42 protein-coding genes, 1 tRNA gene and 7 pseudogenes (2 of these 50 cut by a window edge) are annotated in these 57,671 nt (G+C 68.6%); 24 read left to right on the top strand and 26 right to left on the bottom strand.

Features of this window, described 5'->3' with window-relative positions; genetic code table 11:
* From OG992_RS31690 to OG992_RS31665, 6 genes are all read right to left on the bottom strand, one after another.
* Positions 1 to 655, bottom strand: partial view of a response regulator transcription factor gene (locus OG992_RS31690; RefSeq protein ID WP_266305066.1) — the 5' portion only. Its footprint begins 35 nt before the window's first position; only the first 655 of its 690 coding nucleotides appear in the window; its start codon is at positions 653 to 655; its stop codon lies beyond the left edge, outside the window.
* A 24-nt stretch (positions 656 to 679) separates the two neighbouring features.
* Positions 680 to 1,174, bottom strand: a complete 495-nt coding sequence (locus OG992_RS31685) for a cupin domain-containing protein (protein ID WP_266305065.1) — start codon at positions 1,172 to 1,174, stop codon at positions 680 to 682.
* 20 nt (positions 1,175 to 1,194) lie between these two features.
* Positions 1,195 to 2,658, bottom strand: a complete 1,464-nt coding sequence (locus tag OG992_RS31680; RefSeq protein ID WP_266305064.1) for an MFS transporter — start codon at positions 2,656 to 2,658, stop codon at positions 1,195 to 1,197.
* A 50-nt stretch (positions 2,659 to 2,708) separates the two neighbouring features.
* The gene (locus OG992_RS31675; RefSeq protein ID WP_266305063.1) at positions 2,709 to 3,194 is read right to left on the bottom strand and encodes an Rrf2 family transcriptional regulator; all 486 of its coding nucleotides are present in this window, start codon (positions 3,192 to 3,194) and stop codon (positions 2,709 to 2,711) included.
* 1,089 nt (positions 3,195 to 4,283) lie between these two features.
* Positions 4,284 to 5,024: an NmrA family transcriptional regulator gene (locus OG992_RS31670; RefSeq protein WP_266305062.1), complete on the bottom strand. Its 741-nt coding sequence runs from the start codon at positions 5,022 to 5,024 to the stop codon at positions 4,284 to 4,286.
* Between the two features lie 854 nt (positions 5,025 to 5,878).
* A complete protein-coding gene (locus tag OG992_RS31665) occupies positions 5,879 to 6,106 on the bottom strand; it encodes a hypothetical protein (RefSeq protein ID WP_266305061.1) in 228 nt (75 codons plus the stop codon).
* A gap of 1,003 nt (positions 6,107 to 7,109) precedes the next feature.
* On the opposite strand from OG992_RS31665, the gene OG992_RS31660 reads away from it, so the two are divergent.
* The 5 genes and pseudogenes from OG992_RS31660 to OG992_RS31640 all read left to right on the top strand — a co-directional run bounded on the left by OG992_RS31660 (position 7,110) and on the right by OG992_RS31640 (position 12,071).
* Complete coding sequence (locus tag OG992_RS31660) at positions 7,110 to 7,634, top strand: DinB family protein (protein WP_266305060.1); 525 nt, start codon at positions 7,110 to 7,112, stop codon at positions 7,632 to 7,634.
* A gap of 260 nt (positions 7,635 to 7,894) precedes the next feature.
* Positions 7,895 to 9,112, top strand: coding sequence for a glycosyltransferase (locus OG992_RS31655; protein WP_266305059.1), 1,218 nt, complete (start codon positions 7,895 to 7,897; stop codon positions 9,110 to 9,112).
* Positions 9,113 to 9,551: 439 nt separating this feature from the next.
* Positions 9,552 to 9,818 (top strand): hypothetical protein, encoded by a 267-nt coding sequence (locus OG992_RS31650; RefSeq protein WP_266305058.1) that lies wholly within the window; start codon positions 9,552 to 9,554, stop codon positions 9,816 to 9,818.
* Positions 9,812 to 10,390, top strand: coding sequence for a GNAT family N-acetyltransferase (locus OG992_RS31645; protein WP_266305057.1), 579 nt, complete (start codon positions 9,812 to 9,814; stop codon positions 10,388 to 10,390). The genes OG992_RS31650 and OG992_RS31645 overlap by 7 nt, the downstream gene beginning before the upstream one ends.
* An 830-nt stretch (positions 10,391 to 11,220) precedes the next feature.
* A pseudogene (locus OG992_RS31640) lies at positions 11,221 to 12,071 on the top strand (IS5 family transposase).
* Between the two features lie 68 nt (positions 12,072 to 12,139).
* Here OG992_RS31640 and OG992_RS31635 read toward each other — a convergent pair.
* The 5 genes and pseudogenes from OG992_RS31635 to OG992_RS31615 form a co-directional block, all read right to left on the bottom strand.
* A complete protein-coding gene (locus OG992_RS31635; RefSeq protein WP_266305056.1) occupies positions 12,140 to 12,358 on the bottom strand; it encodes a hypothetical protein in 219 nt (72 codons plus the stop codon).
* A 75-nt stretch (positions 12,359 to 12,433) separates the two neighbouring features.
* Complete coding sequence (locus tag OG992_RS31630; protein WP_266305055.1) at positions 12,434 to 12,748, bottom strand: hypothetical protein; 315 nt, start codon at positions 12,746 to 12,748, stop codon at positions 12,434 to 12,436.
* On the bottom strand, positions 12,749 to 13,489 hold the full coding sequence (locus tag OG992_RS31625) for a hypothetical protein (RefSeq protein ID WP_266305054.1): 741 nt from the start codon (positions 13,487 to 13,489) through the stop codon (positions 12,749 to 12,751).
* 140 nt (positions 13,490 to 13,629) lie between these two features.
* On the bottom strand, positions 13,630 to 15,114 hold the full coding sequence (locus tag OG992_RS31620; protein ID WP_266305053.1) for an N-acetylmuramoyl-L-alanine amidase: 1,485 nt from the start codon (positions 15,112 to 15,114) through the stop codon (positions 13,630 to 13,632).
* 846 nt (positions 15,115 to 15,960) lie between these two features.
* Positions 15,961 to 16,325: pseudogene (locus OG992_RS31615) on the bottom strand (IS701 family transposase); the annotation flags it as partial.
* A 171-nt stretch (positions 16,326 to 16,496) separates the two neighbouring features.
* Here OG992_RS31615 and OG992_RS31610 point away from each other — a divergent pair.
* Positions 16,497 to 16,952: an RICIN domain-containing protein gene (locus OG992_RS31610; RefSeq protein ID WP_266305052.1), complete on the top strand. Its 456-nt coding sequence runs from the start codon at positions 16,497 to 16,499 to the stop codon at positions 16,950 to 16,952.
* Between the two features lie 528 nt (positions 16,953 to 17,480).
* On the opposite strand, the gene OG992_RS31605 is transcribed toward OG992_RS31610, so the two are convergent.
* The 4 genes and pseudogenes from OG992_RS31605 to OG992_RS31590 form a co-directional block, all read right to left on the bottom strand.
* Positions 17,481 to 17,936: a hypothetical protein gene (locus OG992_RS31605; protein WP_266305051.1), complete on the bottom strand. Its 456-nt coding sequence runs from the start codon at positions 17,934 to 17,936 to the stop codon at positions 17,481 to 17,483.
* A 2,481-nt stretch (positions 17,937 to 20,417) separates the two neighbouring features.
* Positions 20,418 to 20,513: pseudogene (locus OG992_RS31600) on the bottom strand (leucine zipper domain-containing protein); the annotation flags it as partial.
* 365 nt (positions 20,514 to 20,878) lie between these two features.
* Positions 20,879 to 21,194: pseudogene (locus OG992_RS31595) on the bottom strand (IS5/IS1182 family transposase); the annotation flags it as partial.
* Between the two features lie 104 nt (positions 21,195 to 21,298).
* Positions 21,299 to 22,225, bottom strand: a complete 927-nt coding sequence (locus tag OG992_RS31590) for a LysR substrate-binding domain-containing protein (RefSeq protein WP_266305050.1) — start codon at positions 22,223 to 22,225, stop codon at positions 21,299 to 21,301.
* 73 nt (positions 22,226 to 22,298) lie between these two features.
* Between OG992_RS31590 and OG992_RS31585 the strand changes: the two genes are divergently transcribed.
* Complete coding sequence (locus OG992_RS31585) at positions 22,299 to 23,318, top strand: DMT family transporter (RefSeq protein ID WP_266305049.1); 1,020 nt, start codon at positions 22,299 to 22,301, stop codon at positions 23,316 to 23,318.
* Between the two features lie 118 nt (positions 23,319 to 23,436).
* On the opposite strand, the gene OG992_RS31580 is transcribed toward OG992_RS31585, so the two are convergent.
* Entirely contained in the window at positions 23,437 to 23,784 is a 348-nt protein-coding gene (locus tag OG992_RS31580; RefSeq protein ID WP_266305048.1) for an Lsr2 family protein, read from the bottom strand.
* A 736-nt stretch (positions 23,785 to 24,520) separates the two neighbouring features.
* Here OG992_RS31580 and OG992_RS31575 point away from each other — a divergent pair.
* Both OG992_RS31575 and OG992_RS31570 read left to right on the top strand, forming a co-directional pair.
* On the top strand, positions 24,521 to 26,740 hold the full coding sequence (locus OG992_RS31575) for an ATP-dependent RecD-like DNA helicase (RefSeq protein ID WP_266305047.1): 2,220 nt from the start codon (positions 24,521 to 24,523) through the stop codon (positions 26,738 to 26,740).
* A 494-nt stretch (positions 26,741 to 27,234) separates the two neighbouring features.
* The gene (locus OG992_RS31570) at positions 27,235 to 27,504 is read left to right on the top strand and encodes a hypothetical protein (protein ID WP_266305318.1); all 270 of its coding nucleotides are present in this window, start codon (positions 27,235 to 27,237) and stop codon (positions 27,502 to 27,504) included.
* A gap of 42 nt (positions 27,505 to 27,546) precedes the next feature.
* Here the strand turns inward: OG992_RS31570 and OG992_RS31565 are convergent.
* Positions 27,547 to 27,657 (bottom strand): annotated as a pseudogene (locus tag OG992_RS31565) (helix-turn-helix domain-containing protein); the annotation flags it as partial.
* 402 nt (positions 27,658 to 28,059) lie between these two features.
* Here OG992_RS31565 and OG992_RS31560 point away from each other — a divergent pair.
* Positions 28,060 to 28,488: a nuclear transport factor 2 family protein gene (locus tag OG992_RS31560; RefSeq protein WP_266305046.1), complete on the top strand. Its 429-nt coding sequence runs from the start codon at positions 28,060 to 28,062 to the stop codon at positions 28,486 to 28,488.
* 156 nt (positions 28,489 to 28,644) lie between these two features.
* A complete protein-coding gene (locus OG992_RS31555; protein WP_266305045.1) occupies positions 28,645 to 28,779 on the top strand; it encodes a hypothetical protein in 135 nt (44 codons plus the stop codon).
* Positions 28,780 to 29,070: 291 nt separating this feature from the next.
* Here OG992_RS31555 and OG992_RS31550 read toward each other — a convergent pair.
* A pseudogene (locus OG992_RS31550) lies at positions 29,071 to 29,193 on the bottom strand (FMN reductase); the annotation flags it as partial.
* A 78-nt stretch (positions 29,194 to 29,271) separates the two neighbouring features.
* Here OG992_RS31550 and OG992_RS31545 point away from each other — a divergent pair.
* From OG992_RS31545 to OG992_RS31535, 3 genes are all read left to right on the top strand, one after another.
* Entirely contained in the window at positions 29,272 to 29,670 is a 399-nt protein-coding gene (locus tag OG992_RS31545; RefSeq protein WP_266305044.1) for a DUF2255 family protein, read from the top strand.
* Positions 29,667 to 30,572: an aldo/keto reductase gene (locus OG992_RS31540; RefSeq protein WP_266305311.1), complete on the top strand. Its 906-nt coding sequence runs from the start codon at positions 29,667 to 29,669 to the stop codon at positions 30,570 to 30,572. The genes OG992_RS31545 and OG992_RS31540 overlap by 4 nt, the downstream gene beginning before the upstream one ends.
* 67 nt (positions 30,573 to 30,639) lie before the next feature.
* Complete coding sequence (locus OG992_RS31535) at positions 30,640 to 31,623, top strand: aldo/keto reductase (protein WP_266305043.1); 984 nt, start codon at positions 30,640 to 30,642, stop codon at positions 31,621 to 31,623.
* A gap of 594 nt (positions 31,624 to 32,217) precedes the next feature.
* Here the strand turns inward: OG992_RS31535 and OG992_RS31530 are convergent.
* Both OG992_RS31530 and OG992_RS31525 read right to left on the bottom strand, forming a co-directional pair.
* Positions 32,218 to 33,246 (bottom strand): site-specific integrase, encoded by a 1,029-nt coding sequence (locus OG992_RS31530; RefSeq protein WP_266305042.1) that lies wholly within the window; start codon positions 33,244 to 33,246, stop codon positions 32,218 to 32,220.
* A gap of 611 nt (positions 33,247 to 33,857) precedes the next feature.
* Positions 33,858 to 33,944 (bottom strand) — tRNA-Leu (locus tag OG992_RS31525).
* A gap of 232 nt (positions 33,945 to 34,176) precedes the next feature.
* Here OG992_RS31525 and OG992_RS33855 point away from each other — a divergent pair.
* The 6 genes and pseudogenes from OG992_RS33855 to OG992_RS31495 form a co-directional block, all read left to right on the top strand.
* Positions 34,177 to 34,593, top strand: a pseudogene (locus OG992_RS33855) (tetratricopeptide repeat protein); the annotation flags it as partial.
* A gap of 2,545 nt (positions 34,594 to 37,138) precedes the next feature.
* Positions 37,139 to 39,766 carry a fibronectin type III domain-containing protein gene (locus OG992_RS31515; RefSeq protein WP_266305040.1) on the top strand — a complete coding sequence of 876 codons (2,628 nt, stop codon included), beginning with the start codon at positions 37,139 to 37,141 and terminating at the stop codon, positions 39,764 to 39,766.
* A 28-nt stretch (positions 39,767 to 39,794) separates the two neighbouring features.
* Positions 39,795 to 40,790: a MoxR family ATPase gene (locus OG992_RS31510; protein ID WP_112583044.1), complete on the top strand. Its 996-nt coding sequence runs from the start codon at positions 39,795 to 39,797 to the stop codon at positions 40,788 to 40,790.
* A gap of 14 nt (positions 40,791 to 40,804) precedes the next feature.
* Positions 40,805 to 42,004 carry a DUF58 domain-containing protein gene (locus OG992_RS31505; RefSeq protein WP_266305039.1) on the top strand — a complete coding sequence of 400 codons (1,200 nt, stop codon included), beginning with the start codon at positions 40,805 to 40,807 and terminating at the stop codon, positions 42,002 to 42,004.
* Positions 41,998 to 44,355: a transglutaminase domain-containing protein gene (locus OG992_RS31500; protein WP_266305038.1), complete on the top strand. Its 2,358-nt coding sequence runs from the start codon at positions 41,998 to 42,000 to the stop codon at positions 44,353 to 44,355. The genes OG992_RS31505 and OG992_RS31500 overlap by 7 nt, the downstream gene beginning before the upstream one ends.
* A gap of 126 nt (positions 44,356 to 44,481) precedes the next feature.
* On the top strand, positions 44,482 to 45,285 hold the full coding sequence (locus OG992_RS31495) for a class I SAM-dependent methyltransferase (RefSeq protein ID WP_266305037.1): 804 nt from the start codon (positions 44,482 to 44,484) through the stop codon (positions 45,283 to 45,285).
* Between the two features lie 4 nt (positions 45,286 to 45,289).
* Here the strand turns inward: OG992_RS31495 and OG992_RS31490 are convergent, their stop codons facing one another.
* Together OG992_RS31490 and OG992_RS31485 are read right to left on the bottom strand one after the other, a co-directional pair.
* Positions 45,290 to 46,081 carry an SDR family oxidoreductase gene (locus OG992_RS31490; RefSeq protein ID WP_266305036.1) on the bottom strand — a complete coding sequence of 264 codons (792 nt, stop codon included), beginning with the start codon at positions 46,079 to 46,081 and terminating at the stop codon, positions 45,290 to 45,292.
* On the bottom strand, positions 46,078 to 47,061 hold the full coding sequence (locus tag OG992_RS31485; RefSeq protein ID WP_266305310.1) for an LLM class F420-dependent oxidoreductase: 984 nt from the start codon (positions 47,059 to 47,061) through the stop codon (positions 46,078 to 46,080). The genes OG992_RS31490 and OG992_RS31485 overlap by 4 nt, the downstream gene beginning before the upstream one ends.
* Before the next feature lie 154 nt (positions 47,062 to 47,215).
* On the opposite strand from OG992_RS31485, the gene OG992_RS31480 reads away from it, so the two are divergent.
* On the top strand, positions 47,216 to 48,436 hold the full coding sequence (locus OG992_RS31480; protein WP_266305035.1) for a low temperature requirement protein A: 1,221 nt from the start codon (positions 47,216 to 47,218) through the stop codon (positions 48,434 to 48,436).
* Between the two features lie 47 nt (positions 48,437 to 48,483).
* Positions 48,484 to 49,347: a DUF1028 domain-containing protein gene (locus OG992_RS31475; RefSeq protein WP_266305034.1), complete on the top strand. Its 864-nt coding sequence runs from the start codon at positions 48,484 to 48,486 to the stop codon at positions 49,345 to 49,347.
* A gap of 43 nt (positions 49,348 to 49,390) precedes the next feature.
* On the opposite strand, the gene OG992_RS31470 is transcribed toward OG992_RS31475, so the two are convergent.
* Positions 49,391 to 50,278 (bottom strand): phosphatase PAP2 family protein, encoded by an 888-nt coding sequence (locus OG992_RS31470; protein ID WP_238686707.1) that lies wholly within the window; start codon positions 50,276 to 50,278, stop codon positions 49,391 to 49,393.
* A gap of 170 nt (positions 50,279 to 50,448) precedes the next feature.
* Here OG992_RS31470 and OG992_RS31465 point away from each other — a divergent pair, with 170 nt between their 5' ends.
* Positions 50,449 to 51,117, top strand: a complete 669-nt coding sequence (locus OG992_RS31465) for a DUF3159 domain-containing protein (RefSeq protein ID WP_266305309.1) — start codon at positions 50,449 to 50,451, stop codon at positions 51,115 to 51,117.
* A 339-nt stretch (positions 51,118 to 51,456) separates the two neighbouring features.
* Here OG992_RS31465 and OG992_RS31460 read toward each other — a convergent pair whose 3' ends face one another.
* The gene (locus OG992_RS31460) at positions 51,457 to 54,363 is read right to left on the bottom strand and encodes a glycoside hydrolase family 48 protein (RefSeq protein WP_238686706.1); all 2,907 of its coding nucleotides are present in this window, start codon (positions 54,361 to 54,363) and stop codon (positions 51,457 to 51,459) included.
* Positions 54,364 to 55,208: 845 nt separating this feature from the next.
* Here OG992_RS31460 and OG992_RS31455 point away from each other — a divergent pair.
* Positions 55,209 to 56,552, top strand: a complete 1,344-nt coding sequence (locus tag OG992_RS31455) for a GH1 family beta-glucosidase (protein WP_266305033.1) — start codon at positions 55,209 to 55,211, stop codon at positions 56,550 to 56,552.
* Positions 56,553 to 56,631: 79 nt separating this feature from the next.
* On the opposite strand, the gene OG992_RS31450 is transcribed toward OG992_RS31455, so the two are convergent.
* Positions 56,632 to 57,045: a roadblock/LC7 domain-containing protein gene (locus tag OG992_RS31450; protein ID WP_196925059.1), complete on the bottom strand. Its 414-nt coding sequence runs from the start codon at positions 57,043 to 57,045 to the stop codon at positions 56,632 to 56,634.
* Between the two features lie 5 nt (positions 57,046 to 57,050).
* A protein-coding gene (locus tag OG992_RS31445) for a nitrate- and nitrite sensing domain-containing protein (protein WP_238686704.1) crosses the window boundary here: on the bottom strand, positions 57,051 to 57,671 show its end. The gene runs 1,917 nt beyond the window's last position; only the last 621 of its 2,538 coding nucleotides appear in the window; the start codon falls outside the window, past its right edge; the stop codon is at positions 57,051 to 57,053.

Here is a 57,671-nt window from a genome sequence, read left to right as displayed (position 1 = left end):
TCGCCGCCTGCACCCGGTTGCGTACGTCCAGCCGGGTGAAGATGCTTGTCAGGTAGCTCTTCACCGTGCCCTCCACGAGGTGCAGCCGGCGGGCGATCTCGGCGTTGGAGAGGCCCGCCCCGACCAGGGCCAGCACCTCCCGTTCCCGCTCGGTCAGCCCGGCGGCACGTTCCCGGGCGGCGGGTCGGCGGGCCAGCCGGTCGGCCCCAAGCTCGATCACCCGGCGGGCCACCCTCGGAGAGAGGTACGCCCCGCCGTCGGCCACGGCGTGCACACCGATCAACTCACGCGGGTCGCCGGCCTTGAGCAGGAACCCGCTGGCACCGTGCCCGAGCGCCCGGGCCACGTGGTCGTCCTCGCCGAACGTGGTCAGCATGATCGTCGCGCTGTCCGGCACGACCCGGCGGATCTCGGCGGCGGCGGCCAACCCGTCCAGCCGCGGCATCCGGATGTCCAGCAGCGCGACCCGGGGTCGGTGGGCCCGGACCAGCTCCACCGCCGCGTGCCCGTCGCCGGCCTCGACCACGACCTCGATGCCGGGATCACTGGCGAGGATGGCCCGGACACCGGCCCGGATCATCGCCTCGTCGTCGGCCAGCACCACCCGGATCGGCGGCACCCCCGCCGCGTCATCGGGCTTCAGGAGCGCCGCCATTCAAATCCTACCTTCCGCCGTAAGTCAACCGCCTAGGCGCGCCCGCCATACTGGACTATCGAAGTAGCGGTTATCGAATTGCTCCGAGGTGACCCCAATCTCCTGGGGCTGAGCTTCTCCCTTGTAAACACGCTCCAGGAGCCGGTAATAGTCGAACCGCATGATGCCAGGAGTGAATGCAACTAAAATGTCCGCTGCCTCACCTGGCGCTGGGGCGAACGCATGCGGTAAATGTGGAGGCACGACAAGCAGATCACCTCGGTGCAAGGTTGAGATGTCCTCACCGGCGAGGACCTGCAATGCACCCTCGATGATGAAGAGAGTCTCGGTAGCACGCGTGTGAAAGTGCGGAGGCGCTCCGGGTGAGCCCTCGCGGAGCAGGGAGCGATTGACGGTCAGCGACCCGTTGGTAACGTCCGCGTCAGCAAGTAGGGTGATCAGGCTCGTGGGTCCGTCGGCGAGGACCTCGGCGTCGGCAGCCGTAACGACGACGGCTGGTTGGGGCTGTATCGTGGACATGGCTCTCCTCATTAAGAAGCCTACTGGGTCATAACCTGCACAGGCTGCTTTTCGTTGTTGGCCGGTTGCGTTGGCGTCGAACTGCGTCGGTGAACGGCGGTGAAGCCGGTCGCGACGAGGGTGCTGACGGCGATGCCGATAGTGGCGATCAGGAAGGCAGCGCGCAGACCCGCCGTTGTCGCGTCACCCGCTGCCTCCGCTCCGTGATCATTGGTGGCAGCGTTCGCGACCGTGACGAGGAGAGCAAGCCCGACCGCGCCTCCAATTTGCTGAGTGGTTGAGGCCAAGCCAGAGGCAATTCCCTGCTCTTTGGCAGCGACGCCGGTGCTGGCCGCGCCGAACATGAGGGTGTAGGCAGCGCCCTGACCCAGGCCAAGAACGACGAGGCCGGGCACCAGGGCGAGGTACGAGGCATTACTCCCCATGGTCAGGGCGACGACGATGGCTCCGATGCCCCCGATCAGCAGACTGCCGACCATTGAGGTGCGCGTGCCGTACCGGGTGGCCAGCCGACCGCCAGTCTGGGCACCGACAGCAATGGCGATCATCGGGATCAAGAACGCGAACCCGGTACGCAAGGCACTGTAGCCATGCACGTTCTGAAAGTACACGGTGAGGAAGTAGAGCAGGGTGCCGAAGGTGCCCATGTACAAGAACGTAACGACAACTCCCGTACGGAGGTCCCGGTTGGCCATGAGGTGAAGTGGCAACAGTGGATCGCGGCTGCGTCGCTGGATGGTTAGGAATGCAGTCAGCGCGACGACGCCAGCGATAGCGGCACCGAGATTGGCTGGCCGCATCCAACCCGATTCGGGTCCCTGCACGATCGCAAAGACGACCAGGGTAATGCCCGCCGTTCCGCTCAGGGCACCGGCCAGATCGAACTTCCGGGACGCTTTCCATGGTAGATCTCGCGGGATTACCGCGAATGCCAACACGATCGCAGCCACAGCCAGCGGCACGTTGACGTAGAAGACCGCAGGCCAGCGGAACGCGTCGGTCAGTACGCCGCCAAGGAGGGAGCCGAGAATCATACCGCTACCGCCGGCGGTGCCCCATACTGCGAAAGCGCGATTGCGCTCCGCGCCGGCCGCAAAGCTGACGCCCACGAGCGTCAGTGTGGCAGGGAACAGGAATGCGCCACCGATGCCCTGCACCGCCCTGGAGGCCACGAGCATCCCAGGGCTTGCGGAGAGCCCTCCCGCCAGGGAAGACGCGGCGTAGAAGGCAAGGCCGAGAATGAAGATTCGACGTGGGCCGAAAAGATCACACGCTCGACCGCCGAGCAGTAGGAACCCGCCGAAAGCGACAGCGTAGGCGCTGATGACCCACTGCAGAGTATGCGCAGAAAAACCCAGCTCCCGACCGATCTCGGGTAACGCCACGTACACGATGTTGTAGTCGATCGAAATGATCAACTGCGCGAACGCCAGCAGCGCCAGCAGGATCTTGGGACGATCGATGTTATTCCGGACAAGCGACATCCAGATTACCTCTCGTAAAGAGGCTCCTCCACCGGAGGAGCCTGGTTCTGTTAGGCCCGCAGAGCGGCGAGCCGATTCCGTGTGCTCAGTGGAGCAGCGGGAAACTTCTGCTCCACTGAGGACTTGATGTCAGCCAGGGTCTGCGCGGCCAGCTCACGCCGCCACGCGATGTCCGCACGGCGCATACCCTGCGAAATGAGGCACGTCTGACGGTAGTCAGTTTCCGGGTCGCCGCCTGGGCCTTGCCGAAGAATCTCATCGCAGCGGAACGCCTCGTCCGGCCCCTCGATCGCGGTCACGATGTCGAGCAAAGTGATCGCCGCAGGACTGCGGGCCAGCTGAAACCCGCCGCGCGGCCCAGAGGAGGACGACAGGATGCCGGCCCGGGTCAACGCCTGCAACTGCTTGTTCAAGTATGCCGCCGGCAGCTCATAGAAGGCCGCGAGCTTGGCCGCCGTCACAGCTCGCCCCGAATCGACCCAACTCAGGTTCAAGCAGCTGTGAAGCGCCCACTCCACACCCTCACTCATTCGCATGTTCTGGACCTTACATGTCCAGAATGAGCGACACAAGTCCCGCAGCCCGGCACGTTCAATAGAAGGTCCACTCCAGCTCAGCGTGCTAGCCACGCCGGGCCGCCCGGTCCGCTGGGGATCGGCAGGAGGCGGGCCTCTGGCTGGCTCAGACAGTCATTTGGGTCGACCGGCAGGGCCACGCAGTGGCGACATCGCAGGCCGCGCAGATCTCGGCGGTTAGGCTCGCCTGCTGTGCTCTCGTCGTCGCAAGTCGGATGCCGGCGTCGACCACCGCACGAAACCGGAGCCACGGCCGTTGATCGGAGCCGCTGGTGACCCACGAACGTTGGCGCGGCCCTCTTCGTCCGCCTCGCCCCGCGGACTCGCCTCAGTCTGCCACCCGCCGGGCTGCCCATAGACGCAGGTGTGCAGACTGCCATTCCGACTTCCACATTGTCGTGATTAATCGAGTTCGTCGCCGTCGCCTGAAGACACGGCCGATTGCCAACAGCAGCTGAAGGTCTGATTTCCGCCAGACCTCAGCCTTGGAACGAGCCAGGATGGCCTGCATGCATTTTGACGTAGAAGACAAGGTAGCTGTAGTCACTGATGGAAGCAAGGGAATTGGTCTAGCTAATGCCAAGAAACTCGCCGCTGAAGGAGCACGCACGGATTTCCGTGGGTACCCGTCGATCGCCGGCGCGTAGCCAACTCAGCCGCCGTCGAGGCCAATAGCCCGCGATTCCAACAACGCCGACGCCTGCCGCAGGAGCCCCTATGATTCCTCGCACCTAGCCGACGAGGCTGTCGTGGGAAACTCGGTGCACGCACGGTCCTCGACGTTTCCACCCCACAAGACTGCGGGTGAGGAATGACTCTTGACCGACTCGCTTCCCCGCCCTCGTTCGGGCTCCTAGCAAGCTACGGCATTATGGACGCATGCATCCTGGCCGAGTTACTGGCCGGCGGTCCGCTCCGCCTGCGTGTTCATGATGTTGACGTCTGGGCGCGGCTGCCGACAGGGCAGCCACGCCCAGACAAACGTTCGTGCATCGCCGACAAGACCCTCGTCGCCGTCGTCAAGAAGCAGAGGCCCCGTAGTCGGACGGCTTAGTATTCTTCGACGTCGAAGCATCCGGATTGAGTTGCCCGGCTGATCGTGACGGCGGCCGGGGTCGCCGGACGTCCCAGGACATCTTGGACCGTTGAGGTGGTCGCTACATTACGGCCGTCGAGAACTTCCGTGAACAGCCCGGCCAAGCCGTGGGCGACCTCGACCGGCAACCCAGCCGCCATTGCTTGCTCGATGTACTCGGGCACTGAGATTTCCTTGAACGAGACCGTGAGCTCAGCGTTGTCGCGCAACAGGCGCATTATGGCTGGGAAGGTCAGGGCTTCTGGACCCGTCAGTTCAAGAACCTTGCCGCAATGCGTGTCATCGGCCAAGGCTACGACGACGACGTCGGCAAGATCATCGATATCGAGGAAAGGCTCGCCGATTGTCGCGCTCACCGGCATCGCGATCTCGCCATCGAGCACGCTGGGCAGGAACGGCCCCTCGGTGAAGTTCTGCGTGAAAAACGAGCAGCTCACGACCACGGCCGTCGGAACAGACTTCAACAAAGCTCGCTCGCTGGCCACAGCACCGTCCTCTCCTCGACCCGACAGCAGGACCACCCGAGAGATGCCGCGATCGGCGAGCATGCCGGCCAGCATCTCGATCTGCTTGTCGGCGCCAGGGAAGGCAAGATCAGGGCTGTAGGTGATGTAAGCGGCGCCCGCACCTGCGAGTGCCGCGTCCCAGGTCGCGGGGTCGTTCCAGTCAAAACGGATGGCCGTCGAGCGTGACACCGCTCGGACACTCACACCCCGCTGCGCAAGCTTCTCAGCTACCCGGCGGCCGGTCTTACCCGTCCCCCCGATAATGACGACAGGACCGGTGTCAACAGATGCAAACACAGTGACTTCCCTTTCTAGACTGTTATTAGTGATGCGCCGACTGGCACGGAAGTTAGTTTGGGGTTACTCGGAGTCGCTACGAAGCGACCGCAGTAAGGGCGCGAGCTCTGGAGGGGTCAGCATTAGATTTCCTACTGCCGAAATCGCTCGTCCTAGGAGGGCCGGACATCACGGCATAGTCGGAGGTAGCGAACAAGCGGGCTGACGGCGCCGTTTGTTCTAAGGTGCGCTGCTAGGTGCATCTTCGTCATGTGACGATTTCACACCCTGGCTACCACTGCATCCATGGTCCAGACGCGCGCGTCCATGCGCCTACGTCTCAGCGGCCGCGGTACCCGCAGCCGGTCGAGGACCTCACTGCCCCACGCAGCCGACACCTTTGGGCCTTGCAAAGCTGGCACGTGATGCCGGAGTAGTGCCAGAAGCCGGTGCTGTCACGGGCGTCATGGCCGTTAGCGGCAGCGATGTGGGTTGATGCCTGCAACGCGGAGAGCGTCGATGGAACCCGGTCCCTGCCCACCCGGCCCTCGACAGGCCGATGTACCCGCGCTGCGGCGGCGTCCCTGAGAGCGTGTTTAAGAGGGGCTTGATGAGGTTGAGATGAGGGTGCGCTTTGCCTGTCGTCGGGCTGGCCGGCCGCGGGTGATGCGGCGGGTCATGCCGGTGATGGTGGTCTGCCTGACGACGCCTTCGGAGATTTCAGGGTGGCGTTCGTAATCGCGGGCCGGCCGGCGGCATGCGGTCAGTCATGCCAGGGTCCGCTCCACGACCCATCCGCGCGAGCGTACGGCGAAGCCCCGCTGGTCAGCAGGCTTCCGCACGATCTCCAGCGTGATCTTCAAGGTGTCACGGGTCCAGTCCACGAGACGGCCCGCGAAGCCCTGGTCGACGAAGACGTGCCTGATCGGGGTGGCCAGATAAGCGCTGAGCAGGACGATCTTCGCGCCGCTACGTCCGACACTTCGACGCCGCACGACGAAACGCCTGGATCGCCAAGCAGGCTGCCGACGCTCCCAGCGGCTGACTCAATGCAGGAGTCGATCCGGAGCTTGTACGGGCGGTAGCCACTCGAAACTTCCTCCCCGACACCAGGTAGACGACCAGATCACTTGCCTCATGACGATCCTGCTTCCCACTCGAGTTTTCTTTACGAATCGGCCCGACGAAATCGCCACTATCATGGCCGCTGCGCCTCAGCGGCATGTCGTAAGCCTCCCGGCAGGAGGCCACAATGTCGTCATGACACATCCGAGGGAAGTACCTGCCGTCATCCGCAACATGGCTTCATAAAAGTGTGGGCAACCGGGCGCAGTTGACGAACAGCCCGGGCTGTTCGTCAACTGCGCCCGGTAGGCAATTAGGCGAGGTGCCGATAGAGAGTAAGCCGGGTGACGCCGACCTCAGCGGCGATGTGTGCGACGGTGTGCACTCGGCGCCCGGCAAGCCCGGTCTCCTCGTACATCTCCTGCGCGATCTTCGGCTAGCGTGGGGTGAGCTGGGCTTCTGCCCTCCGACCAGGTCGACGCCACACTCCCGCAGCTAGTGCCCCAACACCACGAACGTTCGTGGTGTTGGGCGACACGCCGTCTGACCTGATGGCAGGGCGGCGTGATGGCGTTCAGGATGTGGCGAAGGCAGCTCCCGTAGGGGGCCTCGTTCGCGAAATGGAACACCAGATGTCGCTGAGTTTCGGCACCGGCGAAATCTCAGCATTGTCGATGTTCGCTCGTTTGGGTGCCAACGTCGACACACCCGGATACAACAGTCGCAGGCCGCACATCTTTCGGTATTTGTCAAGGCAAATTGAGACGGCTTGTGCCGCAGTTGTTGGCTGGTTGATCCAGGACTGCTCCGGGAGTTGGGGTGCGCGGGGCCGGCGGATGAACCGGTCTGGGTGGCTTGACTGGTCGGCGCAACAATTCATTCCGCCACGAAAAACCGCTCGACCCAGTTACGCCCGTACGGTAAAATTTCCTGATGCCCGTCTCCCGCTGTGACCTGCTGCGTTGGCAGTTTGACCTGACATGGTCTCTTCTCGAATATCACCTGGAACGGCTGGAGCCGGCGGATTCGCTCTGGGGGCCTGCCAAGCATTTCTGGACAGTCCGGCCGAACGCCGACGGCCGGTGGATGCCGGACTGGGCAGATGTGGAGCCCGACCCGATCTGCGTTCCAACAATCGGGTGGATCAGCTGGCACATCGGCTGGTGGTGGACGGTCGCTATCGACCATGTCCACGGCCGCACGCCACGTCAGCGCGCCGAGATCAGTTGGCCCGGTGATGGCGAAAAGGCGGTGGCTTGGCTACGTGACCTCCGTGCTCAATGGCTGGCCGCGTGTGACCGACTCAGTGAAACGGACCTCGACGCTACCGCGCCGTTCCCGTGGCAGCACGATCCCGCGTATACCGTCGCCCACATGCTTGCCTGGGTGAACACCGAGTTACTGAAGAATGCCACGGAGATCGGCCAACTTCGGTTGCTTCGGCACGCGCGCGGGTAGCCCGCTCGGTCCTCGTCGACGTCCTCGGTGGAAGTAACGGCGCTGGGCGGTTGTCCTCGGAACGAGGTGCACTCGACCGATCCAGACCCCCGGCGGCCCCGTAAGACGTCGCCGACGCGTCATCGGCGACGCACGGTTGAAGCCACTTCTCTCCCTGCCGTGCCCATAATATAGCGCAATAGGGGTCTTGCGGCAAGGCCCCGGGGTTGCCGCAGAATCATCGACCGAAGTCCGGCAATCGAAGAATTGGGAGCTAAGAAATGCGTGTGGTGATGTCGACATGGGGATCGCGCGGAGATGTCGAACCGCTGGTGGGTCTCGCGGTGGCGTTGCGGGAACTCGGCGTGGAGGCGCAGGTATGCGCACCGCCTGACGAGGATTTTTCGGCGCTGCTGGCGCGGGTCGGCGTGCCGCTGGTACCGATGGGCCCGACGGTGCGCTCGGTGGTCGCCGGGTCGAGGCCGCCTACGGCGGAGGACGCGTTCCGGCTCGCGCGTGAGCTGGTCGCCGCGCGGTTCGAAACGTTGACGGCGGCCGCCGAGGGGTGCGACGCGCTCATCGCGACCGGCCTGATGCCGGCCGGTGCCCGGGACGTGGCCGACAAGCTGGGTATCCCTTACGTGTTCGCTTGCTTCCACACTTACGGGCTGCCCTCGCGGCACTTCCCGCCAGGAGCGCGGCCCGGCACGCCGTCGCCCCAGGACGAGACTGACATCCAGGTGTTGTGGGAGCAGGACGCCCAACGGGTCAACGCTCTTTACGGCGAGGCACTCAACAGCCATCGGGATGCCATCGGTCTGCCGCCGGTGGACAACGTTCGCGACTACGTCTTCACCGACCAGCCATGGCTGGCAGCGGACCCAGCACTGTGCCCTGCGCAGGGCATGACCGACCTCGAACTGGTGCAAACCGGCGCCTGGATCCTGCCCGACGACCGCCCTTTGCCCGCCGACTTGGAGCAATTCCTGGACGCGGGCGCACCACCGGTCTACGTCGGCTTCGGCAGCATGGCCGCCTACGCCCCGAAGGACATCGCTCGGGTGGCCATCGAAGCGAGCCGCGCCACCGGCCGCCGCATCCTGGTCTCTCGCGGCTGGGCCGGCCTGACCTCGATCGACGCCCAGGACGACTGCTTCACGGTGGGCGAGGTCAACCAGCAGGCACTGTTCCCGCGATTGGCTGCCGTCGTGCACCACGGTGGCGCCGGTACCACAACTACAGCGGCCCGGGCCGGAGTGCCCCAGGTCGTGGTTCCCCAGATCGCCGACCAGCCGTACCTGGCCGCCCGGGTGGCCGAACTGGGCATCGGCGTGGCACACGACGGTCGGACGCCGACTGTCGAATCACTGTCTGAAGCCCTCGAAACAGCGCTGAGTCCCCGAATCCAGGCGAACGCAAGGGCCTTGGCCGGTACGATCCGCCCCGATGGAGCCGCGATGGCGGCGAAGCTGCTGATCGAGGAAATTAACCGGGAATAGTCGACGCAATAATGGCGCAGCCTTGACGCTAAAATAAATGCACCTGTGCGGACAATGGACCAGAAATGGTCTACCAACTCCGAGACGGCCGTCACCTCCGACGGTCGTCTCGCTGCTTGCGGTCGACGTTCGAAAATTACCGGCCGCTCTAGAGGTTGAAGGGCCAGGGTTGGAGCTATCTCGGTGGTTCGGGTTCGAGGGTCATGCCGGTGCTGGCGAAGAAGCCGGCGAGGAGATCGGTCTGGTGCTGACAAGTGCGTAGTCGACGTTTGACCAGTTGCGCGAGGTGGTCGATACCGTGTGGGGTTGAGGTCCGGGGCTGAGGCGGGTAACCGGATCACGGTCAGCCATGGCCGGACAGCGATCAGGGCGTGCATGCGGTGCTGACGTGGGTGTTCAGGTTGTCCCAGATCGGCGTTATCGGTGCGTGGAGGCGTTGATGGGCCTGGTCAAGGAAGGCGATGTAGTCGCCCTCGCTCAAGCTGCCGCGTTCGCCTCTGCGACCACGATGCAGCCGGGTGCGCCACATCAGACGGCCTCACTGTCCGGGCTTGAGGCAGACCAGGCCAGCGATCCAGACCCGGCCGGCGCCCTCGCCGGACACCTCAACAAGCTCGATCGTAGCGGCCTTTCAGATCACCGCTCGCATGTCGCGGAAATCGGTTTGCCGCTCGCATGCCGGACCGTAGCCTGCTCGGCATGCTGAAAACCCTGCACGGCGCCCTGGTGACGTTGCGACTGGCCGTGGCGATGGACATCCCCGTCTTGGCCGGCATCCGCGCCAAGCCAGAGGTGTACGAGCGATGGCGCGGCGGTGCGGATCTGGCCGCGTCGGTGGCCGACGACCTCGACGACCCGGACGTCCACCCGTTGGTCATCGAGCACCGCGGTCAGGTAGTGGGCATGATCCAGTGGGGAGCAGAGACGGACCCGGACTACCGGCATGCGAACATCGACATTTACGTCGATCCGGATGTCCACGGCCAAGGATTGGGCACCGACGCTATCCGCACGCTGGCCCGACACCTGTTCGTCGATCACGGCCACCACCGCATTGTTATCGATCCGGCCGCCGACAACGCAGCGGCGATCCGGTGCTACAGCAAGGTCGGATTCCGGCCGGTCGGCCTCATGCGCAGTTACGAGCGAGACCCGGATGGCAGCTGGCACGACGGCCTTCTCATGGATTTGTTGGCCGATGAGCTGATCGACACCGCGCCCCCGACTCGACCCGAGCGAACCACTCACAGAGACGATCAAGCTCAGCTACAGACCTGAAAGGTCAGGTTTGTTGTCCACTGCGTGTCGGCGTGTTGGCGTGTTGGCGTGTTGGCGTAATCTTCGCGGATTGGGGCGTAGGCGGAGGGTTCAGGTATCCCGACGGTGGTGGGCTGTCCGAGGGCGGGTGAGCCGTGAGTCGGTGCGGCGACAAGCGGCCGGGTGGTTCGCGCAGGACGTGCCGGTTGCCGAGGCCGTCGCAGACAGCGGTGTATAGCTGGCGCAAACGGTGGCGTGCCGAGGGTCAGGCCGGGCTGGCGTCGAGAGGGCCGAATGGTTCCCGCTGCCGGCCGGCTGGCGGCGACTGGCCAATGCCCTATTCCGGTGTCGGCTACGTAAGGGCTCTGGCCGGGTCTCGATCGCGGGCTGGTCTGCGTGAAGCCGGGTCGACGCAGCCGGTTGATCTATCGAACGATTACCCATTGCGGCCGCAAGAAGGAACGACGCGGCTTCACCGAAAGCGACTAAATAGCACTGCTCCACACCGCGCACCAGCAGCTCGGCGGTCCGATCGTGCTGGTCTGGGACAACCTCAACACGTTATTGGTCTGGCACCACGCGCGGACGGTGGGGTGTTTGTGCGAGGAGAAGTTGCCCAGGGTCAGGTGCAGCCGCTGGTCTGGCCAGCGGCGGCGCAAACTCTTGAGGAAGTCAAGGAACTCGCTCGAGCGTTTCCGGTCTCGGATCCGATAGTGGATCTTCCCGATGGCCAAGTCGAGGGCTGGCGATCATGTGCCAGACACCGAGGTCACGGTGGTAGTAACGCGGAGCCACACCGGCCGGCCTTAGGCGCTGTCTTCAAAGGATTTTGGTGTCGGATGATGTAGGGCGTGGGTCGTCGCTATGAGTTGTCTGACGTCGAGTGGGATGCGTTGTCGAGGTATCTGCCGTCGGCGGTGACTGGTGGTCGGCCTCGGGTCGATGACCGGCGGGTCCTCAACGGGATCGTGTGGAAGATCCGGGCCGGGGCGGCGTGGCGGGATGCGCCCGCCCGCTACGGATCCTGGCAGTCGATCTACACCCGTTTCCGCAGATGGGCCCTGGACGGCACGTTCGAGCGGATGCTCGCCGGGGTCCAGGCCGACGCGGACGCTGCCGGGGACATCGACTGGCTGGTGTCGGTGGATTCCACGATCGTGCGTGCTCATCAGCATGCCGCTGGCGCTAAAGGGGGCACCGAGAAACGGACGAACCACAAGATCACGCCCTCGGTCGAAGTCGAGGTGGACTGACCACCAAGATTCACCTCGCCTGCGACGGCCTGGGTCGGACCCTGGCGTTCGTGCTCAGCGGCGGCAACGTCAACGACTGCAGCCGCTTCACGCACGTCATGGCAGCGATCCGGGTCGAGCGGTCCGGACCCGGCCGACCTCGGGTCCGGCCCGACCATGTCATCGCCGACAAGGGCTACAGCTCGAAGGCCATCCGTGAGCACCTGCGCCGGCGCGGCGTCGGACACACGATCCCTGAGCGCGCCGACCAGCAGGCCAACCGCCACCGACGAGGCAGCCGTGGCGGCCGACCACCGGTGTTCGACAAGCAGCTCTACAAACGGCGCAACGTCGTGGAGCGGTGCTTCAACCGGCTCAAGCAGTGCCGCAGCGTGGCGACCCGTTACGACAAGACCGCGACCTCGTTCCAGGCCACAGTCACTATCGCCGCGCTACTCCAATGGTTGTGAACCTTTGAAGACACGGCCTAGGGGCGTCTCGTAGCTGGGTGAAGGGTTGCCTTGGGTCGGACCGATGGTCAGCCGGTGAGGATGATGTTGTGGAGGTTGGCGATGCCGGAAACGGCGTCGGCCCATGTGTGGCCGGCACGGCTGTAGTCGCGCAGGATCTTGAAGCACTTCATCCTGGCCAGGGCCTGTTCGCCCCCTGCCCGGACCGGGCGGTGTTCGACGTTTGGGGTCTTGCTTCCAGGCGGGTAGTTCGCTGCCGTCGTGGGCTTGCGGTACGGGATGATCACCTCGGGTTGCCGCGGTAGCCGCCGACGGCCTCCGGATAACTGAGGGCTGTCCGAGCCGGGCGACCCGGTGGTCGTCTACGCGCCGAGGTTATGCTTCGCCCAGTCCGCCAGCCACCGCGACTCGGCCCTGACCACGGCCAGCAGCGCAAGGTCCATGCCGAGGGCGGTGACGGCCGCGAACTGGTTGACGACGAAGGTGAAGACCTGACCGGCCAGAAGATTCACCAACAGGGACGCGGACAGCTGCCGGAAGGCGGCCGCCCGGTCCCGGGGCAGTAACAGAAGCGCCCGCAGGCAGAGAAGGGCCGACACCAGAGCCGCGGCGGCCACTGCCAGGCTGGCACCGAGTTCGCCGTCGTGGATGAGGTCACCGCCCAGCGCCCCGTTCAATCATGCTGATCGCCGCCTCCTGCGAGCAACGCGACGACACTCACGACGCTCACCTTGACCAGCCGGGCCCATCGCTCCGGGGGTGACCAGTGCCCGGAGAACGTCCGCGGCTGAACGTGAACGCCGTTCCCCCCTGCTGTGCCTCGGCTGCACGGCAGTGAGCAACCGGGTGGCGGCAATGTCGGCCTCCCGGTCGGAATCCTCGGCCAGGCGCAACGCCGCCGCGTGCCGCCGTGGCGTCAGGGCCGAGGTCACCCCGGTGAGGGCGAGCTGGACCGCGCGCGCGGTTCGCCGATCCGCCGAGTCATGGCCGCGGTGGTCAAGCCGGGCCATCAGCACCGGGAGGGTGGCGAAGGCGCGGTAGATGATGCCGGCTGCGGGCCGATAAGGGTAGTCCGTCCGCTCGGTGACGAACTTGCCGACCTCGTCGATGAACAGCCCGAAGCCGGCGCCGCCCAGCACCGCGGCGCTCAGCTGCGCGGTCCGCCCGACGAGTGCCAGCGCGGCGCCGAGGCCCACGAGCATGGGCAGGCCGCCCCACAGCAGGTGCGCGATGTGCAGCCCGCCGCCGCTAAGCTTTAAATAGCCGGCCGCCTCGAAAAACCTCGGGTCACCAGCACCGTCACGATGCCCGACAGCATCACCACGCCCAGTTGCAGCATTGCGGTCTCGGATTGGACCAGCCCGGCCCGGAGGACTCACATGCCGGTGAGTTTCACCCCCCGGCATTGGCGCCTGCATCGGGTAGATCCCGGATCCGGCCCAAGAAAATCCCCGCAGAGGGCTCGCTTCTTCCCGGCAGTCCGCACTCTGAACTTGTGACGGCGATGGCGCGGAGCTGAGGTGAGTCCTCGGCCCCGCGCCTTTGCTGTTGGTGGGTGTCAGCCGGCGATGGCTACGTCGGTGCCCTTGGCCGGCGTGCCACTCATCCCGTTCAACGGCTGGAAACCCGTCCAACCCGTGGCGGCGTTACGAACCCGATGGAAGATCCCACCATCGCTACCGACGATCAACACCTGCGCCGAACCGTCCGGCATCCCCGCGATCGCCACCCGCGATCCCTTCGCCGGTTTTCCGTCCATCCCGTCCAGCGGCTGGAAACCCGTCCAACCACCGGCGGCGTTACGAACCTGATGGAAGATCCCACCATCGCTACCGACGATCAACACCTGCGCCGAACCGTCCGGCATCCCCGCGATCGCCACATCGGTGCCCTTGGCCGGCGCACCACTCATCCCCTTCAACGGCTGGAAACCCGTCCAACCCGTGGCGGCGTTACGAACCCGATGGAAGATCCCACCATCGCTACCGACGATCAACACCTGCGCCGAACCGTCCGGCATCCCCGCGATCGCCACCCGCGATCCCTTCGCCGATTTTCCGTCCATCCCGTCCAGCGGCTGGAAACCCGTCCAACCACCGGCGGCGTTACGAACCTGATGGAAGATCCCACCATCGCTACCGACGATCAACACCTGCGCCGAACCGTCCGGCATCCCCGCGATCGCCACATCGGTGCCCTTGGCCGGCGCACCACTCATCCCCTTCAACGGCTGGAAACCCGTCCAACCCGTGGCGGCGTTACGAACCCGATGGAAGATCCCACCATCGCTACCGACGATCAACACCTGCGCCGAACCGTCCGGCATCTCACCGACCGCCACTGCGCTACCGGCCGCCGGCGCACCACCCATCCCGTCCAACGGCTGGAAACCCGACCAGCCCGCACTCCCGGCATAACGAACCTGATGGTAAATCCCACCCCCACCACCAACAATCAACGCGTGAGCCTGACCCGCCTGGGTCATCACCCGTGCTACATCCGCCCGCATGGTGTCGAGATTGATGTAGGAGGGATCAATCTTGCCGCTGACTGAGGTTTCGCGGTGGCCTCGCGCGTAGCTCGCGTCGCGTCCGAGATACCGGAGTACAGCGGCAGTGGCGATGACCGAAGCTGAGTACTGTGCAGCGGACATTGCTTGGTCTGGAATGCTGCTCGCGGTCTGATCACCAGAGTAGTCGATCTCCCAACCGATCAGCATGGCGTTGCCGCTGCCGGCCGGGATAGGGCCGCTGGCTCTGGTCGGACCGGCGTGGTTAGCACTGTTCGCCGAGATCAGGTGAAAGACGCCGTTGTAGTCCACCAAGGCGTGACACAACGGGCCCGGTAGTTCCGGTCGGCCGGCGATAACGACGCCGAGTGAAGGCGCGGGGCGGCCCGGACTGCTGTTCGCCCCTGCTGTGTGATGCCAGAGAATGCCAATCGGAGCGAATGAGCCTCCCGCGCTGCGAGATCGCCAGTCGCCTTCCTCGACCACGGTGACTCCGGCCTGCCGCAAAACATCAGCCAACCACGTGATCGCCATCAGCGGACCACCTGCAGGTCAGCCAGACATTCCGGCGCCGAGGTGTTGGCGCTGGCCGACTGTGAGGGCAGTCCGAGGGTCGCCAGCGCAATGAGGGGCGGCACGCCTAACAGGGTTCGCCGTCCGACCTGAAGGCGGCGCACCCCTTTCGCTGGCCGATTGATGGAATTACTCACTGACCCTCCGAACCATGAATAGGACTATATACTAATGTGCAAGATTTGCGAGCCGTGAAGCAGTTCTTGTCCACCGATCCGCTCACCGTCTCATTCAAGCGTCAAGCATCAGGCCGTCGGGTGTCACTCCCCTGTCTTAACGTTGACGGGCCGGTGGCCGAAGCTCGCGTTGTACTCCAGCTCTCGCTTTGGAGGACATTTTTAACGGGCCACGACTTCAAGCCGCCTTCCGGAGAGCTTCTTTGGTCATCTCGAACCGCGCCGCCCGCATGGGCATCCTGGGCTGCGGCGCAGAATGTCGAATACCTTGGTCAAAGCTTCGAGGACATCGCGTTCCGCCGCTCCGCCCGTGCCTGTCGCCCGCGCCGACCTGCGAGACTGGCCCGTCGCCATGCCGGTCCGTCCCTCCACCGACGCCTGGTCAAGGGGCGGGGAACTCCACAGAAGCCAACATGAAGCCGTAACCCACTTCCCGGGTGTTCCAACCACACCCGCACGACTTCGACTGCCCGTAGGCCTCGTCCATCGTCACCCGCCCCACCGACACCCCGACATTCAACGCCCGGGCCAGCACCTCCCGGGCCATCCGCACCTCGCGACGAACTGCACCCCGTCCAGGATCCCCGCCACCCCGACACCGATCCCGATGCCCCAACCACGCAGCCCTCGTCCGCCCAGCGGTGCCCGAAGAACTCCCGCCGCACCCCGCCGACCAGCTGCCCTCCTAAAAACCCGATGTCATCCATGATCAACACACCAGCCGGATCACCGAGATGCACGAGGTGGTCCCGCACATCGCCACCGACCGCATCGGCATCCCAATCCGCGCACCGCAACAAACCCCTGCATCCCGTCCGGCGACACCTCACCGGCCCACCCAGCCACAATCCAGCCGCTCCTACACCCCAGACCCGACACCACCCCCCACACGTACCGACGCACCCACACCCGCAGCCGCAGCTCCACCCGCCGAAACCGAGAACCAACCCGCGCATCCAACCGGTCCAACTCCCCGCCACTGGGCAACACCAACACGAACCCAACCCGATTCACCCACTGCCGACGCAATACTGAGGTTGCAAATTTGAAGTCAACCTGAAGGTGGCTCCTTGTATCGTAGAGTTTCGTTTCTTGACTTGACAAAGGAGTCCTCTATTGAAAATTCAAAGGCAATTTCTAAGGCTCGCCGCGACAACTTTTCTTAGCGTGGTGGCATCCCTGGCCATTGTTTCTCCTGCGAACGCCTATCCAATTGAGAAGGATGTCAGCTGGGGTAACGTGAACAGCGGTCAATGCCTGCTGGCCCGCGGAAAGGTGAGTGGGGTCACGGCTGTCCAGACCCTTTGCGCCAACTACGCCGACCAGAAGTGGAGGATGGATGTCACCAAGACAAGCATGGTGCGCATCCGCAACATCAACAGCAATCTCTGCCTGGTTGTTCGCGGGTACGCCTCCGGCGCGCCCGTAGTCACAACTCCTTGCGCCAACTACAAGGATCAGAACTGGATTCCTTTGACAACGGCAAACGGGAGGCAAATCTTCATGAACGAGAACAGCCGGCAGTGCATGGTGGTGCGCGGATACGGTCTAGAAGCGCCGGTGGTTCAGGCTCCATGCTCTTATAACTACATCGACCAGCAGTGGAACGAGATTTACTGGTAGCTCATGGGTGAGGATGCCCGGCCGCCGGCATGAACCCATTGCCGGTCGGCCGGGCATCGGCCTTGCGTCCCGTTTGGCAAGCTCAGGCCGACCAGCACTAATCCGGACAAACCGCAGATCTCGCGTGGGCGCCCTGGCAGATCGCTTGCTCGTCGCGGATGGTTTGGATCAATTAGGGGCCGCTGCGCACCTCGAGCGGAGACGAATGCCGTTCGACAGTTGGCGCTTTCTTGATGATTTAGCTGGTCGATGTCGCCGGGAGTCGGGGTACCGGCACAAGCACAAAGTCAGGTACGGCTCGAAGTGCAGACCCTGGGCACGTCAACCCATCCGCAATGATCGACCACCTTGCCGACCATCGGATCTGGCGAGGGTGTCCCTGACGATAACCGCGCGTAACGGATCTCCCCAAGTACTGCGAGCCCTTCGCCTCCGGATCTGTCGAATTGAGTGGGTGTCACCAAACGATCACTCTGGGCCGGTCTCGTGGCCGAGGTTAAGCCAGAAGCGCAGGCCCGGCTCATGCCATCAATCGAGGCAGTGGACGTGGACGACGATGTGCTGTGGCTGATCGCCCGTGTCCCGGTGTAGGACCTCAAGCTCGATTCGGTGCCGGTCCTCTGAGACGGGGTCGTCCTTCTCGCCGGCCAGGCAGGTTGGATAGGTACCGTCGTTGTGCAGTGTCCCGCTCACGTCCTGCCAGCTTTCGGCGATTACTGAGTAGATCGTGTCGCCATCGAGAGGGCCCCGTAGGGCCCCGTCTTCCTCAAAGGCGATGGACCTGGTCTGGTCGTTCGACCAGGTGACCGTCCCAACGAGCAGCTCCGGCTTGGCGGTGTTCGGATCGTCGGCAAGCTTGGCCGCCCCAAAGCCGCCGACCAGCCCTACAGCGACCAGCGCTAGGGAGAACGCAATCGTTGCGAGGCGACGATTTGGCGGGGTAGCGACCGCAGCTTGCAGCACGTCGGCGGATGCCACTGGCATGCCTGCAAGGTACGCGATCGGCGCCCACAGGGCTGACCCAAAGCGCACTCTCATGCCGCGATCCGCGCTCACCCTCCGCAACCACTGGCATCGTCGTCTTCCTCAGCGCGGTGACGCTAACAGCGGGGGTCGCCGCCCGCCGCAGAGCACGACCAGCCAGGTCAGCCGCTGTCACCGCCCGGGCGGGCGGGAGCCTGTCCCACTTGCGGACGGTGACAGCGAGGGCAGGCGTGCCGGGCGCTTTCAATGATGCCGGTGAGAGGATTGAATAGGGACTGCGGCGCAGCCGAACCGCGGCCATTCCTCGCGCCCGAGCAGACGGGTCCCCGCTACGCCAAGGGCTATCTGGTCATGGTGGCTGTAGATGGGGAGCGGCTTACAGCCGGCTGCGGCAAATCAGCACTCACTGGCTCCGCCACACGACTCTGACCTGAATAGAGCGCACTTCGGCTATGGCATCGCTCGCGCTTACGCTGTGCACGACGACAGATCTGCCGCCGGGACGACAACGACCTACGTTAAGGCGGACATATATGAGGTAGCGAGAGCACTTAACGCCCTTGCGGTGAAAAGCACCCGCTAGCCGCTGAGCTTGCGTCCGGCACTGTGCGACCACGGCTCATACGAGAAGCCGGCGATGCCCCGGCCGCGCCATCATGGCTGGATGGGCCCAGTTCTAAGTGGTTCCGCGACTGGCGATCCAGATCGTCTTCGAGGGCATCCGGCGCTCTTCCACCGACGGTTGTCGTCAACCAGGAGCGTCGCCGCCGAATCCAGTTTCAACCAGCCGTCGGCCCGCAGGCCAGCGTGAACGGCTAGCCGGACTAAGGAACCCGATGCTGGACGATGCCAGCCCGGCGCCTCGTCCCCATTTGCCATCAGGTGACCCTTTCGCGGCGCCGCCCTGTCGACCATCTCGACCGTTGACGTCCAAGCCGGAAGGCGTCTGACGGTACGCCTTCCTACGCGGCTGCTGTCATCGTCCGCGAGAGCGTGAAAAAGGTCGACGCCTGGCGGCGTCGCTGCTCGCTCGAATGGCGTGCTCGCGAAGCGCGCAAAACGACGGGCCGCCTGTACGGCTTCTAGTCCGCGGCTCGAGATTGGCTGCCACCGCGCCGTCTCACCCTTCTCTCAAAGTTGCACGAAACAGCCGTCGAGGTCTAAGTCGACTCGTTGAAGCGCGGGAGCACCATCTCGCCTACAGGCCGTCTCCTCGTGAAGCCTGAGTAGAATCAATTCTGCAAATATTTGGTACCGCATTTCAGCGCGAGCGGTCGCTTCAGCCGTATCGACTCCGCCATGAGGGGCTTTCCCCACCCTATCGCGGTCAGGCACCGGCGTTCATGGGGCCTCACCCTCATCGATCTGCGGCCCCACCTACCACCCTGACCTGCTAAATCAGCGTGGAGAAAGCTCAACGAATGACTTCTGTAACTATGTTGAATGCGATCAACGTTAGTGTAGCTACCGGCATTCAAACAAGAATAATAGGACTAGTTTTGAAAGGGCGACAATTGAAGTACTCGCGGTTCATCGGAAATGCGGCAGCGATTTCGGCGCTATTGATGGGGGGTGCCGCTGTCGCCTCAACTCCAGTACAGGCAGCTCTTCCTTGTGGTTATTCCACCAGTGGCAGCGGCGCCTACTGGCATAACTGCAGTTCCCAAGGTAAGCGCGTCGCGGTGTATCAGATGTCAGCCGAACATCACCGCGTCTGCGTTGAAGGGTATGCAACGCGCTACCTGGGGCTTTGGGGCTGGGATTGGAATTTGGTCTCGACTGCCACAGTGGTTGGCAATTGCCCGTAATTGGTCGCTTCGGCGCATCCGGCTTCAGATAGCTTCGTGTCCGCTATGTCGCGAACAGGAAAATCTGCTGCGGGAATCATGCATAAGGTCGCCGACGTGCCGGACTGCGCTGACCAGGGCGGCGTAGAGGGACCGCGTTGCGCACCCACTTGGCGGCGCGGTCGTCGCCGAGCGGACAGGGCGCAAGAGGTCCCGGCATTGAGAGCACGACTCCGGGCGCTTGGAGTCGGCGCTGGATGCGGAGTTGGACGTCTACCTCGATGAGACTGGTGTCGACGAGGGGACCGATCGGTAGGTCAATAACGGGGGGGCCGCCTCGGCGGCCCTCCACGCCTTGACATCAGCGCAGCTCACAGCCTCCACTCCGCCAGCCCTGGTGAGGCGCCGGATCCAACGAGCCGGGCAGCCCAACATCCTCGACACTCGCAGGAGCCGGTCCAGCGGTAAAGCCCACCCACGGCGCCGATATGGCGCTGGCGCAGCACAGCGCCAGCTACAGCTCAGGCGGTTTTCCTGGCGGAGAGTACGGATTCGGGCCGACAGGACCTGCAGCAGCATCAACGCCGTGTAGGCGTGCCGCGCAACGTCTTTGGCGTTGCCGATCAATGTATGCAGTTCGGGCTGCTTCGGTGCGGGATCGAGGGTCGATCTCGAAGCCCGGCATCGCCATGGGTCGCCAGCGGTTGACCCACTTGCTGGCGCAGGCTCGGGAGATGCCCATCTCGGCAGCGACGTGAGCAATCGGGCGGGATCGGCATCGCTCGACCAGGCGTCGGCGGCCTTATAGGGACAGCGGGGCGTTGCGGTGAGACACCGGGACGGGTTTCCTAACGGTCTGCTCCCGGCGCGGACCGCCGTGTCAGGTTGGCAGTCCGGCCGGGCCGGGGTAAAACGAGTGGTCGGGCGCGACTGGGCGACCGTGGCTTACTGCATCCGTGGGAGCCGCGAGGTCAGTCGCCATAGGACCGTTCATTCGCACGCTCGGGCAGTATGGAGCGGGTCAGCGCTGTCGGCGATGCGTGAGTGGCGAGGAGCCGTTTCGTGCCTGCCGGCGACTGCGAGACCGGCGTTGGCGATACGTGCGAGAAGCTCGTCACGGGTGCGGAGGCCGAGGTGTTCGGCGAGGTCCGCCAGGCCCTGCTTGCCCCGATCCACCGGCGAGCGTCCAGCCCGCTTCTCCCCCGCCGGGCGCCTTGGTAATGGCACCATCTATGGCGATCTGATCCAGGACGAGACCGACGATACAGTCGTAGGCATCGAGCGCGATCTGCTTCAGCCGGGCGAACACGCCTAGGCGTATCCACTCGTCGCGGCGGTTGCGGATCGTGGCGGCCGAGCAGCCGGAGTCCGCGATCGCCTCGTAGGAACAGCCGAACCGGAAAACCTGTAGCAACAAGGCGGCGAATTGATCCCACAGCGGCTCGGTCAGCCATGATGGCAGCGCAGGCACAAATCTCCTCGTGATCACGTCGCAGTTCCATGATCGCGGAAACTGTGCTCGTCTCATCGCCCGGCCTCGCCTGCTGCCTATCCGCGCAGCCTCTAAGCGGTCGACTAGGGCTTCCTCGGGTCGAGCTTGTGTAATTGGTCTGTCACGGCCGCCAGGAAGGCGGTGAGTGCGGGAGCGGGTGGTGTGTCTCGGGTGGCGGCGACCAAGCGGCGTTGGAGGGCGGTTTCGGCGATGTCTCTGATCGCGAGCGCGGGGTCGTTGCTGGGCAAGGTCAGGGCCGGCATTAGGGCGACAGCGGTCGCGGCGCGGACGAGTTCCAGTTGGACGTCGGCGTCGCTGGCGCGGTGCCGCAGGTCGGGTTCGTAGCCGCCGAGGGCGCGGCAGGTTCCGACGACCATGGCGTGGTGGCCGGTGCCTTCGGCGGAGGCGGTCCAGATGTCGGACCGCAGGTCGGTGACCGCGACAGGGCCGCCAGGCTGGGCGAGCGAATGCGCGATTGGAAGCACGATTTTCAGGGGCTCTTCGAGCAAGAGCGTGAAGCGCAGGCCGGCTGGGCGTGGGCGAGGGTGGCTGTCGTACTCGTCGCCGATGACGAGGTCGACCGTCCCGAGGCGTAGGCCTGGCAGGGACTGTTCGAGTTCCAGCTCGAAGATTTCCACACGGACGTGCGGGTGGTCGGCCTTCATACGAGCCACGGCCGGGATTAGTAAGCGGCGGGCCGCTGATTGCAGGCCGCCGGCGCGGACGGTGCCCCGGATGTCGCCGCTGACGCCGGCCAGGTCCGCTTCTGCCGCCTCGGCGGCGGACAGCAGCACCCGCGCATGCTGAGCGAGCAGGTGCCCGGCGTCGGTCAGCCGCACACCGCGTCCGGCTTTGTCGAGCAGCCGTGCGCCGACGTCCTTCTCCAGCAGGGCGAGCTGTTGGGAGACCGTCGACGGGCTGTAGCCCAGAGCCGCCGCGACTGCGGCCAGGGTGCCACGTTCCTCGAACTCCCGCAGAAAGCGCAACCGCCGAAGGTTCAGCTCGATCATGCGGGAATCCTAACGATTCACCCTCAGAAATCATCGCTAGACCCGATGCGTCCGCTGACCAATCCTTGGATGCATGGGTGTAGCACTGTGTCTCTTGTCCGCAGCTTGCTTCGGCGCGATGGCGATCTTCGGCAAGCTCGCCTACGACGCCGGCGTCTCGCCGGGGGCACTGCTGCTGGCGCGCTTTGCCCTGGCGGCCGTCGTGCTCGGGATCGTCCTACTGGTGCGGCCGGGACTACGCCGTTCGGCATCCAGTTCGCCCCCACCTGAGGCGGTCGGTCCGTCGACGATGACACGCGGCCGGGTGCTGGCCATCGCCGTTGGACTGGGTGCCATTGGGTACGCCATGCAGGCGAGTCTGTTCTTCTCCGCGCTGCAGGTGATGGACACATCCCTGCTGGCGTTGATCTTCTACACCTACCCGGTCATGGTTACCGTGGTGGCGGTGCTAGTCGGCCGTGACCGGCTCACCCCCGCGCGCGGCGCCGCGTTGGCGGCCGCCTCGGGCGGAATACTGCTGGTCCTGCTCGGCGCCGGTGGCATCAGTTTCCACCCAGGCGGGGCGCTGCTGGCCTTCGCCTCCGCGATCACCTACACCGTCTACATCCTCGTCGCCGACATCGTCGTGCACCGGCTGGCACCGGTGGTGCTCGCCGCGCTGGTGATGACCGGCGCGGCCGGCACCCTCGGCGCCCGCGCCATGCTCACCGGCGGCGTCGACCTCGACTTCGGGGTGTCGGGATGGTTCTGGCTGGCCTGCATCGCCGGCGTCTCCACCGTCGTGGCAATGCTGACCTTCTTCGCCGGGCTCAAGCGCATCGGCCCGTCGACCGTGGCCGTTTTGTCCACCTTGGAGCCCGTCGTCACCTCGGCACTGGCCGGGCTCGTCCTGCACGAGTCCCTGACCCCGGTGCAACTCGCCGGCGGAGCCCTCGTGCTGTCCTCCGTCGCCGTCCTCCAGCTCCGACCCACCGGCACCCACCGCAAGGACTCGAGCATGCCCTCGGCGTCCGACCAGCTCGCCCGCGGAAACCATCACATTTCGGGTCCAGCACGCGAAGGCCGCTCCGAGCCGGCCGTCCCGGCGCCGTAAAGAGGACCGCTTGGCCGTGGCGGCTAGGTTGATTCACCCCGCCGTTCGCGCGCCCAATGGCGGCAAGTCAAGTCAACTCTCGGTGGCTCCCTCGATGAACAGCGGTGTCCGCCGCTGGTCAGCGGTTCCGATAGGCTTGAACAATCGAGATGGGGATGCGGCCGCGTTCGGAGATCTTATGGCCCTGGCCGGTAGCCCATTCCCGAATTGCACGATTCTCGTCACGAGTCGTGCCGAGCGCGGGAGCCCGGCCTGCGGTGCGGGCCGTTCGACCGTTGCCTCCCGTAACTCGACCGGCCCGCCTACCAGCACTAATGTAAGGGTCGAGGGCCTTGCGGAGGGCGCCGGCGTGCTCGTCGGAGAGGTCGATGGAATACGCCACCCCGTCCAGGCTGAACTCGACAGTTCGATCTGCGGTGCCACCGTCGAGGTCGTCGGTCAGTACCGTTACGACTTTCCTAGCCATTGCTGCACGCCCCTCTATCGCACTCGGCTGCGAGTCATGATCGAAGCGTAACAGTCGATGCGACCGCGGTCGCATCCACCGTTGGGTGGACGACAAACTGTTGAGGGTCACTGCCAGATCTTGCGACCCCGGTGCCCTCAGATGCTTGAGGCCACGTTGGCTTGCTTCTGTTGTTCCTGATCGTGTCGTCCCTTAGCTTTGTTGCCACGACTTCGGCTCCAGCTGTCCTGAACCGTCGGTCGGGCCTAGGGACCGGCGGACCCGCATTCCCGGCGTTCTGGCCTAACGTGGTTTCCGGACCTGCGTGCTGATGCAGGTTTGGCTTGGGACGAGGTCTTGGCCTGATCGTTGACATCTTGCACTATCTCAAGTTAGACCCGGAGCTAGACGGAGACGCGACCTCGCCGGCGCTTCTGCTCACCCATGAAATCACGATGGCGACGATTGATGGTGAGGTAAGGGTCGACACGTGCTGAGCCAACAGTGATCGTCGCCAGATTTCTGGCGGCTTTCAGCCTCCAATAATGGATGGGATAGACGTGGGGGACTTTCTGCCGCCCTAGCTAGGTGGCCGCTCCGTTGGCTGAACCCGCCACCGCCACCACCACCGTCAGCATCGCGGTGCGTTCGACTCGGTCACCCTAGCCAGACGCGCGGCCTGGCGGCCCGCTCCGCACCCGGCCAGCGAGTCGAGCCGATGCACCGGGTTTTGCTGTAAGGCGGTGGTGGCGGCACGATGGTGTGCGTGTCTGCGGCTGTGTCGTCCCGCCCGTCTCCGCATGTTCTTGAGGCGGTGTTGGAGCGGCTGACCTATGTCAACGAGGAGACCGGGTACACCATTGCCCGGGTCGCGACCGGGCGTGGTTCGGATCTGCTGACTGTGGTCGGCGCGCTGTTGGGGGCGCAGCCGGGGGAAAGTCTGCGATTGCAGGGTTGGTGGTCGTCGCATCCGCAGTACGGCCGCCAGTTCCAGGTCGTCTCCTACACCACTGTGCTGCCGGCGACAATCCAGGGGATCCGGCGTTACCTGGGTTCGGGGTTGATCAAAGGCATCGGGCCGGTGTTCGCCGAGCGGATCGTGGAGCATTTCGGCTTGGACACGTTGCAGATCATCGAGGACCAGCCGGACCGGCTGGTGGAGGTTGCGGGGCTCGGTCCGAAACGCACGGCGAAGATCACCGCTGCGTGGGCGGAGCAGAAGGCCATCAAGGAAGTGATGGTTTTCCTGCAGGGTGTTGGGGTGTCCACCTCGATCGCGGTACGGATTTACAAGAAGTACGGTGACGCCTCGATCAGCGTGGTGCGTAACGAGCCGTACCGGCTGGCCGCCGATGTGTGGGGGATCGGGTTCAAGACCGCTGACACAATCGCCCAAGCCGTCGGGATCCCGCACGACAGCCCGCAACGGGTCAAGGCAGGGTTGCAGTACACGCTGTCGCAGGCCACTGACAATGGCCACTGCTACCTCCCCGCTCCGCAATTGGTTGCGGACGCGGTGAAGATCCTTGACGTGCCGGCTGAGCTGACCGTCCGCTGCCTCGACGACCTGATTGATGAGGAAGGCGTCGTTCGCGAAGGCTTGCCCGGCCCGGACGGGCCGGTTCCGGCGATCTACCTGGTGCCGTTTCACCGCGCCGAGCAGTCCCTGGCCGGTTCGGTGTTGTGGCTGCTCGGTAGCCGCACCGACCGGATGGCGCAGTTCGCTCGCGTCGACTGGGAGAAAGCGCTGACGTGGCTGAAGGCACGCACGGGCACCGATCTGGCCCCGGAGCAAAAGCAGGCCGTCCGATTGGCGCTGACGTCGAAAGTCGCCGTGCTCACCGGGGGTCCTGGCTGCGGTAAAAGCTTCACCGTCCGCTCGATCGTCGAACTCGCCGCCGCGAAGAGAGCGAAGATTCTGCTTGTCGCGCCGACCGGGCGGGCCGCGAAACGCCTTGCCGAGCTGACTGGCCAGCCCGCTGCAACGGTGCATCGGCTGCTGAAGCTGCAACCCGGCGGGGATCCCACCTACGACCGGGACACACCCCTGGACGTTGATCTGCTCGTCGTGGACGAGGCGTCCATGCTCGATTTGATCCTGGCCAACAAACTGATCAAGGCAATCCCACCCGGGGCTCATCTGCTGCTGGTCGGTGACGTCGACCAGCTGCCGTCCGTCGGCGCGGGGGAGGTGCTGCGGGATCTCCTCGCCGCGGATCCGGTTCCCCGGGTGCGGCTCACGCAGGTGTTCCGCCAGGCCGCCGACTCCGGGGTGGTCAGCAATGCCCACCGGATCAACGCGGGCCGGCCGCCGATCCTGCAGGGCATGAGTGACTTCTTTCTCTTCTCAAGCGACGACACCGAGGCAACCGCCGCGTTGACCGTCGACGTCGCGTGCAGCCGCATCGCGAACCGCTTCGGATTGAATCCGCGCCGTGACGTGCAGGTTCTCGCTCCGATGCACCGCGGCCCAGCCGGAGCCGGTGTGTTAAATACTTTGTTGCAGCAGCAGCTCACCCCAGCGCGGGAGGGCATGCCTGAACGCCGCGTCGGCGGCAGGGTGTTCCGCATCGGCGACAAGGTCACCCAGGTCCGCAACAACTACGACAAGGGCCAAGCGGGAGTGTTCAACGGCACCGTCGGGGTCGTTACCGCCCTGTCCACCGACGAGCAAACTCTGACTGTGTGCACCGACGAAGACGAACTCATCGACTACGACTTCGACGAACTCGACGAACTGTCTCACGCCTACGCGATGACGATCCACCGCTCGCAGGGCTCCGAATACCCGGCGGTGGTCATCCCGATCACGACCAGCGCCTGGATGATGCTGCAACGCAACCTGCTCTACACCGCCATCACCAGAGCAAAGAAACTCGTCGTCCTCGTCGGCTCCCGACGCGCCCTGGCAGCCGCTGTACGCACCGTCGGCGCCGGCCGCCGCCACACCGCCCTCACCCACCGACTCGAGGCGTAGCAGTCGCCACGCCAGCCCGGCACGGCCTCCGCGCCGACCGCGGCGAGCCAAACGGCGCACGGTCACCGCGAGTTCGTCGACCCCCGGCTGATAGTCGTGGCGATGCAAAGATGTGGTTCGCCGACGGCCGGCGTCATCTAGACGTAGAGCGTGAGAACGTCAACCGACGCAACCAGGCTCAGGGTGTCGGCGTCGAAGTCATCGCACTCGTCGGTGTCGTGATCGGTGGCTTCTGGTCGATCGGCGTTGGCCTTGCAGCACGGCTGTGTGCGGCCCGAACACGCCGTGCAGCAACAGCGGTGACCTTTTGTGGTGCCGGTGGGATCGGTCCTCGGTGTTCCGGCGGGGACCTTCATCGGCCAAGTGCGGTGGCTGGCGGAGCGCATTCGTCGTGCTCACTGCGCTGACCGTGGTCGTTTTTGTGGCGGATATGGTGGTCCTGCCCCCGGCTGCCGGCGAGGCTGCCGGTCAGGTTCACGGCGCTGGTGGACCTGGTGCGCGGTCGGACGGGCCGCGCCGCGTTCATCCTGACGGTCCTCATCGTGACCGCGCACTTTGGCACCTACACCTACGCGGCCCCGTTTCGGCAACAGGTTGCCGGTGCCGCCTCGGTGACCCTGTTCCTACTTGTCTCCGGTATCGGCGGCGGCGTGGGCAACTTCGCGGCTGGCGCGAGCGCACGGCGCCGACTGCGGGCCACCCTGATCACCGGCGCCGTCGCATTCGCCTCGGCCACCGCCTGCTGCCCGTGTTCGGCACCGTGACGACCGGCAGGTTGATGCTGCTCGCCGTATGGGCCGTCGCCGCCAGTCTGCCATGCCAGCCAAACCGTGTTTGACGTATCGGTCGGCCCATCGCCTCGCGGTCGGCCAGGACACGTCATAGCGTTCGGCTGCTCAGGCGACAAGCCAGCCCTCACCGCATCCTTCCTCAGGCACAGCGCCCGGCGGATCAGGCCGTAAATGCCTTCGATCCTCACACCCTGGAGCCGCCCTGAAGGCGGGGTGAGGCGTTGTACCCGCAGTATGTGTCCATGTCGCTGCTGTTGGTAGGGAGCAATCCGGGGCTCGGTTTGTATACGGCCGACGCCTCTGACATGCCGACATGTTGTACGTCGCCGAACACAGGGTCATCGGCACTCCGCGGATCGACACCGACGCCGCGTGTCGCCTTGACCGCGTTCCTCGACGACGCCGAAACCTAGAGTGAATTCCACGCACTCATCAGGACATGATCCGACCCTCATCACGGCAGTCGCAGCGGCTCGTCCGGGCCACGATCCTCAGCGCCGTGTGCCGAGGGCGTAGAAAGGAGAGCAAGTGTCGGATACCAGGCTCGACGAGGCGATCGAGGAACACTTGGCGGCGCTGCGGAGTAGAGATCTAGAGGCGTACGCAAAGACGCTCGCGGGCGAGGTGGTGCTGATCCTGCCCAGCGGCCGGATGGTGGACGGCAAAGAAGCGGTGGTGGCCCTACATCGTGAGATGTTCGCCGACGATAGCTGGAGACAACAGCTCACCCTGCGCCGCATCACCTTGGCTGACAGCACAGGTTGGGTACTCATCGAGTACCACCTCGTTACGGTGGACGCTGATGGATGGATGGTGTCCCAAAGCAGGGCATACTTCACGCTGACGTACGCTCTGCGCGACGATCGATGGCTGATCATCGCTGATCAAAATACGTCGCTTCCTTTGCCAGCCGCGCGCTGGTCAACCATACGACGGCACATGACGCCGAGCTTCTGAACCAGGAAGTCCCACTGAAGGCGCGTTTCGTAAGTAGGCGCTGGTCGAGTGTGATCACGGCGCGGCGGTGATCAGAAACTGGAGGGGGTCTCCGGTATGTGGGTTAGCGCCCAAGCAAACCCGAATCCGCACGAGCTGCGCGAGGATGAAGCCTGCATGAGCAACGCGTTCGCCGGCCCATGGTGGGATCTACGCTGGGGCGGCTTCGCCAAACGCCAACTACAGCAGACCTTGCAAGCCGAACTCCTCACCGAGCTGGCCGCGGGAAACAGGACGCTGCACCCACTTTGACCTGCAGAAACGAGAAGCCGCAGCGGGGACAAGTGCAGTTGAGCGCCGCCGTGCGCTATTGGATGCAGTTCAACGCCGTTCAGGACACCTGGCTGCTCCCACCCTGCTCCCCCCATCCCGCGCCCGTCGCCCTGGCGCCGCCCAGGCGCCTTGGGGCTCCGCTTCGGCACGTCTTCACCGAGCAGTGCGAGGCCTACGTTTAGTCAACACGACCGGGGCGCCGAAGCGCGGCGCGCACGGTCGGCGGCATGAGCGCACACCGGACCACGCGGGTTCAACGGACCGGCAGCGTCAGCGCTGCCTAACGGATATGTCTTTGGTAAGGCAGGTGGTTCCGTCAGGGCTGGCAAGTGACACCGACTGGTATCCCTCGCTGTGGTAAAGGTCGATGTTCCGCAGGCTTTTAGTGCCGGTGACCCTGGAACCGGTACACCGATGTTTGCTGGTACCAGGCTGGGTACGTCCTTCGTCGAGGAGCATGAAGGAGAAGCTGTGGGACCCGAAGCTACGACGACATCCTGGACAGGCGAGGAGCTGGACATCATCGGCCGCGCCGAGGAGCTGCGGCTCGCGTCGCTGCGCGGCGACGGCACATTGAGCCGGTGGGTGACGATGTGGGTTGTCCGTGCCGGTGACGAGCTGTACGTCCGCTCGGCCCGCGGCCCGGCCAACCCCTGGTACGTGCGGGCGGTGCGCGCCGGCGCGGGGTGTATCCGCGCCGGCGGCCTGGAACGCGACGTGGTGTTCACCAAGCCCGCCAGCCCCGACGTCCATGCCGCCATCGACGTCGCTTACCACGCCAAGTACGACCGTTACGGACCCGCCATCGTGGGCTCCGTCGTGGGAGAGGAAGCGCACGGGGTCACCCTCCGCCTGCTCCCCCAGAACTGAGAGGAAACGCTTTTCATGTCCACCGCTTCGCCGCTGACGCTGAACAACGGCGTCACGATTCCCCCATCGGCTTCGGTGTCTTCCAGACCCCGCCGGACGAGACCCGCGACGCCGTCCAGGCGGCCCTGTCGACCGGCTACCGGCACATCGACACCGCCGCCGCCTACGGCAACGAGCGCGAGGTCGGCGAGGCCATCGCCACGTCCGGCGTCGACCGCTCCGAGGTCTTTCTCGAAACCAAGATCTGGATCAGCGACTACGGGTACGACGAGACCCTGCACGCCTTCGACAAGAGTGCCCGCAAGCTGGGCGTCGACCAGATCGACCTGCTCATCCTGCACCAAGCCCTGCCGTCGGAGTTCGACAAGACCCTCGACGCGTACCGGGCGCTGGAGAAGCTGCTGGCCGACGGCAAGGTCCGCGCCATCGGCGTCAGCAACTTCATGGTCGAGCACCTGACCCGGCTTCTCGATACGGCTACCGTCGTGCCGTCGGTGAATCAGATCGAGGTGCACCCCTATTTTCAACAGCGCGAGGTGCAGGCCTTCGGTGCCCAGCACGGCATCGTGTCGCAGGCGTGGTCGCCGATCGGCGGCATCACGTTCTACCGCGACGGCGAGCACACCAGCACGCTGCAGGACCCGGTGATCGGTGAGATTGCCACGGCGCACGGTAAGGCACCCGCGCAGGTGATGCTTCGCTGGCACCTGCAGCAGGGCCGCTCGGCGATCCCGAAGTCGACCAAGCCGGCCCGGATCGCGGAGAACTTCGATGTGTTCGACTTCGAGCTCACCGGCGAGCAGCTCGCCGCGATCGACGCCTTGGACACCGGCAAGCGTGGCGGCCCCGAGCCGGAGGCCATCACCCTCGAGAGCTTCGGTCGCGATATCCCCGAAGCCTGATCCAGCCGACCCCGCTGTCCCGCCGGGGGCAGCGGGGTTCGACGCACCACGACACGGAGGAAACACCATGCGTACCGCGAAGCTCAACAAACTCGAGGTCGCCCGCATCGGCCTCGGCGCGATGGGAATGTCGCACGGCTACAGCGGCGCCGGCAGCGACGACGCCGAGTCGATCCGCACCATCCACCGCGCGATCGACCTCGGCGTCACCCTCATCGACACCGCCGAGGTCTACGGCCCCTACGTCAACGAGGAACTGGTCGGCAAGGCCCTACAAGGCCGCCGCGACCAGGTCGTGCTGGCCACCAAGTTCGGCCTGATCTCGCACACCGGCCGTGGCGCCGGCAGGCCGGACAGCACCCCGGACAGCATCCGCAGCGCGGTCGACGGGTCACTCAAGCGCCTCGGCACCGACCACATCGACCTGTACTACCAGCACCGCGTCGATCCGGACACCCCCATCGAGGACACCATGGGTGCCCTCGCACAACTAGTGCAGGACGGCAAGATCCGGTACGTCGGCCTGTCCGAGGCCTGGGTCGACACCATCCGCCGCGCACACGCCGTGCACCCGGTCACCGCGCTGCAGTCGGAGTACTCGCTGTGGACGCGCGACCAGGAGGAGATCCTTCCGCTGCTGCGCGAGCTCGGCATCGGCCTGGTCGCGTACTCCCCCCTTGGCCGCGGCTTCCTCACCGGCGCTTTGCGCACCCCGGCCGACGTCGAGAAGCTCGACGACAGGGACTTCCGCAAGAACCACCCACGCTTCACCGGCGAGAACTTCCAGCGCAACCTGCGCCTCGCCGACCAGGTGAAGGCGGTCGCCGATCAGGTCGGCGCCACCTCGGCCCAGGTGGCACTGGCCTGGCTGCTGGCTCAGGGCGACGACATCGTTCCCATCCCTGGCACCAAGCGGGTCAGCCGGGTGCAGGAGAACGCCGCCGCGGACGCCGTCACGCTCACGCCCGAGCAGATCGCGGCCCTCACCGCCCTACCCGTAGCCGAAGGCGGCCACCACACCGACGAGCAGATGCAAATGATCGAGCGCTGAACCGCGCTGGCTAGCCCTTTAGAGCTGTCGTCTTGTCCGGGCATCTCTCAAGCTCAGCTGAGAACACCCGGTCGGGGCTCAAGGCGTACTCAGGACGCGGCCACAGGACCTGCTCTTCGATGGCGATGCTGTGATGCGCAGCCCGAGCGCAGCGTCCCCTTCGGGCGGTTTATTCGCGATGACTCGGCGGCAGCTCGGGATTCACGTCGTTAGCCGAGGGCCAGTGATTTCGCGGGACTGGGCCAGCCATTCTGCGGCCAGCCGTCGCGCATCTAGTCGGGCCGTGTGTGAAGTGCGGCAGGCTGGCTGGGGCCCTTAGCCACCGGTGCGGTCTCTTCCGCGCGCCAACGGTAGACCGTCACTCGGCTCGTCGAGCCGCCCATCGGCACCGATCGCATTCTGAGCCGGCAGGCCGGCGGCTGCGGCAGTGCTGCCCCTACTCGCCGTGCTCGATCTTGACGCGATCGCCCTGGCGTGCCGCGTCCACTGGAACCTGACGTGGCGTGTTGGACATCGACTCCGGCGGTCTCGCGTGTAGCGCGGGAACGGTAGCGCTCGAGCTGGTCACGTCCGTCGGATCGGCGGTTCGACAGGCTACGCCGATGGCCGTGGGCGCCCTCGCTGTTCGATGGCCATTGGGTGTGGGTGACCGGTGAGGGCGCTTAGAGCGGCGGCGACGGCGTGCAGGTCGGCTTTGATGTAGGTGGTGGTGGCGGGTCCGCGGCGGTCGGTGTGCCCGGCGCGGGCGACGGCGTAGCCGAAGTGCCGCTCGACCCAGGTGAGGGTGGTGTGGCGCAGCCAATGGATGGAGATGCCTTGGACGGCGACCCACGGCAACTGCCGGCCAATGCGTTGCCACATCAGGTCGTAGCGCCGGTACGTGGCGGGTTGGCCATTGCGGTAGCGCAGCACCGCATCGGACGGTGCGACGGCGCCGCGGGCTCGAGCGTGATCGTCCAGTCGACTGGCGAGCATCGGTGTGATGGGCTGCCAGCGTTGCGTGCCGCCCTTCTCGCGCAGCCGGATGAGCGCGTGCTCGGTGTCGAGGTCGGCCAGGCGCAGCGCGAGGGCGCCGGCGCGTCGGCAGGCCGTTTCGGTGTGCAGGCGCAGTAGCAGGGCGTCGAGCACGATGTCGTGGCCGCCGCTGCGGGCGGCGGCGTTGATGTCGGACAGTTCGTCAGGGGTGAGAGCACGGCGAGTGTTGGGCAGCCGGCGAGGTTTGCGGACCCGGTGGGCCGGGCTGTCCACGATGGTCAGATAACCGTCGGCGATGGCGCGGTTGTAGAAGGCGCGGGCGGCGGCGATGAGGTGCTCGCCGGCGTGCCGGCCGTTTCTGGAGTTACGGCGAGGGCGGGCGCCTGCGGCAGGCTGTCGCATGAGGGCTTCGATGTCGCTGGCCCGCACCGCGTCGATGCGCCACTCGCCGTAGGCGGCGGCCATTCGTCGCCATGAGCTGCCGTAGGTACGTCGGGTGGCCGGGCTCGCCGCCGCGACAACCGCAGGAAGGTACTCGGCGACCGTCGGCACGGCCGGCCGGTTACTGTCGGTGAGGTCGGCGGCAGTAACGCCCAGGTGCTCGAGCAGCGCCCGGGCGGTAGCGACACGATCGGGATCCACGGTCATGAGGGCTCTCCGAGAATGCGGGCGTGCAGGTCGGCCAGGACCGCCGCGATGGTGTTTGAGGGGTGCGCGACGACACGGTTCTGGCGGGGCAGGGCAGCCAGAAGCACGGGTTCGCCGGGAGCGATGCCGCACAGGTGTCGGGCGGCGGCCGGTAGGGGCAGTTCCTCGCGGGTCCCCACGGCGTGCGCCATCGGCGGCCGGGGTGATCAGGAATGCGCCAGTCACGACGTCGACGTGCAGGGTGAGGCCCGGTGTCCAGCCCAACGCCCGCAGCAGCCCACGAGCGGTGACGCGGCCAGCGGCGTCGGGGCGGCCCACGTCGAACAGCACGCCATCACTCGTGCGGGCGGCGGGCGCGGGCAGTGTCGGCAGCGGCGCCGGCTCCGGCGATGCGACCGGCAGTGGGGTGGGTATGAGCGCCTCGACGATCTGCTCGTCGGGCCGGCGAGGGCGCAGCCTGCCGGGGCCTCACCTAGGCCCCCGCCAGCACGAGGGCGAGGGGTTCAGCGCAGGTGGCGCCGGCTCCCTGGGGTCGGTGCGCACATATGAGTCGTCACGGCTCGCGTCCCCACGCGAGAGAAAGTTGATCTCGCGTGGATATCCACGAACTTTGGTGTCCGAGGGGGGACTTGAACCCCCACACCCTATACGGGTACTAGCACCTCAAGCTAGCGCGTCTGCCATTCCGCCACCCGGACCTACTCGTTCAGCCTACCTCGCCGACCAGATGATCTTCCATCCGGTATTCAGCACAGCGGGCCGCACGGGGAGTTACTGTACACGCCGCTCGTGGATCATGCACATCGCCTTCCGGCGCCTCTCCCCCGTCGCTTCCGCCACTGCTCAAGCCGTCTCAAAACACCCGCACCGACACGCTGTCGGAGCGTGTCCGGGTAGCGTCCGGCGGCCCTCTGACGGCAGCATTGCCACGTGTCCCATCCCTCCCCCCTGGCAGCCGCCCAGCACCGAGCCCTCGCCCTGCGCGCCGCGGGCGACCTCAGCGCCGCCCGGCAACTGCTCGCGGAGGCCGTCGAATCCGCTCCCCCGCCGTACGGTGACGACCATCCCGAGGTGCTGCACACCGCGCACCTGCTGGCACGGCTGCACCGGGAGGGGGACGACCCGCTCGCCGCCCGCCGGGTGTTGGAGGAGGCCTTCGCGGCGGGCGAGCGGCGCTGGGAGCACTCCGACCCGCTGATGCTCGCGCTCGCCTTCGAACTCGCCGAGGTGGCGGAGGAGCTCGGCAACCGGCACGAGGCCCGCCGCAACTACACCCGCGTCGCCACCGCCGGGCCCGCCGCACTGGGGGAGAACCACCCGGCGGTACGCGCAGCCCGCGACTACCTCGGCCCACCTCCGTCGACGCCGGGCGAGCAGCACCCCACGCCGACGCCCGGTCCGGCCCGGGTCGGCCCGGTGACCGAGCCGGGCACCCGGTCGGCGCTTGCCGGCCCGACCCTGTCGCTGGCGACCCTCGCGGCGATGCGGCCCGCCGCCGGTGGCCCGCCGACCGCCGTCTCGCCCTGGGCGCCGCAACCGCCGGCCGCGTCCCCACAAACTTCTCCAGCGGTACGCGCGCCAGCCACACCCACGCCACCCCGCGACGTCACGCCGGCACCGGTCCCAGCCCCTCGGGCGACGCCCGTTCAGCCGGCAGCTTCCTCGATCGCGCCAGCGCAGCCCGACCCACTGACGGCAGCACCCCGACCTGCGACGCCGCCCCGCCCGCGCGCCGACGCGCCACGGCCGGCGAGTGCGATGCCACCCCGTCAACGCCTCGACGAGCCAGCGTCTGGACCGCCCCGGCCGATGCCCCGGCCGAGGGCTGAAGACCCGCCGACGACGGCCGGGCGGCGGTCACCAGACCGACCGCCGTCCGGGCCGACCGTGGCACCACGTCAGCGGGTTGGTGGTCACGCCACCCCGCCGGTGGTCGACGTGCCGCCTCCACCGTCGACACCGACCGCCCCGGCGTCGACCGCCCCGCCGGCGACACCGGCGGTGCCGGCACCTCGCTGGGACGACCCGACCATCCGGGTACGGCAGATCGAGCCGCTACTCGCCGAGGAGGCCGCCCGAGCCGCCGACCGGCCAACCGCGCCAAGTGAATCGCACAACGTGTCCGGCGTCGAGGCGACATCATCGGGCCGACCCTCCTCGGCCGTTGGCCACCCCGGGCCGGCGTACCCGGTGAGCGGGCCACCGGCCCAGCCCATCAGCGCCCCGCCGGTGACCCCGCCTCCGATCTCCGCGCCCCCCAGCCAGCCGTACCCGGTCTCCGGACCACCGGCCCAGCCGTACCCGGTCTCCGGACCGCCCGGCTACGGCCCACCCGTCTCCGCACCACCCGGGCACAGCTTCCCCGTGTCCGGACCACCCGGCTACGCCCAACCCGTGTCCGCACCGCCCGGGCACACCTACCCCGTGTCCGCACCGCCCGGCTACGGCCCACCCGTCTCCGCACCACCCGGGCACACCTACCCGGTGTCCGCGCCGCCTGGTTTCGGGCCGCCTGTCTCCGGGCCGCCCTACGGAGCACCCGTCTCCGCGCCGCCGGTGAGCGCACCACCCGTGCCGCCCTGGGGGTTGACCGCACCGCCCTGGAGCAGCAGCGCCCCACCGCAGCCGCTGCCCACTCCAGGTGCCGACTCCCCCACCCAGACCACTACGGCTGCCCAGGCCGCCACCACCGAGCAGGCCCCGGCGGCTGGGCACACCACGATGGACGTGGGCGGTACCGGCACGATGGGTGACTCTGGCTTGGGCATCCTCGACGCCCCGGTAGTGCCGACTCAGCGGGCTCCTGGCGCGCTGTCCGACCAGACCGTGGTGTTGCCGTCCGTACCGGCGCAGGGCGGCCCGGCCGAGGTCGAGACCAGCCTGGGCTGGCCCGCCGCCTCGCAGACCAACCCCACCGCCGCACAAACGCACCTCACGGCCGCCCAGGCGAACGCGAGCATCGCCGAGGCGGGCCCCGTTGCCGCGCAGCCGAGCCCCGCTGCGCAGCCAGCCTGGCCCCCGCGCGTCGGCGCCGACCCGGCGCTGGCGCCGCCAGCCGCGCCGCCACCGGTCCAGCAGTACCACCACCAGCCGGCCCAGACGCTGTACCCAACCCCGGCGCCCCAGACGTCGTACCCGACCCAGGGTCAGCACCAGGCGCCGTACCCGGGCCAGCAGTACCACCCGGTGCCGGACGCGTACCGGCCGGCGTACGCCGATGACGGTGGGTCGACGGGCCGCAACCGGGCGGCGCTGATCGGCGCGGTCGTGGCGGCCGGGGTGGCCGTCGTGGCGGTGGCGGGCCTGGGTGCGGTGATGCTGTCCCGCGACGATCCGCCGCCGACCGGAACCGCGCCGACGGGGGCGGCACCGACGGCGGTCGGGCTGCCGCCGGGCGACCTGAAGCTGCGCGACGATTCGGCCACGATCACGTTGACCTGGACGGACCCGACCGGCGGCGCGGTGCCGTTCATGGTCGCCGCCGGCAGGGCCGGGCAGGCCCTGGGTGTGATGGCCACCGTGGACCCGGGCCGGACCAGCTACACCGTCAACGGGTTGAACTCCCGAGTGGATCACTGTTTCACCGTGTTGGCTGTCTACTCCACTGACAGCTTTGCGACTTCCGGGCAGGTTTGCACCGCGCGGGAGCGCGAAGCCACGTCGAGCGGGGAGCCTTCCGGCCGGGCGTCGCCGCGCTGAGTCGAGCCGAAACCGCGCCGCGTCGAGCGCGAACCGGGCTGAGCTGGACGTCCACAACGCACACTCTCGGTATCCACAGGGGTGACGGTGCGGGTTCCCCCGCCACCACCAGCGCCATATGATGGCACCCGGCTCAGGGGAGGGGTCGCCGGAAGGCGCGCCACCTGCCACGACTCAGGGGAGGCAGCCGGCTGTGGCCAGCATCGACGACGCCGTACAGACCGAGGCCCCCCGCTCCCGGTCCCGGCTGCGCGGCGGGCTGGTGACCGTCGGCACGGTGGCCGCGCTGTTGGCCGCCATGGGGCTGACCGTCCTCGGGTTGGGCGCTGCGGACAACGCGGTGGCCAACTACGACGCGAGTTCCTGGCTGTGGAGCGCGGCGCGCAGCGAGCTGGCCCGGGTCAACGGGGTCACCGCCCGGGTGGACACCCGCACCGAGATCCCCGGGGCCCGGCAGCACCCGATGCAGATCACCCAGACCGACCGGCTGCTGATCCTGCGGGACCTGCAGACCGGGCAGGTCAGCTCCCTGGACCTGGCCACCCTCCAGCTCAGCGCGACCACCCGGACCACCCCCGGCCTGGGCGTCAGTGTGGCCCTGCACGAGGACGCGGCGTTCGTCGTCGACGCCGTGCAGGGCATCGTCCGGCAGCTCGACCCGCGATCGTTGACCCCGGTGGGTGAGCCGGTGCGCTATCCGCCGGGCATCACCGGCGGCACCTTCGACGGCAAGGGTCGACTCTGGATCGCGGTGCCCAGCCAGGGCACGGTCTCGGCGATCACCGCCGCCAAGCTGCCGTCCACGCCGGCGTCGGCAGCGCCCGCGGGTGCCGGGCTCAGCCCGCAGCGGGTCGAGTCGTACGACGTCGCCGACGCCAGCCACGAGCTGGTGGTCTCCACCCTGGACGACGGGGTGGCGGTGCTCGACCGGACGGCCGGGAAGCTGGTGCGGGTGCAGCACGGTGAGGTGCACCCGACGCCGCTGACGCTGTCCGGTCCGGCGGCGCTGCCCGCGCGCACCAGCGGCCCACGGGTGCCGGTCACGGTGACCGCCGACCGGCGGGTGCTGTTGGTGGGTGACGGTGGGCAGGAGAGCGGGTTCACCGTGCCGGGTGAGGGGGATCGGCTCAGCCCGGCGGTGGCCTGGGCGAACCGGTTCTACTGCGCCGACGAGGCCACCGGCACCATCTACTCCTTCGACGCGGCGGGTCAGCTTGTCGAGACCATTCGCGGGCGGGCCAACGGGCCGCTGGAGCTGGAGGTCCGGGAGAACCACCTGTTCATCAACTCCCCCGACTCGGCGACCGCCCGGGTGGTGGACGACAAGCATCAGGTGCGCGAGGTCAACAAGTACGCCAACGACGTGCTCGGTGGCGACCCGCCGCCGGTTCCCCCGCCGCCGCCCCCGCCGAAGAAGCCGCGGGTGGGTAAGCCGAGCGCGCCGCGCAGCGTCACCGCAGCCGCCGGCAACGCCCAGGCGCGGGTGAGTTGGCGCCCGGCCGCCGCCAACGGGGCCGAGATCATCAAGTACGTGGTGGAGGGTGCCGGCCAACGTGTGCAGGTGGGCGCGAACCAGCGTGCGGTGGAGGTCAAGGGTTTGACCAACGGTGAGACGTACCGGTTCGCTGTGCACGCCGTCAACGCCAAGGGCGACGGCCCGCCGCGCAACAGCAACCCGGTGACGCCGACCGCGGCGGTGCCCGACCCACCCGCGAGCGTCACCGCCCAAGAGCGGCCGGACGGTACGGTGCTGGTCAAGTGGCCGGCGGCGAACGGGCAGGGCAACACCATCGCGAGGTACGCGGTGACGGCCAGTTCGGCAGGGACGAACGCTCCGGCCGGCGAGTCGACGAAGACGGAGCTGGTGGTGCCCGCCGGTGAGTTGGAGTTCGGCACCCAGTACGCGTTCACGGTGGTGGCGGTCAACAGCAAGGGCGCCGGGTCGGCGGCGTCCCCGGTCAGCAACACCGTGGTGCCCTTCGCGGCGCCCGGTCGGCCGCTCAACCTGCGCGCCGGGACCGTCGCCAACCAGCCGGGCGCGGTGACGGTGCAGTGGGCGCCGGCCGAGGCCAACGGTCGGCCGGTGACGAAGTACCTGGTGGACGTCGGTGGGCGGGTCAGCGAGGTGACCGACACCCGCACGACAGTCAGCGGGCTGGGCAACGGCCAGAACGTCACGGTGAAGGTGAAGGCGGTCAACGAGGCGGGGCCGGGCCCGGAGGCCACCGCCACCGCCCGCACTGTGGCCGAGCCACGGGTCACGGTGACCGGCTCGTCGTCGACGGCCACCGGGGCGACTGTCACGTTCACGGTGGACGCCGGTGGCGGTCAGGCCACCTGCACGCTGACCACGACGGGCGAGCCGACGAAGGCCGGGGCGTGCTCCAGCATCACGATGACGGGCCTGACGCCGGGCACCAACTACACGTTCACGGTGACGGCGAGCAACGCCGCCGGCAAGGGCACCGCCAAGAGGGCGCAGGCAACCCAGGCGCAGTACGGGATCGCGACCTGCCGCAACGGCGCGTCCGGGCCCGAGTCGACCTACTGTGACCGGGACCGGGATGGCCGCAACGGCAACGAGATCTTCTCGGTAGCCCGACAGGACAACGACAAGCAGGTGGGTTGGGCGAAGCCCGGCAGCCGGCTACAGGCGTACTGCAAGAAGTCGGGCGAAGAGGTGTACGCCTACATCTACAACAACGAGAAGCGCAGCACCTGGTGGGTGCAGGTCAACTACGGGGGGAAGAAGAACTACATCCCCTGGGCCTGGCTCAACCTGGAGGGCGGCGACACCATCAACGTCCTGCCCACCTGCTGAGGACACCAGGCGAGGAGCACCACCGACCGTGAACACCCACGAGCCGCTCACCCAGCCGGAGGTGCAGGGCTTCGCCGCCCTGGCCGCCCGGCTGGCCGAGAACGTCAACGCGGTGGTGCTCGGCAAGCCGCAGGTGGTGCGGCTGGCGCTGACCGCGCTGTTCGCCCAGGGTCACGTGCTGTTGGAGGACGTGCCCGGGGTCGGTAAGACGACCCTGGCGCGGGCCATCGCCGCCACTGTCAAGGGTGAGTGGCGGCGCATCCAGTTCACGCCCGACCTGCTCCCCTCGGACGTGTCCGGCGTGACGATCTTCAACCAGGCGACGCGGGACTTCGAGTTCCATCCGGGGCCGGTCTTCGCCAACATCGTCATCGCCGACGAGATCAACCGGGCGTCGCCGAAGACCCAGTCGGCGCTGCTGGAGGTGATGGAGGAGCGCACTGTCACTGTGGACGGGGTCCGGCACCCGGTGCCGTCGCCGTTCCTGGTGGTCGCCACCCAGAACCCGGTGGAGATGGATGGCACCTACCGGCTGCCCGAGGCGCAGTTGGACCGGTTCCTGGTGAAGCTCTCCGTCGGGTACCCGGACGAGGCAGTCGAGGTCGAGGTGCTGCGCGGCGCGACAGTGCGGTCCCCCGAGGCGCTCGCCCCGGTCACCGACACCGCCACCGTCGGCGAGATGGTCCGGATGGCCCGCCGGGTTCACATCGCCGAGCCGCTCTACGCGTACGCGGTCCGGTTGGCAGCGGCCACCCGCACCCACCCGCAGGTGCGTGTCGGGGTCAGCCCCCGGGGCGTGATCGCGTTGACCCGCGCGGCGTGCGCGTACGCGCTGATCGACGGGCGGGGCTGGATCATGCCGGAGGATCTGAAGGCGCTCGTCGAGGCGGTGTTCGCGCACCGGCTGCTGCTCACCCCGGACGCCCAGGTGCGCGGGATGACCCCTGCGGAGGTGCTGCGTCAGGCCGTCGCCTCGGTGCCGGTGCCGCTGCCGTCGGGGCAACCCGCTCCGGTGCAGGGCTGACCGGCAGCAGCGCGATGGGGATCACCGCCCGTGGGGTCGGGCTGCTCGTCGCCGCCGTGGTGCTGCTGGGGGTGGGTTTCCGGTTCGCGTACCCCGAGTTGACGTTGCTCGGCGCGGCGGCCGGCGCGGCCGTCGGCTACGCCGCGCTGGTCGCGGCCTGGCGGCCTCGGCTGACGGTGACCCGCCGCGCGGACCCGGACCGGGTGGCGCGCGGTGAGCCGGCGAGCATGACGTTGACGGTGCGCAACACCGGGCGGCTGCGCTCGGCGAACCTGCTGGCCGAGGACCGGTGCGGGCAGCGGACCGTGCCGGTGCCGGTGCTGCGCCTGCGACCCGGCCGCGACACCGAGGTCCGCTACGACGTGCCGACCGACCGTCGTGGGGTGGTGCCGGTGGGTCCGCTGCGGGTGACCCGGCGCGACCCGCTGGGGTTGGTGGCGCTGGCCCGCCCGTACGGCGCGGCGGTGCCGGTCTGGGTGCACCCCCGGATCCATCCGCTGACGGCGGTGCCCCGAGGCTCAGGGCGCAGCCTCGACGGCCGGGTGGACGGGGTCCCGCACGGGTCGATCACGTTCGACTCGCTGCGGGAGTACGTGGTCGGCGACGAGCTGCGCCGGGTGCACTGGCGCACCAGCGCCCGGGTGGGTGAGCTGATGGTGCGGGAGAACGTGGACACCAGCCTGCCGCGCCTGGTCGTCCTGCTGGACAACCGTGCCGCCGCGCACCCGCAGCGGGTCGGCGGGGTGGCGGAGTCGTTCGAGTCGGCCTGCGAGGCGGCGGCGTCGGTCGTCACCGCCGCGCACCGCGCCGACCTGCCGGTGCTGTTGCTGGTGGCCGCCACGGAACCGGCGGAGCCGACTAAGCCGGCGCAGCCGGCCGAGGTCACGGGCCCCGACGGCGAGGCCGACGGTCCTCTCGGGCCGCTGGACCGGCTCGCCGCCGCCGACCTGTCCGACGACGGTGACGCGGTGCGGGCGGCCACCACCCGGCTGCGGCAGGACCGACTCGGCGACACGTTGATCTTCCTGACCGGCCCGGGTGGCCGCGACGAGCTGGGGCACGTCGGGGCGCTGCGCGGGGCGTACCCGTCGGTGCTGGTCGCTGTGTTCGGCGCGGCCGAGCCGACGCCGCCGGGCACCATCGGCCTGGTGGTCGTCGACGCGGCCGACGGCGCGCAGTTCGCCGCCGAGTGGGACGGGGTACGCCGGTGGTGACGGTCGCCGTGCGGGTGCTGCGGGCGGCGGTACTCCCGCTGGCGCTGATCGGGCTGACGGCGCTCGCCGGGGTGGTGCTCGGCCGGGTGTACGCCGGCGGCCTGCTGACCTGGCTGGTCGTCGGCGCGGCGGCGGGTTCGGTGCTGGTCAGCGTGGCCGCCCGGCGGCTGCCGTCCTGGCTGGTGGCGCCGGTGTCGGTGGCCGCGATGGCCGGCTGGACACTGTGGTCGCTGCGGCTGGCCGCCACCCGCGCCGAGTTACCGGGCGGCCTGCTGGAGGTCACCGCGGACGCCGCCCGCAACGGCATCCCCCGGCTGCTCACCGCGATGATCCCGGTGGAGCCCACCCCGGACACGGTGCTGGTGCCGGTCGTCGCGGCGTGGCTGGCCGGGCTGACCGGCGCGGAGGTGGCGCTGCGCACCGGTCGGGTGCTGTTGGGTTACCTGCCGGCGGCGGGGCTCTACGCCGCCGCCCTCTACGTGGTCGGCCCGAACGCCGAACCGGCGCTGGGGTCGACGCTGGTATTCGTCGCGGTCGCGGCCCTCGGCCTGGCCACCCCCACCCGCACCGCGCCCGGCGGCAGCGATCCGACCGCCGAGCTGACCCCCCGGGTACGCGCGGCGGTGCGACTGCGCCTGGCCACCAGCGCGGCGCTCGGGGTGGCAGTGGTGGTCGGCCTCGTCGCGTTGCTCGGCCCCGTCGTCGCGCAGCAGGTCGACGGCCGACCGGTGGACCCACGCCGCTACGTGGAACCGCCACAGGTGCAGACGCTCGACGAGAACCCGTTGATCCGGATCTCCGGCTGGGCGCTGCACCCGGAGCAGAAGCTCCTCGACGTGAGCACGCAACGCCCCGACGCACCGCCCGCCGACGCCCCGCCCGAGGCTGACCCGGCGGCGGACACCACGCGCGGTGTACGGATCCGGTTGGCGGTGCTCAGCGACTACGACGGGGTGACCTGGCGCGTCGGCGCGACGTACCGCAACGCCGGTCGGATCCTGCCGGCCGCGACCGTGGCCCGGGACAGCACAGTGCAGACGGTCCGGCAGCAGATCAGTGTGGCCGAGTTGAGCGGCCGGCTGCTGCCCGCAGTGGCGACGCCCCGGGAGGTCAGTGGGGCGCGGGTGGCGTACGACCCGGCAAGCGGGACGCTGATCCGGCCGGAGGGGCTGACGCCGGGGCTGCGGTACACGGTGACCTCCGCCGAGGAACGCCCCGATCAGAACCTGTTGGCCAGCGCGAACGTGCCCGCCGGCGACGAGGTGGCCCGGGTGCTGCGGGTCGCGGACGGGGTGCCCGATCCGATGCGCCGGCTGGCCACCCATCTCGCCGAGGAGAACGGCGCTCCGTACGCGCGGGCGTCGGCGATCGAGCAGTTCCTGGCCGAGCACTACCGGGTGGCTGCGGACGCCCCGAGCGGGCACGCGTACCCGAATCTGGGTTTCTTCCTGTTCGGACCCCGCGACGGCGGCGGGCAGGAGGGCACCTCGGAGCAGTTCGCGGCGGCCTTCGCGGTCCTCGGCCGGCTCTCCGGGCTGCCCACGCGGGTGGTGGTGGGCTTCCGAACCAGCGGGCAGGGACCGGTGCTGGCCGGTGACGCGCACGCCTGGCCGGAGGTGCTCTTCGACGGGCTGGGCTGGGTGGCGTTCGACCCGCTGCCCCGCCCCAACGACGAGCCGAGACCGGTGGAGGAGGATTTCCGCCCGACGCCGGAGGACCCACCGCCGTCGGAGGCGCCGGCACCGACAGCGGAGCCCAGCGCCTCACCGGAACCGGCGACCGCCGCCGACGCCCCACCCGGCTCGGACGGGGTCTCCACACCGGTGTTGGTCGCCGGCGGCAGCGGCGGCCTGCTGCTGGTGGTGGGGGCACTCATGCTCACCCTGCTGGCGATGCGCCGATCCCTCACCCGCAGCCGACTCGTGCGCGGCGACCCCGGCCAGCGCATCGCCGGCGCCTGGCGGGAGGTCACCGACGCGCTCCGGCTGGCCGGAAGACCGGTCGGGGACGACCTGGCCGCCACCGAGATCGCCGGGCACGCCCGTCGGATCCTCGCCGATGCTCGGGCGGGCACGAGCGGCGACAACATGACCGCCGGCCCGGACGCCGTCGCGCCCACCGGCGGCACGGCGGCGGCAGACGCGTCCAGCCCGGCCGTCGACGAGCTGGCGGCCCTGCTCAATCAGGTGGGCTTCGCCCCCGGCGCCGCGACGCCCGACCAGGCGGCTCGGGCCGCCGAGGTGGCTACCGCCTACGTGGCCACCCTGCGCTCGGCCCGCCCCTGGTGGCGTCGCCTGCTCTGGTCGGTACACCCGTCTCCCCTGCGCCGCCCCCGCCACTCCCCGCGTTGATCAAGAGCTTTGCGTCGATGGAGGGTCCACTTCTGACGCAAACCTCTTGATCACGACGGCAAGGTCCGCCCGGGGGGGTGGGGAAATCCGTTGGCCCACGCGCCGCACACCGGTGACCATCGGAGCGTGGATCAGCATTCGAGCGACATCGTCGACTACTACACGCAGCGCTACCGAGAGGACCAGCGGCTCAGCGCCCGCCCGCAGGCGCGACTGGAGTGGATCCGCACGACGCAGCTCCTGCGGGATCTCCTGCCCGGTCCGAGCGCCCGGGTGCTGGACATCGGTGGAGGCACCGGCGAGTACGCGCGGGCCCTCGCCGTCGCCGGCTACCACGTTCGCCTCGTCGACCTGGTGCCGAGCCACGTCGCGCAGGCCCGCGACGGGCACCCTCCGGTCGACGCGCAGGTGGGCGACGCGCGTGCGCTCCCCGACCCCGACGGTGAGTATGACGCCGCGCTGCTGCTGGGCCCGCTCTACCACCTGGTACTCCGCGCCGACCGGCTCCAGGCCCTCCGCGAGGCGGTCCGGGTCACCCGCCCCGGCGGTCTCGTCCTGGCCGCCGTCATCTCCCGCTTCGCCGGCCCGTTGGACTTCGCGGCCACCGGACGGCTCGACGAGAGGCTGCTCGACGAGGCCAGGGCGCTGCTGAGCGACGGCGTCAACGATGCGCGGATCGGGTTCACCCACGCCTACTTCCACCGAGTCGAGGAGATCACCGACGAGTGCGCGGCCGCGGGGCTGACCGATGTCGTCGTCCACGGGGTGGAGGGTCCGGCCTGGACGGCGGCGGAGGCGGCGGCGAACGGGCCCGCGCAGGACGCGGTCTTCGCCGCGGCGTTGGAACTCGCCCGGCTCTACAGCAGCGAGCCGGCGCTGATCAGTGCCAGCGCCCATCTCCTGGCCATCGGGCGCGTTCCGGTGCGGTAGCGGGTCAGGTGGTCAGCCGGCGGATGAGTTTGCGCATGCCGGCCTGCCAGCCGTCCGGGTCCTCGGCGCGGCGGCGCGCGTAGTCGGCGACCTCGGGGTGCGGCAGGATCAGGAAGCGTTCCTCGGCCAGCCCGGCGATGGCCGCGTCGGCGACCTGGTCCGGGGTGAGCACCGCACCGGACGCGGCGACCACCCGGGCGCCGAGGTGACCGTCGGCGAGCCCGTCGGCGAGCATCGGGGTGTCCACCCCCTGCGGGCAGAGCGCGCTGACCCGGATGCCCCGGTCCCGGTAGGTGATGGCCAGCCATTCGGCGAACCCCACCGAGGCGTGCTTCGTCGCTGTGTACGCGGCGTCGCCCACAGCGGTCAGCACACCGGCCGCGGAGCAGGTGTGCAGCAGGTGCCCGCCGCCCCGGGCGAGCATTCCGGGCAGCACCGCGCGGGCCGAGTAGACGTGGGCCAGCACGTTGACCCGCCAGGAGCGGTCCCAGCCGGCGTCGTCGACCTCCACTCCCCCGCCGGTGGTCACCCCCGCGTTGGCGCAGAACAGGTCGATCCGGCCGTACCGCTGCTCGGTGTCGGCGACCAGCGCGCGGACCTGCTCCTCGTCGGTGACGTCCAGGGCGCGGGCGTGCGCGACCGGGCCGATGCCCTCGGCCACCGCGCGGGCCGCGTCGGCGTCCAGGTCGGCGACCACCACTGCGGCGGCTCCCTCGGCGGCGAACCGGCGCGACAGCGCCGCCCCGATGCCGCCGGCCCCGCCGGTGACCACCACGATCCGGTCGGTGAGGTTCACGCGGACGCCTCCACGGAGTTGGCGCCCAACCGGGCGATGAGGCTGAGCCACGCGGCCGCGCCGCCGGCGGCGAGCTCCGGGGTGGGCAGCAGCGCCATGATCGGTACGTCGACACCGGCGTCGGCGTAGCGACGCACCTCGGCGCTGCACCGCTCCGGTGAGCCGTGCAGCACCAGCGCGTCGACCACCTCGTCGGGCACCGCCGCGCTGGCCCCACGGCGGTCACCGGCGGCCCAGGCCGCCCACATGGGCGCGAGCGTCTCGTCGCGGCCGAGCCAACGGTGGAAGTCGGCGTACGCCGGGACGGTGAGGTAGCTGGTGATGAGCCGGCGGCCCAGCGCCCGGGCGTACGCGGCGTCCTCGGTGGGGCAGACGAAGATCCGGGCGGCGACCTCGAAGCCGGTGCGGCGCTCGCCCAGCTCGGCCAGGGCGCGCGGCACGTCGTCGGCGCTGAGCCAGTTGAGGATGACCCCGTCGGCTTCCGCGCCGGCCAGCCGGAGCATCCCGGGGCGCAGCGCGGCGAGCAGGATCGGTGGTGGCACCGCCGGCGGTCGTTCCAGCGTGAACCGTCGGACGGTGAACGTGTCGTAGACCTCGTCGACGGTCTCGCCGGCCAGCGCGGCGCGCAGGAAGCGCAGCACGTCGCGGGTGCGGCGGAACGGCTCGTCGAACGGCACCGCGTTCCAGTCCCGCACCAGCACGGGTGAGGACGCGCCGATGCCGAGCGAGAACCGGCCCGGCGCGGCCTCGGCCAGCGCCGCCGCGCTCATCGCCAGCAACCCGGGGCCCCGCGTGAAGACCGGTGTGATCGCGGTACCGAGCCGCAGCCCCGGTTGCCAGGCAGCGGCGAGCGCCAGCGGGGTGAACGCGTCGGTGCCGGCGACCTCGGACGACCAGACGTCGGTGAACCCGGCCCGGTCGAGGGCCGCGTAGGCCGCGTCGTGCTGCGCCAGCGCGATTCCGCCCAGCGGCACCGTCATGCCCCATCGATTCGTCACCGGTCGATCGTGCCCGTTGACGCGGGCCCGAGCAAGATCCCCGGGTTGGGCAGAATCGCCGGTTTCCGGCCGTGCGCGCCGGTGGAAAGTGCTACCACTTCGAGGTGGACCGGACCGACGGCGCAGGCCGCTGACCATGGCTTCCAGGGCAGCGGGACACCTGGAGCCGGTCCCGGCGGCGGCCACGCCCGGTCGGGCGACGTTCTTAGAACTCTTCTTCGACCTGGTGTACGTCTTCGCGCTCACCCGGATCTCGGCGCGCGCGTTCGAGGATCTGACTCAGGTTCCGGGCCGGGAGCACGGTTGGGGGACGGTCACCGGCGGCGGCAAGACACTGCTGTTGCTGCTGGCGCTCTGGGCGGTCTGGCAGGGCACCGCGTGGACGACCAGCCGGTACGACCCGTACCGGGTGCCGTTGCAGACCGTGGTGATCACCGCGTTGGTGTGCAGCATGGTGATGGGGGTGGCGGTCCCCCGGGCGTTCAGCGAGACCGCGCTGATGTTCGCGGTGGCGTACGTCATCGCGCAAGTGACCCGGCCACTGATCCTGTCGCTCGCGCTCGGAGCGCACCCGTACCGCCGGTTGAAGGTGCGCATGGCGGTGATCTTCGCCGTCAGCGGGGTGCTCTGGATCAGCGGCGCGATGCTGAGCACCAACGCGCAGGTGCTGCTCTGGTCGGCGGCGCTGGCCTTCGAGTACCTGGCCGCCCGCTGTGGCTGGCCGGTGCCCGGCCTGGGCCGTTCGACGATCTCCAAGTGGGAGATCGGCGGGGAACACCTGGCCGAGCGGTACCAGCAGTTCTTCCTCGTCGCGCTGGGCGAGACGATCCTGGTGGCGGGTTTCGCGTACAGCGCGGGCCCGTTCGAGTCGGGGCACGTGTGGGCGTTCGGCCTGGCGCTGGCCACCTCGATCATGCTGTGGCGCATCTACGTGCAGCGGGCCGGGCGGATCCTGGGTGAGGCGGTGATGAAGGCCCGTCACCCCGCCACCATCGGCCGGTCGGCGGCCGACACCCACCTGCTGATGGTGATCGGTCTCGCCGCCACCGCGATCGGCTACGAGCTGATCATCAATCATCCGCTGGAGCGGATCCCGGGGGCGTGGCTGGCCATGGTGCTCGGCGGACCGGCCCTGTTCCTGGCCGGGCGGGCCCGCCTGGAGTACGAGGTGTTCGGGCGGGTCTCCCCGTCCCGGTGGATCGCCGTCACGGTGCTGGTGGCGTCGTCGGTGCCGTTGCTGTACCTGCCGGGTGTGATCGCGACCGCGGTCGGGGTGGTGGTGCTGGCCGCGGTCGCGGTTGCCGACGCCCGGCGGGCCCACGGCGCCCCACCGGAGGCTGCCGCACCACCGTTCTGAGCCTCGCGCGTCGATGTCACGTCGGCGTGGACGGTTACCCTCGGCCGGTGACCTTCTCGCTCGTCGCCCGCTCCGCCGACGGCCGCCTGCACGGTGTGGCCGTCGCCAGCAAGTTCCTCGCCGCCGGGGCGTTGGTGCCGGCCGCCGCCGCCGAGGTGGGCGCGCTGGCCACCCAGGCGCACGTCAACCTCGCCTACCGCCCGCAGGGCCTCACCCTGCTGCGCACCGGGGTGGCCGCCGCCGACGTGGTGGCCGGGCTGATCGCCGCCGACCCCGAGCGGGAGCACCGCCAGCTCGGCGTCGTGGGGGCCACCGGCGCGGGCGCCACCTGGACCGGGCCGGCCTGCCATCAGTGGGCCGGCGGGCGGAGCGGCGACGGCTGGGCCGCGCAGGGCAACGTGCTCACCGGCCCGGAGGTCGTCGACGCCCTCGGCGAGGCCTGGCTGGCGGGAGCGGCGCTGCCGTTCGCCGAGCGGCTGGTCGCCGCGCTGCGCGCCGGCGACGAGGCGGGCGGCGACCGGCGTGGCCGGCAGAGCGCCGGCCTGCTCGTGGTCGAGCGCGGCGGCGGGTACGGCGGCACCAGCGACGTGGTCGTGGACCTGCGCGTGGACGACCACCCGGACCCGGTCGCCGAGCTGGGTCGCCTGCTCACTGTGCACACCATGCTGTTCGGCCGGCCCGACCCGGCCACATTGCTCGACCTGAGCGGCGCGGTCGCCGCCGAGGTGGCGGCGTTGCTCGGCGCGCTGGGCCATCCGGTGCACGAGGGCGGCACGGAAGCGGCGTTGATCTCCTGGGCCGGGTTGGAGAACCTTGAGGAGCGGCTGGTGCCGGGGCGGATCGACCCGGTGGTGCTGACGCACCTGCGGGGTGTCGCCCCGCACGTCCCCGCACCCCGCGCCGCGAGCTGACCCCGGCCGGCCGCCCCCGCGCGAGGCGGCCACGCCGGGCGGTTCAGCCCTTGACCCGGGGCACCAGCCGGTGCACGACGGTGAGCGCCAACGCCATCACCACCGCCATCGTGCCGGCGATCCCGGCGGCGCTGCCCGCGTAGCCGACGAACAGGGGGCGGCGCGCCAACTCCTCTGGCCCGGTGTCGCGCAGGTCGAGCAGCCAGGCCAGGGAGAGCCCACAGGCCACCAGGGCGAGCACACCGCCGAGGCCGAGCACCAGCGCCGCGACCCGGTGCGCGTCGCCGGGGGCAATCTCGGCCTGCTCCCGCTGGGTGACCAGCAGCAGCAACCCGGCCAACGCCGCCCACACACCCACCACCAGGTACGCGGCGACAGCGTCGCTGGGTCGGTGCCAACCGGCGGAGAGGGTGGCGACCCCGGCGACGGCGGCGTAGGCGGCACCGATGAAGGCGCCGACGGCCCGGACCTTGCGCGGCAGCACGAGCATCAGCGCGACGGCCACCGAGGCGGCCACCGTGGCGTGCCCGCTCGGGAGGCTGTTGCCCACCGCCGCGCGTTCCGGGTCGACACCGAAGTCGGGCCGGTTCAGCCCGTACTTGAGAAGCTGGGTCGTGACGTTCGCTCCGGCGATCAGCAGGGTCGCGGTGATCGCCAGGGCGATCCGCCCCCGGATCAGCGCGATGAACCCGATCGTCGCGGTGGCGGCCAGCAGGGAGACCACCGACATCGCGTTGAGGATCCGGTCGACCGGACCCTCGATGGTGTCCTGCCCGATCCGGTTGCCGGTGAGGGCGACCGTGTCCACCCACTGACCGATCTCGGAGTGCACGGCCACCCGCCACACGGCGAGGAAGGCGGCCGCCTGGACGAGGGCCAGTACGACCAACCAGACCGCGGTCCAACCCCGTGCCGTCGCGCGCATCCGCACACCGTAGCGGCAGGTGTCGGCGGTCCGACCGGTGGCCCGCCACCAATCGCCGGTTAGGTTGTGCCGGAGGCGAGGAGGCGGTGGTGAGCGGAACACCGGAGCGCGACAGCGGCCCGGCCGAACCCGGTCCGGAGCAGCGTGAAGGCGACGATCCGGCGTCGGAAGGGCCGGTGCGGGCCGGCGCCGACACCGGTCCGGACGGGCCAGCGCGGGCCGAGTCGCTGACGGATCTGCTGGGCGGACGACGCGGCGCCGTCGACGCCACCCTGCCGCCGCTGGCGTTCGCGGCGGGCTGGCTGCTGGGCGGCGAGTCGCTGTGGGGCGGGGTCGGCACGGCGCTGGCCGTGGGGGCGGTGGTGGCGGGCGTACGGCTACGTCGGGGTGACCGGCCGCGCTCCGTGCTGATCGGGCTGCTGGCCGTCTGCGTCGCGGCGTTGATCGCGGTGCGCACCGGCCGGGCCGAGAACTTCTTTCTGATCCAGGTGCTGTCCAACGCCGCGAGCGCTCTGGCGTGGACGGTCAGCATCGTGGTGCGGTGGCCACTGCTCGGTGTCCTGGTCGGCGCGGTGCTGGGCCAACGGGCCGGGTGGCGACGCGACCCGGCGCTGCTGCGCGGGTACGGCCGGGCCAGTTGGGTGTGGACGGCGACCTACCTGCTGCGGCTGGCCGTGTTCGTGCCGCTCTACCTCGGTGGGCAGGTGCTCGCGCTGGTGGTGGCCCGGGTGGCGCTGACCTGGCCGCTGGTCGCCGCGGCGCTGGCGCTGAGCTGGGTGGTGCTGCGACGCTCGCTGCCGGCCGGGCACCCGGGGCTGCGTCACCCGGTCGCGCCGCCTCGCTGAAACCCGCCCCGCGAGGCCGGACTCGGGCAGGGAAGCGGCCGGACTGGGGGCAAAAAAGTGGAGAGGCCGCCACGGGGGGAGCGGCCTCTCCGGTGACGTACGTTACTCCGTCACGGACCTCGGTGTGATCCCGCGAGGGCCCGAATTTCTGGGCTTTTTCGCGGCTGGCTCCAGTCCGGGCGGTGGGGTGGGCCAGCCGATCCGCTGCGTCGGCCAGATGGCCGGCCCACCCCGGCCTGACCGTGGGTGTCAGGCCGTCCCGCCAGCCCCGGTCCGTCGTTCCCCGGACCCGGGCCGGATCCCGGGGTGGGCGGTCCACGCCACCCACCCCGGGTCGTCTCAGCCGTTCGGGAACATGCTGCCGTAGTCGGCGTACGCCATGGCGACGTCAGCCTGCGCCCAGAACCGGTGGTAGTTGAAGCTCGGCTCCGGACCACCGTCCAGGTACGCCTGCACCTTGGGCCAGTCCGGGTCGTTCTTGTAGAAGGACCGGATGTCGAGGAAGCTCTTGCCGGCGGCGATGGCGTCGCCGTTCGGCATCGTCCCGGTCCAACCCGGCGGGACGTAGAGGCCCTGCCCGGTGGACGCGTTGTAGACGTCGTCGAAGCGCCGGTAGTCGCCACGCTTCTCGGTGGTGGAGACACCCTTGGCGTCGCTGGCGGCCGACAGCGCGTCGAGCAGTCCCTTGGCGGTGTCCTTGGCCGCCACGTTGCCGGACTTGGCCGCGTACGCGATCAGGATCCGGGCGTAGGCGGCGGTGACACCGACGTCCTGACCCTTGCTGATGACCTCGACGTGCAGGCCGGTGTTGGGCTGCGGGTTGGACGGGTTCCAGGTGGTCGGCTGACCGGTCCACGCCATGTCCGACGGGATCGACCAGTTGGTGCCGAGAGTGGTGTTGGCGATCGCCCAGGGCACCCACTTGTCCAGCAGCGCCTTGGCCTTCGCGTTGCCGGTCTGCTGGTACAGCTCGGCGATGCGCTGCATCGACCAGGCCTGCATACCGAACCACTGGTTCGACGGCGGGTCGTTGTAGACCGGGTCGACGTCGTAGAACATGCCGTAGAAGGTGCTGGTGCCGGCCGGCGGCTGGGCGTAGCTACCGTCCCAGCTGTTGGTGGCGCCACCGGCGATGCCGCCCTCGGCGGACTGCAACCAGGTGTAGAACTCCAACTGCCGCTCGAAGCTCTTGGTCCAGTCGGCGACAGCGGTCGACGACTGCGGCTTGAGCTCCGGGGTGTTGGTCAGCGCCCAGGCCGCGAACGGGTTCTGGTAGCCGAAGTGGTTGTGGCTGGAGCCGATCCGCCAGGACCAGTTCTGGCTGGCGTCGTACGCGCCACCCCAGGCGTAGTACCAGGACAGCAGGTAGTGCGCCGAGTCCTTGCCGCTGCCGGCGGGGCAGGTGCTGGCCCCGACGCAGTTGCCGATCTTCTTGAAGTACTTGTCGAACATCGCGTACCGCAGGTAGTCGCCCATCTTCGCGGCCTTGGCGATGGTGGCCGCGACGTCGGCCTGCTTGTTCTGCGCCTTGGACCAGGTCAGCGCCCAGTACGCGGCCTGTACGGCCCGGGCGTCGGCGTCCGGGGCGTTCGTGTACTTCCACTGCTTGGCGGGGGCGCCGGTGTCCTTGACGAACAGGTCGAGGTAGCCGTACTGACCGCCGTGCTCGAAGGTGTCGCAGGAGGGCTGCGGAACGGTTTCCCACACCGACTCCTGCGTGCCCCGCTGGAAGGTGTTGATGTAGGCCGGCTTGGTGGTGCCGTCACCGCAGCGGCCGAAGCCGTAGGTGTTGTCGACGTCCATCAGCCAGTGCATGCCGTAGATGTCGCCGGTGCCGTAGGTGGACTGCAGCTCCGAGCGGAGCGGGTCCTGGCCGACGGAGACGTTCGGGTTCAGCGCCGACGGGTACTGGCTGGGCAGGTTGTACTCCGCGGCGTACTGCGGGGTGCCCGCGGAGCCGGCGGTCGGCTGGTCGGCGTGCGTGGGGATGATGTACTTCTCCATCACCGTCCAGGCGTTGTTGAACGGCGCCCAGTTCTGGGTGACCTTGCCGTAGTAGGCCTCCAGCCAGAGCCAGAAGCTGAACGCCTCCGAGGTGGTCTCGTGGCCGTGGTCGGGCGCCTCGACGATCAGCGTCTCCACCGAGTGGTACGGCACGCCCTCGGGGCTGAAGTAGCCCGAGTTCTTGATCTTGCCGTACTGCTCGAGGAACTTCGCGGTGTAGGCGTTGTCGCCACCGGGGGTGTCGTTGTCGATCTCGGTGGCGCTGACCGCCAGCGAAGCGAGACCGGTGGCGGAGGCGGTGATGGTGGCGGCGCCGCCGGCGGTGTCGGTGTCCTCCGCCGCGGCGACGGTGACGGTGACCCCGGTGTTCCAGTTGCTCGGGGTCAGCGTGGCGGTGGCCGGCGAGACCGTGACGTCGGTGTCACCGGTGCGGGTGAGGGTGACCGGCACGTTGGCCGTCGGGGCGGCGCTGAGCTTCAGGTTGAAGGTGGCGCTGCCACCCTCGGTGACGCTCACCGCGGACGGGGTGGCGACCAGTGTCGGGCCGTTGGCGGCCCCGACGGTGAACGCCTTCTCGTCGACCCCGATGCCGTTGCCGTTGTCGTACGCCTTGGCCTGGACGGTGTAGCTGCCGGCCGGCAGGTCCTCCTGCGTGTACGCGTACGGGGCGGAGGTGTCGGTGTTGATCAGCAGGCCGTTGCGGTAGAACTCGACCTTGCTGATCGTCCCGTCCGGGTCGCTGGCGGTGGCCGTCAGCGGCACGTCGGCCGGCGCGGTGAACGGCCCGGTCGGCAGGCCGAGGGAGACCGTCGGCGGCTGGTTGGCCGGGGTGCCGTTGCAGGGGGTGCCGTTGAGAGTGAACGAGGTGGGCTTCGGGTTGCTGCCCGAGTGGGCGCCGTTGAAGCCGATGGTGGTGGAGGCCCCGGTGGCAAGGTTGCCGTTGTACGACTCGTTGGTCGCGGTGACCTCGCTGCCGGTCTGGCTGAATCTGGCCGACCAGCCCTGGGTGACCCGTTGACCGCTGGTCGGGAAGGTCCACTTGAGCGTCCAGTTGCTCACCGCGTCACCCAGGTTCTTGATGGTGACGTTCGCGGTGAAGCCGGTGTTCCAGTCGTTTGTCGCGTAGACCACGTCGCAGGCGGGTGCGGCCTGTGCGGCGCCGGCCGGCAGGGTCACCCCGCCGACGGCGAGCAGCGCGGCGGCGGCGAGCGCCACGCGCCGGCGTATTGCCAGTTGTCTCATGTGCGCGGTGTCTCCTCGGACCAGGCCGGGATGGTCCCCGGCGAGGCGCCTGCCCGCGAGGGTGGTGATGGTCCGCGGGGATGTCGAGGCGCCGGGAAGGTGGTCTTCCCCGGGCCCGGCCGGGGTAGGGCGTGCGGCCCGCACGGGAGGGGGTCCCGTCGGCTGCGCTCGGGTGACCGTGCCGGAGCTGGTGCTGCCGGTTGCCCTCGGTGGACCCGCACTTCACGCGATGTGGCTCCTGTCGCGTCGAATCGACAGTGTGCCATGGAAGCGCTCCCACAACAAGCGCGCGGAGCGCCGGATCAGCTCCTTGTTTCGATCTCGTTTTGGGTCTTTCACAAAGGCGTGACGGGCGTTACAGTCGCAACATCGGTCGATGGGAGCGCTTCCATCGACAAGGTTCCAACAAGAAGATCGCTGGGGTCGTCCTGACGAGCCCAGGGAACCAGACCGAGGGCCGACGACGGGCCAGCCCGGACGCCGTCGTCAGCCATCGTCCCGCCACAGGGAGGGAGGTGGAACCAGAGCCACTCGCGTGGCCCGGCTCCCGCGCGACACGCACGGCAGGACCCAAATTCCGCCCGTGTGTGTGCAGTTACGGTGGGGACGGGGGTTGCCCTCCCCCGTCCCCACACTAAACCCCCGTACACGATAGGAAAAGAGGCCGACGGGACAGGCGCGCCGCGCCGCCCGGACGGCCTCGTTCGCTGCTCGGGGCCACACCCGTCTCCCACCCGCCAGCGCCGGCCGTTCTGACGGCCGGCTGACCGGCCGGCAGCGTCTGCCCTATCATGGGAGCGCTCCCGAATCTTTCGGCGGTGGCCCCGTATCCATGAGGAGAATCCATGTCGATACCTATTGGGCCCGCCGGCCCGCTGCGCTTCCCGGACAACTTCGGCTGGGGCGCGGCCACCTCCGCGTACCAGATCGAGGGCGCCGCCAAGGAGGACGGGCGCGGCGAGTCGGTCTGGGACACCTTCAGCCGCATCCCAGGTCGCACCCGTAACGGCGACACCGGCGACGTGGCCATCGACCACTACCACCGCTACGCCGAGGACCTCGACCTCATGCGCGACCTCGGGTTGCGCAGCTACCGCTTCTCCATCTCCTGGCCCCGGATCCAGCCCGACGGCACCGGCACGCCCAACCAACGCGGCCTCGACTTCTACCGCCGCCTCCTCGACGGCCTGCACGAGCGCGGAATCACCCCGATGGCCACCCTGTTCCACTGGGACCTCCCGCAGGCGCTCCAAGACGCCGGCGGCTGGGAGTCACGCGACACCGCCCACCGCTTCGCCGACTACGCCGACGTGGTCTTCCGCGCCCTCGGCGACCGGGTGCCGGCCTGGCTCACCATCAACGAACCCAAGACCGTGGTGCAGAACGGCTATCTCACCGGCCACCACGCCCCCGGGCGGCAGGACCCGGACGCCGCCTACCTGGTCGCCCACCACCTGCAACTCGCCCACGGGTACGCCGTCGCCGCGCTGCGGGCCACCGGCAGCGACAGCCGCATCGGCCCCGCACTCAACCTGCACCCCTGCTACCCCGCCGACGACTCCCCGCAGGCTGCCGCGGCCGCTGACCTCTACGACGCCTACGAGAACCGCCTCTACCTCGACTCCCTGCTCAAGGGCAGCTACCCGGAGGACCTGCTGGCCGACCTGGGCCCGCAGAGCCGGATGGTCAAGGGCATCCGCGACGGCGACCTGAAGACCATCTCCGCGCCGATCGACCTGCTGGCCGTGCAGTACTACACCCCGATCTACGTCACCGGCGACGGCGGCACGGCGCACCGCTGGGCGACCTCCGAGGCCGAATGGCAGCAGATCTACCCCGAGGGGATGTACGACCTGCTGACCCGGATCACCCGCGAATACGGGCCGATCCCGCTCACCATCACCGAGAACGGGCTGCCCACACCGGACACCCTGGGCGCGGACGACACCGTCCAGGACGCCGGCCGGATCAGCTTCCTCCGCGACCACCTCACCGCCGCGCACCGGGCCATCGCCGACGGAGTGCCGCTGGAGAGCTTCCACGTCTGGTCACTACTGGACAACTTCGAGTGGGACCAGGGCTACGACCAGCGCTGGGGCCTGGTCTACGTGGACTACGCCACCCAGCGTCGGGTGCTCAAGAACTCCGCCACCTGGTACCGCTCCGTCATCGCCGACGGCGGCTTCTGACCGCGCCGCCACCCGGATGGCCGGGCCCGGACGGCTCGGCTCGGGTGAGCCGTTACCGTCCGGGCCTCGGCCGGCTCACTCAGCGGGGCAGCGCCTGCTGCAACTCCGCCCGCAGGGCCGGGGTGAGCATCTCCCCCGCCTGCTTGGCCAGCCGGGCCATCTCGTAGCCCACCACGCCGATGTCCGCGTCCCCGGCGGCCAGCGTGGCCAGAATCGAACCGTCGCGGATCTGCATCACCAGGAAGTAGCCACGGCCCATCTCGACCACCGTCTGCTTGACGACATCGCCGTCGAACATCGAGGCCGCGCCCGCGGTGATACTCATCAGCCCGGAGGTCACCGCGGCGAGTTTGTCCGCGTTGTCGCGCGGCAGGTGGTCGGAGATCGCCACCAGCAACCCGTCGGAGGAGACCACCACCGCGTGCGCCACACCCGGCACCCGCTCCGCGAACGCGCTCACCAGCCAGCTCAGGTCACGCGCCTCCTGGCTCAACGTCGTCACTGTCGTCGTCCCCCTTCGTCGTGCCCCCCGGACGGTGGCACGGGTATCTCGGTGGTGTCCTCAGCCTCGGCGCGCCGTACTCCGCTGTAGAGCCGCGAGAGCATGCCGCCGACCGCCTCCGGGTCCGGGTCGGTGCGGGTCGGTGCCGTCATCGGTTGTGCCGAACGGGTGACAGCGCTCAACTGCGCCATGGGCACCCGCACCGGCAATCCCCGCTCATTGGTGCCGGCGGTCACCGGGATCGTCGGTGGCGCCGCCGCGGCGGGCACCACCGGCGCGGTCGGGCCCTGCCGCGAATACCAGCCCCCGCCGGCACCGCGAGCAGCGGCGGGGGTCAACACGTCCTCAGCGCGTACCGGCACCGGGCGGCCCTGACGCGGCACGCCGACGCCCGGCGGGCGGCCGGCCACCGGCAGGTCCCGCACCGCGCCGTTCGACATCGGGGCAGTGGCCTGCCGGGCTGCCCCCGGCTGCGGCACCAGCCCCCGCGCCGCGCTGGCCGCCAGCATCCGCGCCGACGGGGGCGCGTCCAGCTCCACACTGCCCGCCGGCGCCAGCAACACCGCGGGCAGGGCCAGCCGGGCGACCAGGCCGTCCTCGCCGCCCTCCAACCGCAC

It is taken from the genome of Micromonospora sp. NBC_00362 (genome assembly GCF_026342155.1).
Lineage (GTDB): Bacteria > Actinomycetota > Actinomycetes > Mycobacteriales > Micromonosporaceae > Micromonospora > Micromonospora hortensis.
This window is presented reverse-complemented; position numbering and strand designations above follow the sequence as displayed.

Excerpts from the sequence above, each read along its gene's own strand:
- OG992_RS31685 (WP_266305065.1), bottom strand. The coding sequence starts at position 1,174 with ATGTCCACGATACAGCCCCAACCAGCCGTCGTCGTTACGGCTGCCGAC.
- OG992_RS31680 (WP_266305064.1), bottom strand. The coding sequence starts at position 2,658 with ATGTCGCTTGTCCGGAATAACATCGATCGTCCCAAGATCCTGCTGGCG.
- OG992_RS31675 (WP_266305063.1), bottom strand. The coding sequence starts at position 3,194 with ATGCGAATGAGTGAGGGTGTGGAGTGGGCGCTTCACAGCTGCTTGAAC.
- OG992_RS31660 (WP_266305060.1), top strand. The coding sequence starts at position 7,110 with ATGCCCGTCTCCCGCTGTGACCTGCTGCGTTGGCAGTTTGACCTGACA.
- OG992_RS31655 (WP_266305059.1), top strand. The coding sequence starts at position 7,895 with ATGCGTGTGGTGATGTCGACATGGGGATCGCGCGGAGATGTCGAACCG.
- OG992_RS31650 (WP_266305058.1), top strand. The coding sequence starts at position 9,552 with ATGGGCCTGGTCAAGGAAGGCGATGTAGTCGCCCTCGCTCAAGCTGCC.
- OG992_RS31645 (WP_266305057.1), top strand. The coding sequence starts at position 9,812 with ATGCTGAAAACCCTGCACGGCGCCCTGGTGACGTTGCGACTGGCCGTG.
- OG992_RS31625 (WP_266305054.1), bottom strand. The coding sequence starts at position 13,489 with ATGCAGGCGCCAATGCCGGGGGGTGAAACTCACCGGCATGTGAGTCCT.
- OG992_RS31620 (WP_266305053.1), bottom strand. The coding sequence starts at position 15,114 with ATGGCGATCACGTGGTTGGCTGATGTTTTGCGGCAGGCCGGAGTCACC.
- OG992_RS31605 (WP_266305051.1), bottom strand. The coding sequence starts at position 17,936 with ATGCCAGTGGCATCCGCCGACGTGCTGCAAGCTGCGGTCGCTACCCCG.
- OG992_RS31590 (WP_266305050.1), bottom strand. The coding sequence starts at position 22,225 with ATGATCGAGCTGAACCTTCGGCGGTTGCGCTTTCTGCGGGAGTTCGAG.
- OG992_RS31585 (WP_266305049.1), top strand. The coding sequence starts at position 22,299 with ATGGGTGTAGCACTGTGTCTCTTGTCCGCAGCTTGCTTCGGCGCGATG.
- OG992_RS31580 (WP_266305048.1), bottom strand. The coding sequence starts at position 23,784 with ATGGCTAGGAAAGTCGTAACGGTACTGACCGACGACCTCGACGGTGGC.
- OG992_RS31575 (WP_266305047.1), top strand. The coding sequence starts at position 24,521 with ATGGTGTGCGTGTCTGCGGCTGTGTCGTCCCGCCCGTCTCCGCATGTT.
- OG992_RS31555 (WP_266305045.1), top strand. The coding sequence starts at position 28,645 with ATGAGCAACGCGTTCGCCGGCCCATGGTGGGATCTACGCTGGGGCGGC.
- OG992_RS31535 (WP_266305043.1), top strand. The coding sequence starts at position 30,640 with ATGCGTACCGCGAAGCTCAACAAACTCGAGGTCGCCCGCATCGGCCTC.
- OG992_RS31530 (WP_266305042.1), bottom strand. The coding sequence starts at position 33,246 with ATGACCGTGGATCCCGATCGTGTCGCTACCGCCCGGGCGCTGCTCGAG.
- OG992_RS31505 (WP_266305039.1), top strand. The coding sequence starts at position 40,805 with ATGGGGATCACCGCCCGTGGGGTCGGGCTGCTCGTCGCCGCCGTGGTG.
- OG992_RS31485 (WP_266305310.1), bottom strand. The coding sequence starts at position 47,061 with ATGACGGTGCCGCTGGGCGGAATCGCGCTGGCGCAGCACGACGCGGCC.
- OG992_RS31480 (WP_266305035.1), top strand. The coding sequence starts at position 47,216 with ATGGCTTCCAGGGCAGCGGGACACCTGGAGCCGGTCCCGGCGGCGGCC.
- OG992_RS31460 (WP_238686706.1), bottom strand. The coding sequence starts at position 54,363 with ATGAGACAACTGGCAATACGCCGGCGCGTGGCGCTCGCCGCCGCCGCG.
- OG992_RS31455 (WP_266305033.1), top strand. The coding sequence starts at position 55,209 with ATGTCGATACCTATTGGGCCCGCCGGCCCGCTGCGCTTCCCGGACAAC.